Annotated in this window: 55 protein-coding genes; 25 read left to right on the forward strand and 30 right to left on the reverse strand. The window is 67.6% G+C overall.

Going from position 1 to position 56444, the window contains the following annotated elements:
- Together E3T25_RS13340 and E3T25_RS13345 are read right to left on the reverse strand one after the other, a co-directional pair.
- Positions 1-517: DUF222 domain-containing protein (locus E3T25_RS13340; protein WP_134374770.1), on the reverse strand; the 517-nt coding region annotated here is incomplete at its 3' end.
- A 188-nt stretch (positions 518-705) separates the two neighbouring features.
- A complete protein-coding gene (locus tag E3T25_RS13345; RefSeq protein WP_134374772.1) occupies positions 706-1335 on the reverse strand; it encodes a TrmH family RNA methyltransferase in 630 nt (209 codons plus the stop codon).
- Positions 1336-1477: 142 nt separating this feature from the next.
- On the opposite strand from E3T25_RS13345, the gene E3T25_RS13350 reads away from it, so the two are divergent.
- The 4 genes from E3T25_RS13350 (at position 1478) to E3T25_RS13365 (ending at position 5370) form a co-directional block, all read left to right on the forward strand.
- The gene (locus E3T25_RS13350) at positions 1478-2170 is read left to right on the forward strand and encodes a DedA family protein (protein ID WP_134374774.1); all 693 of its coding nucleotides are present in this window, start codon (positions 1478-1480) and stop codon (positions 2168-2170) included.
- Positions 2171-2648: 478 nt separating this feature from the next.
- A complete protein-coding gene (locus tag E3T25_RS13355) occupies positions 2649-3872 on the forward strand; it encodes an Nramp family divalent metal transporter (RefSeq protein WP_104100114.1) in 1224 nt (407 codons plus the stop codon).
- Positions 3872-4516 carry a metal-dependent transcriptional regulator gene (locus tag E3T25_RS13360; RefSeq protein WP_134374776.1) on the forward strand — a complete coding sequence of 215 codons (645 nt, stop codon included), beginning with the start codon at positions 3872-3874 and terminating at the stop codon, positions 4514-4516. Before E3T25_RS13355 ends, E3T25_RS13360 begins: the two co-directional genes overlap by 1 nt.
- A 53-nt stretch (positions 4517-4569) precedes the next feature.
- Positions 4570-5370 (forward strand): HAD-IIA family hydrolase, encoded by an 801-nt coding sequence (locus tag E3T25_RS13365; RefSeq protein WP_104100098.1) that lies wholly within the window; start codon positions 4570-4572, stop codon positions 5368-5370.
- A gap of 315 nt (positions 5371-5685) precedes the next feature.
- On the opposite strand, the gene E3T25_RS16890 is transcribed toward E3T25_RS13365, so the two are convergent.
- The 3 genes from E3T25_RS16890 to E3T25_RS17715 all read right to left on the reverse strand — a co-directional run bounded on the left by E3T25_RS16890 (position 5686) and on the right by E3T25_RS17715 (position 8592).
- Entirely contained in the window at positions 5686-7119 is a 1434-nt protein-coding gene (locus tag E3T25_RS16890) for a hypothetical protein (protein ID WP_166786017.1), read from the reverse strand.
- Positions 7120-7868: 749 nt separating this feature from the next.
- Entirely contained in the window at positions 7869-8417 is a 549-nt protein-coding gene (pyrE, locus tag E3T25_RS13380) for an orotate phosphoribosyltransferase (protein ID WP_104100095.1), read from the reverse strand.
- 52 nt (positions 8418-8469) lie between these two features.
- Positions 8470-8592: a hypothetical protein gene (locus E3T25_RS17715; RefSeq protein WP_255408580.1), complete on the reverse strand. Its 123-nt coding sequence runs from the start codon at positions 8590-8592 to the stop codon at positions 8470-8472.
- Positions 8593-8729: 137 nt separating this feature from the next.
- Between E3T25_RS17715 and E3T25_RS13385 the strand changes: the two genes are divergently transcribed.
- On the forward strand, positions 8730-9653 hold the full coding sequence (locus E3T25_RS13385; protein WP_104100094.1) for a LysR family transcriptional regulator: 924 nt from the start codon (positions 8730-8732) through the stop codon (positions 9651-9653).
- Here the strand turns inward: E3T25_RS13385 and E3T25_RS13390 are convergent.
- The 5 genes from E3T25_RS13390 to E3T25_RS13410 form a co-directional block, all read right to left on the reverse strand.
- Positions 9650-11149 (reverse strand): CoA-acylating methylmalonate-semialdehyde dehydrogenase, encoded by a 1500-nt coding sequence (locus E3T25_RS13390; protein ID WP_134343165.1) that lies wholly within the window; start codon positions 11147-11149, stop codon positions 9650-9652. The genes E3T25_RS13385 and E3T25_RS13390 overlap by 4 nt on opposite strands.
- A gap of 56 nt (positions 11150-11205) precedes the next feature.
- Positions 11206-12540 carry an aspartate aminotransferase family protein gene (locus E3T25_RS13395; protein WP_241980882.1) on the reverse strand — a complete coding sequence of 445 codons (1335 nt, stop codon included), beginning with the start codon at positions 12538-12540 and terminating at the stop codon, positions 11206-11208.
- A 106-nt stretch (positions 12541-12646) separates the two neighbouring features.
- Positions 12647-13663 (reverse strand): TIGR03842 family LLM class F420-dependent oxidoreductase, encoded by a 1017-nt coding sequence (locus E3T25_RS13400; protein WP_104170668.1) that lies wholly within the window; start codon positions 13661-13663, stop codon positions 12647-12649.
- A 12-nt stretch (positions 13664-13675) separates the two neighbouring features.
- Positions 13676-15112, reverse strand: a complete 1437-nt coding sequence (gene hydA, locus E3T25_RS13405; RefSeq protein ID WP_104100111.1) for a dihydropyrimidinase — start codon at positions 15110-15112, stop codon at positions 13676-13678.
- Between the two features lie 10 nt (positions 15113-15122).
- Positions 15123-15971, reverse strand: coding sequence for a nitrilase-related carbon-nitrogen hydrolase (locus tag E3T25_RS13410; RefSeq protein WP_134343166.1), 849 nt, complete (start codon positions 15969-15971; stop codon positions 15123-15125).
- A 473-nt stretch (positions 15972-16444) separates the two neighbouring features.
- Between E3T25_RS13410 and E3T25_RS13415 the strand changes: the two genes are divergently transcribed.
- The 5 genes from E3T25_RS13415 (at position 16445) to cofD (ending at position 21595) form a co-directional block, all read left to right on the forward strand.
- Entirely contained in the window at positions 16445-17230 is a 786-nt protein-coding gene (locus E3T25_RS13415) for a (S)-acetoin forming diacetyl reductase (RefSeq protein WP_104100090.1), read from the forward strand.
- Positions 17231-17551: 321 nt separating this feature from the next.
- Positions 17552-18577 (forward strand): putative F420-0 ABC transporter substrate-binding protein, encoded by a 1026-nt coding sequence (locus tag E3T25_RS13420; RefSeq protein WP_134374780.1) that lies wholly within the window; start codon positions 17552-17554, stop codon positions 18575-18577.
- Positions 18578-18717: 140 nt separating this feature from the next.
- Entirely contained in the window at positions 18718-19740 is a 1023-nt protein-coding gene (locus tag E3T25_RS13425) for a putative F420-0 ABC transporter permease subunit (protein ID WP_241977409.1), read from the forward strand.
- Positions 19731-20597 carry an ABC transporter ATP-binding protein gene (locus E3T25_RS13430; protein WP_134374782.1) on the forward strand — a complete coding sequence of 289 codons (867 nt, stop codon included), beginning with the start codon at positions 19731-19733 and terminating at the stop codon, positions 20595-20597. Before E3T25_RS13425 ends, E3T25_RS13430 begins: the two co-directional genes overlap by 10 nt.
- Positions 20594-21595, forward strand: coding sequence for a 2-phospho-L-lactate transferase (gene cofD, locus E3T25_RS13435; protein WP_104100087.1), 1002 nt, complete (start codon positions 20594-20596; stop codon positions 21593-21595). Before E3T25_RS13430 ends, cofD begins: the two co-directional genes overlap by 4 nt.
- A gap of 105 nt (positions 21596-21700) precedes the next feature.
- Here the strand turns inward: cofD and cofC are convergent, their stop codons facing one another.
- From cofC to E3T25_RS13450, 3 genes are read right to left on the reverse strand one after another with little or no spacing between them, the layout of a single operon-like run.
- Positions 21701-22354, reverse strand: a complete 654-nt coding sequence (gene cofC, locus E3T25_RS13440) for a 2-phospho-L-lactate guanylyltransferase (RefSeq protein WP_134374784.1) — start codon at positions 22352-22354, stop codon at positions 21701-21703.
- The gene (gene cofE / locus E3T25_RS13445; RefSeq protein ID WP_198411439.1) at positions 22351-23175 is read right to left on the reverse strand and encodes a coenzyme F420-0:L-glutamate ligase; all 825 of its coding nucleotides are present in this window, start codon (positions 23173-23175) and stop codon (positions 22351-22353) included. The genes cofC and cofE overlap by 4 nt, the downstream gene beginning before the upstream one ends.
- A 2-nt stretch (positions 23176-23177) precedes the next feature.
- Positions 23178-24179 (reverse strand): TIGR03557 family F420-dependent LLM class oxidoreductase, encoded by a 1002-nt coding sequence (locus E3T25_RS13450; RefSeq protein WP_104194343.1) that lies wholly within the window; start codon positions 24177-24179, stop codon positions 23178-23180.
- A 109-nt stretch (positions 24180-24288) separates the two neighbouring features.
- Here E3T25_RS13450 and E3T25_RS13455 point away from each other — a divergent pair, with 109 nt between their 5' ends.
- Positions 24289-25125, forward strand: coding sequence for an exodeoxyribonuclease III (locus E3T25_RS13455; RefSeq protein WP_134374786.1), 837 nt, complete (start codon positions 24289-24291; stop codon positions 25123-25125).
- 452 nt (positions 25126-25577) lie between these two features.
- Here the strand turns inward: E3T25_RS13455 and E3T25_RS13460 are convergent, their stop codons facing one another.
- Positions 25578-26078, reverse strand: coding sequence for a hypothetical protein (locus tag E3T25_RS13460; RefSeq protein ID WP_134374788.1), 501 nt, complete (start codon positions 26076-26078; stop codon positions 25578-25580).
- 149 nt (positions 26079-26227) lie between these two features.
- Here E3T25_RS13460 and E3T25_RS13465 point away from each other — a divergent pair, with 149 nt between their 5' ends.
- Positions 26228-27595 (forward strand): hemolysin family protein, encoded by a 1368-nt coding sequence (locus E3T25_RS13465; protein WP_134374862.1) that lies wholly within the window; start codon positions 26228-26230, stop codon positions 27593-27595.
- Positions 27588-28628, forward strand: coding sequence for a hemolysin family protein (locus E3T25_RS13470; RefSeq protein WP_134374790.1), 1041 nt, complete (start codon positions 27588-27590; stop codon positions 28626-28628). The genes E3T25_RS13465 and E3T25_RS13470 overlap by 8 nt, the downstream gene beginning before the upstream one ends.
- Before the next feature lie 73 nt (positions 28629-28701).
- On the opposite strand, the gene E3T25_RS13475 is transcribed toward E3T25_RS13470, so the two are convergent.
- Positions 28702-29331, reverse strand: coding sequence for a TetR/AcrR family transcriptional regulator (locus tag E3T25_RS13475; protein ID WP_241980884.1), 630 nt, complete (start codon positions 29329-29331; stop codon positions 28702-28704).
- Positions 29332-29501: 170 nt separating this feature from the next.
- Here E3T25_RS13475 and E3T25_RS13480 point away from each other — a divergent pair, with 170 nt between their 5' ends.
- Entirely contained in the window at positions 29502-30203 is a 702-nt protein-coding gene (locus E3T25_RS13480) for a DUF4386 domain-containing protein (protein WP_166784962.1), read from the forward strand.
- A 48-nt stretch (positions 30204-30251) separates the two neighbouring features.
- Here E3T25_RS13480 and E3T25_RS13485 read toward each other — a convergent pair whose 3' ends face one another.
- The gene (locus E3T25_RS13485) at positions 30252-32786 is read right to left on the reverse strand and encodes an AMP-binding protein (RefSeq protein ID WP_134374794.1); all 2535 of its coding nucleotides are present in this window, start codon (positions 32784-32786) and stop codon (positions 30252-30254) included.
- Between the two features lie 425 nt (positions 32787-33211).
- On the opposite strand from E3T25_RS13485, the gene E3T25_RS13490 reads away from it, so the two are divergent.
- Complete coding sequence (locus tag E3T25_RS13490) at positions 33212-33910, forward strand: CHRD domain-containing protein (RefSeq protein ID WP_134374796.1); 699 nt, start codon at positions 33212-33214, stop codon at positions 33908-33910.
- 226 nt (positions 33911-34136) lie between these two features.
- Here the strand turns inward: E3T25_RS13490 and E3T25_RS16895 are convergent, their stop codons facing one another.
- The gene (locus tag E3T25_RS16895) at positions 34137-34286 is read right to left on the reverse strand and encodes a hypothetical protein (protein ID WP_166784961.1); all 150 of its coding nucleotides are present in this window, start codon (positions 34284-34286) and stop codon (positions 34137-34139) included.
- 395 nt (positions 34287-34681) lie between these two features.
- On the opposite strand from E3T25_RS16895, the gene E3T25_RS13495 reads away from it, so the two are divergent.
- The 3 genes from E3T25_RS13495 to E3T25_RS13505 all read left to right on the forward strand — a co-directional run bounded on the left by E3T25_RS13495 (position 34682) and on the right by E3T25_RS13505 (position 38260).
- Positions 34682-35497 carry an alpha/beta fold hydrolase gene (locus E3T25_RS13495; RefSeq protein ID WP_134374798.1) on the forward strand — a complete coding sequence of 272 codons (816 nt, stop codon included), beginning with the start codon at positions 34682-34684 and terminating at the stop codon, positions 35495-35497.
- A 192-nt stretch (positions 35498-35689) separates the two neighbouring features.
- The gene (locus E3T25_RS13500) at positions 35690-36751 is read left to right on the forward strand and encodes a hypothetical protein (protein ID WP_134374800.1); all 1062 of its coding nucleotides are present in this window, start codon (positions 35690-35692) and stop codon (positions 36749-36751) included.
- Positions 36752-38260: an SCO7613 C-terminal domain-containing membrane protein gene (locus E3T25_RS13505; RefSeq protein ID WP_134374802.1), complete on the forward strand. Its 1509-nt coding sequence runs from the start codon at positions 36752-36754 to the stop codon at positions 38258-38260.
- Between the two features lie 9 nt (positions 38261-38269).
- On the opposite strand, the gene E3T25_RS13510 is transcribed toward E3T25_RS13505, so the two are convergent.
- The gene (locus E3T25_RS13510) at positions 38270-39088 is read right to left on the reverse strand and encodes a GntR family transcriptional regulator (protein ID WP_134374804.1); all 819 of its coding nucleotides are present in this window, start codon (positions 39086-39088) and stop codon (positions 38270-38272) included.
- 114 nt (positions 39089-39202) lie between these two features.
- On the opposite strand from E3T25_RS13510, the gene E3T25_RS13515 reads away from it, so the two are divergent.
- The 3 genes from E3T25_RS13515 (at position 39203) to E3T25_RS13525 (ending at position 43560) form a co-directional block, all read left to right on the forward strand.
- Entirely contained in the window at positions 39203-40597 is a 1395-nt protein-coding gene (locus E3T25_RS13515) for an MFS transporter (protein WP_134374806.1), read from the forward strand.
- A gap of 56 nt (positions 40598-40653) precedes the next feature.
- Complete coding sequence (locus E3T25_RS13520) at positions 40654-41784, forward strand: nucleoside hydrolase (protein ID WP_134374808.1); 1131 nt, start codon at positions 40654-40656, stop codon at positions 41782-41784.
- Between the two features lie 105 nt (positions 41785-41889).
- Positions 41890-43560, forward strand: coding sequence for an ABC-F family ATP-binding cassette domain-containing protein (locus E3T25_RS13525; RefSeq protein ID WP_134374810.1), 1671 nt, complete (start codon positions 41890-41892; stop codon positions 43558-43560).
- Between the two features lie 428 nt (positions 43561-43988).
- On the opposite strand, the gene E3T25_RS16900 is transcribed toward E3T25_RS13525, so the two are convergent.
- From E3T25_RS16900 to E3T25_RS13545, 5 genes are all read right to left on the reverse strand, one after another.
- Positions 43989-44135, reverse strand: a complete 147-nt coding sequence (locus tag E3T25_RS16900) for a hypothetical protein (RefSeq protein WP_158250227.1) — start codon at positions 44133-44135, stop codon at positions 43989-43991.
- 116 nt (positions 44136-44251) lie between these two features.
- Positions 44252-44896 carry a hypothetical protein gene (locus E3T25_RS13530; protein ID WP_134374812.1) on the reverse strand — a complete coding sequence of 215 codons (645 nt, stop codon included), beginning with the start codon at positions 44894-44896 and terminating at the stop codon, positions 44252-44254.
- Between the two features lie 277 nt (positions 44897-45173).
- Positions 45174-45887 carry a GAF and ANTAR domain-containing protein gene (locus E3T25_RS13535; RefSeq protein ID WP_104100070.1) on the reverse strand — a complete coding sequence of 238 codons (714 nt, stop codon included), beginning with the start codon at positions 45885-45887 and terminating at the stop codon, positions 45174-45176.
- Positions 45880-46599, reverse strand: coding sequence for a GAF and ANTAR domain-containing protein (locus E3T25_RS13540; RefSeq protein ID WP_134374814.1), 720 nt, complete (start codon positions 46597-46599; stop codon positions 45880-45882). Before E3T25_RS13540 ends, E3T25_RS13535 begins: the two co-directional genes overlap by 8 nt.
- A gap of 92 nt (positions 46600-46691) precedes the next feature.
- Entirely contained in the window at positions 46692-47186 is a 495-nt protein-coding gene (locus E3T25_RS13545; protein WP_134343179.1) for a MarR family winged helix-turn-helix transcriptional regulator, read from the reverse strand.
- 221 nt (positions 47187-47407) lie between these two features.
- Between E3T25_RS13545 and E3T25_RS16905 the strand changes: the two genes are divergently transcribed.
- The 3 genes from E3T25_RS16905 (at position 47408) to E3T25_RS13555 (ending at position 48806) form a co-directional block, all read left to right on the forward strand.
- Positions 47408-47668 (forward strand): hypothetical protein, encoded by a 261-nt coding sequence (locus E3T25_RS16905; RefSeq protein WP_158250226.1) that lies wholly within the window; start codon positions 47408-47410, stop codon positions 47666-47668.
- A gap of 227 nt (positions 47669-47895) precedes the next feature.
- Entirely contained in the window at positions 47896-48627 is a 732-nt protein-coding gene (locus E3T25_RS16910) for a glycosyltransferase family 2 protein (RefSeq protein ID WP_166784959.1), read from the forward strand.
- Entirely contained in the window at positions 48624-48806 is a 183-nt protein-coding gene (locus tag E3T25_RS13555) for a hypothetical protein (RefSeq protein ID WP_134374818.1), read from the forward strand. The genes E3T25_RS16910 and E3T25_RS13555 overlap by 4 nt, the downstream gene beginning before the upstream one ends.
- A 21-nt stretch (positions 48807-48827) precedes the next feature.
- Here E3T25_RS13555 and E3T25_RS13560 read toward each other — a convergent pair whose 3' ends face one another.
- Entirely contained in the window at positions 48828-49358 is a 531-nt protein-coding gene (locus E3T25_RS13560) for a pyridoxine/pyridoxamine 5'-phosphate oxidase (RefSeq protein ID WP_104100065.1), read from the reverse strand.
- Positions 49359-49432: 74 nt separating this feature from the next.
- On the opposite strand from E3T25_RS13560, the gene E3T25_RS13565 reads away from it, so the two are divergent.
- A complete protein-coding gene (locus E3T25_RS13565) occupies positions 49433-50326 on the forward strand; it encodes an NAD-dependent epimerase/dehydratase family protein (protein ID WP_134374820.1) in 894 nt (297 codons plus the stop codon).
- Between the two features lie 59 nt (positions 50327-50385).
- On the opposite strand, the gene rbsD is transcribed toward E3T25_RS13565, so the two are convergent.
- The 6 genes from rbsD to E3T25_RS13595 all read right to left on the reverse strand — a co-directional run bounded on the left by rbsD (position 50386) and on the right by E3T25_RS13595 (position 56267).
- Complete coding sequence (rbsD, locus tag E3T25_RS13570; protein ID WP_104100063.1) at positions 50386-50769, reverse strand: D-ribose pyranase; 384 nt, start codon at positions 50767-50769, stop codon at positions 50386-50388.
- Positions 50766-51689: a ribokinase gene (locus E3T25_RS13575; protein WP_104100062.1), complete on the reverse strand. Its 924-nt coding sequence runs from the start codon at positions 51687-51689 to the stop codon at positions 50766-50768. The genes rbsD and E3T25_RS13575 overlap by 4 nt, the downstream gene beginning before the upstream one ends.
- Entirely contained in the window at positions 51686-52630 is a 945-nt protein-coding gene (locus E3T25_RS13580; protein WP_104100061.1) for a substrate-binding domain-containing protein, read from the reverse strand. Before E3T25_RS13580 ends, E3T25_RS13575 begins: the two co-directional genes overlap by 4 nt.
- A gap of 74 nt (positions 52631-52704) precedes the next feature.
- Positions 52705-53676 (reverse strand): ABC transporter permease, encoded by a 972-nt coding sequence (locus E3T25_RS13585; RefSeq protein WP_134374822.1) that lies wholly within the window; start codon positions 53674-53676, stop codon positions 52705-52707.
- A gap of 16 nt (positions 53677-53692) precedes the next feature.
- On the reverse strand, positions 53693-55201 hold the full coding sequence (locus tag E3T25_RS13590) for a sugar ABC transporter ATP-binding protein (protein WP_104100059.1): 1509 nt from the start codon (positions 55199-55201) through the stop codon (positions 53693-53695).
- Between the two features lies 1 nt (position 55202).
- Positions 55203-56267, reverse strand: coding sequence for a LacI family DNA-binding transcriptional regulator (locus E3T25_RS13595; RefSeq protein ID WP_104100058.1), 1065 nt, complete (start codon positions 56265-56267; stop codon positions 55203-55205).
- Positions 56268-56444 lie beyond the last annotated feature (177 nt).

A 56444-nucleotide genomic window follows, 5' to 3' on the forward strand; every position in this document is an offset into this window, starting at 1 on the left:
CACTGTCGTACAGGGTCAGCGACGCCATACCATCGGGCTCGGGCTCGAAGAACACGGCCCGGTCGCGCACGGACTTCTGGTGCCGGGCCCGGATCGTCTCCGGATGCAGGCGCTCCCGGAGCAGCCGGGCCCGATACTTCAGCTTCGACGCCGTCACCGTGCCCGCCGACCGCAGAACCTCCACCTCGAACGCCGCCTTGGCCTCGTCGGGAACCGACCAGGCCTGATTGATCACCACCTTCGCGTGCTGGTAACTGACCTCGCCGGCCTCGAGGGCGGCCCGGGTGGCCGGGAGCTCGCCGGCCAAGGCGCGGCTCTCCGCGATCAGGTTCTCGGCCGTGCGGCGCGGCACCCGGATCGTGCAGGCCAGTTCGCTGACGAACTCCCGCTCGGCGACCTCGGCCGCGTCCCACCGGGACCCCGGCAGCCGCGCCGCCGCGTTCGCCCGGGCCTGCCCGAAGCGGCGGCCCGCCTCGACCAACTCCGCCCGCCGGGCGAACGCCACGGCGATGGCCAATTCGGCCTCCGCGATCGCCTCGAAATGCTCCCCGAGAGCCTCTTAGTCTTCGATAAATGAGGGCTTCATGACACACACGCTACGGGCACCCACCGACATTACCCGCGGAATCCGCCCACCTACACGCACCCTGTGGATAACCCGATCAGGCCCTGATTGTGGAGGGATCGGGGTGGTGAAACGCCCGCTCAGAACCGGTGCTGCAACACCCAGTTGTGCATGGTGACAGCCGCGGCGGCCGACGCGTTGAGCGAGCGGGTGGAGCCGAACTGGCTGATCTCGACGACGGCATCCGCTGCCTCGATCGCTTCGGGAGAGAGGCCGGGACCCTCCTGCCCGAACAGGAGCACGCAGCGCTCGGGGAAGCGGAAGGTTTCGATGATCACGCTGCCGGGCACGTTGTCGATGGCGATGATCGGCAAGGTCTCGGCGGCGGCCCACTCGACGAAGGACGCGACATCCGGGTGGTGCCGCACGTGCTGGTACCGGTCGGTGACCATGGCCCCGCGCTTGTTCCACCGCTTGCGCCCGATGATGTGCACCGTGTCGGCGGCGAACGCGTTGGCGCTGCGCACGATCGAGCCGATGTTCATGTCGTGCTGCCAGTTCTCGATGGCGACGTGAAACGGATGCCGCTTCTCGTCGAGGTCGGCGACGATCGCCGCCATACTCCAGTAGCGGTAGCGGTCGATCACGTTGCGCGTGTCGCCGCGCTCGAGCAGCTCGCGGTCGTAGAACGACTCCTCGGGCCACTCTCCGGCCCAGGGTCCGACGCCGTGGGTGGACAGTTCGGGCGTGGGGTTCTGCGATTCTTGCACCGATCCAACGTATCCCGCCGGGCACCGCCGGGCGTGCCGGGCATGCCGGGCATGCCGGGCATGCCGGGCATGCCGTCGGGTATTCTGACTTGCAGGGTTCGCGTTTCGCCGGCTCGCACCCCGCCCGGAAGGAACCATCACCATGCATCCCACGCTCTTCGGTATCGACTTTCTCGACTCGGAGTGGCTGATCGGCTGGTTCGGTTCGTTCGTGCTCCTCGGCGTGGCCACCATCGTGTTCGTCGAGACGGCTTTCATCGTCTTGTCGTTCCTGCCCGGCGACTCGCTGCTCTTCACCGTGGGCCTGCTCACCGCCACCGGGGATGTGCCCTTTCCGATCTGGGTGACCTGCCTCGTCATCTTCATCGCCGCGTTCGCCGGTGACCAGGTCGCCTATTTAATCGGCCGCAAGTCCGGCCCCGCCGTCTTCACCCGCGAGCAGAACCGCCTGTTCAACCCGAAGAACGTGGAACGCACCAACGCGTTCTTCGCCAAGCACGGCGGCAAGGCCATCATCATCGCCCGCTTCCTGCCCGTGTTCCGCGCCTTCGTGCCTCTCGCCGCCGGTGTGGGACGGATGCACTACCGCACCTTCGTGTTCTTCAACCTGATCGGCGCCTTCGCCTGGGGTGTCGGAAGCACCCTGATGGGCTACCTGCTCGGCCAGATCGAGTTCGTGGCGACGTACTCCGAATTCTTCATCATCGGCATCGTGCTGCTCTCGGGCGTACCGATCCTGTCCGAGCTCTACAAGGCCGGCCGCGAGAAGAAGCGCACCCGCGGCAAGGCCCCGGTCCCCGTCGCCACGATTCCCGAGGACCTGCGCGAGGAGTAACCGCCCAGTTCAGAGGCGGCCGCGTCTCGGCACAGGGTCAGCGCAGCGTCAGACCGGCCGGCGCCGGCATCCGTGAACGGGTCGATCGCCGCCGAGATCTGGTACTCCCCCGGCGGGAGCGCGGGCCGGTCGGGGCGGGATCGGGTGGGTGGCTTGGTCGGTGGTTCCGGCGGCGAGCGGCCCGGCGAGCGCTGCGGACAGCGCGGCCCGGTGGGCGATCCGGCTCCACAGGGGTGCGTTTCCGGCCCTCGTCGAGGTAGCCGCTGAAGATGGCCCGCCGCACGTAGGCCTCGGCCCCACCGACCGTGAACCCGTTTCCTCCCTCTGCTTAGCTACTAAAACTTATGACCGCGCCGAAACGTTGGTGTGCCGGGCCGCCCACGCAGGCACTGATCTTTCGGCATGCCTAAATCTGCCCTATCCTTTCGGTGTGGCTAAAAACAACGTGCGCACGGATGCGAGGGGACCGGTCCCTGAGATCGCCACCGTGGCATCCTCTCACCTGCTCTGGTTGCTCGGCCCTGCCCTCGTCGCGGGCGTGGCCTACCTCGACCCCGGCAACGTCGCCAGCAATATGACGGCCGGTGCTCGCTACGGCTACCTGCTGGTCTGGGTGGTCGTGGCCGGCAACGTGATGGCCTGGCTGATCCAGTACCTCTCGGCCAAGCTCGGCATCGTAACCGGCACGAGCCTGCCGGAAATTCTCGGGGTACGTATTCGGCGCCCGCTCACCCGCCGCCTCTACTGGGTGCAGGCGGAACTGGTGGCCATGGCCACCGACCTGGCCGAGATCATCGGCGGCGCGGTCGCCCTGAACCTGCTCTTCGGCCTCCCCCTGCTTGCCGGCGGCGTGATCACCGGGGTCATCTCGATGATCGTGCTCACGGTGCAGACCCGGCGCGGCCCGCGCACCTTCGAACGCGTCATCGTGGCGCTGCTGCTCATCATCACCGTGGGCTTCGCGGCCGGGGTGTTCTTCGCTCCGCCGGATGCCGGCAGCGTCGTCGCCGGCCTCGTGCCGCGGTTCGAGGGCGCGAATTCGGTGCTCCTGGCCGCGTCCATCCTCGGCGCGACGATCATGCCGCACGCCATCTACGCCCACTCCGCGCTCACCCGGGACCGATTCCCCGTCGTGGCGGACGGCGCAGCAACGCGACGCCTGCTCTGGGCCACCAAATGGGACGTCACCATCGCGATGGCCATCGCCGGCACGGTGAACCTGTCGATCCTGCTGCTCGCGGCATCCGCTCTGCAGGGCGTCGCCGGGACCGACACGCTCGAGGGCGCCCACGCCGCCCTCGAGGCAACCCTCGGGCCCGTGATCGCGACGGTGTTCGCGGTCGGGCTGCTCGCCTCCGGGCTGGCCTCCACCTCGGTCGGAGCGTACGCGGGAGCGGAGATCATGCACGGCCTGTTGCACGTGCGCGTGCCGCTGCTGGCGCGTCGCGTGGTCACCCTCATTCCCGCGCTGCTGATCCTGGGGGTGGGTTTCGACCCGACCGAGGCCCTGGTGCTCAGCCAGGTCGTCCTGTCGTTCGGCATCCCGTTCGCGCTGATCCCCCTGGTCTGGCTCACCATGCAGCGCGGGGTGCTCGGCGAGCATGTCAACCGCTGGTACACGACAGTCGCCGGCGCCGTCTGCGCCCTGCTCCTGGTGGCCCTGAACGTGGTGCTGCTCGTGCTCGTGTTCACAGGGGCGTGATGAAACACCCCACACCCGCGGCCGAGGACTACCTCAAGACCATCTACGCGCACACCGAATGGCAGCCGAACCCGATCACGCCTTCGGTGCTGGCCGCGCGGCTGGGGGTGGCGCCGTCATCGGTCACCGAGATGGTGAAGAAGCTCGCCGCCGGCGGCCTGATCGAGCACGTCCCCTACGGGCCGCTCACCCTGAGCCGGACCGGTTTCCTGCGGGCGACCGCGGTGGTGCGCCGGCACCGGTTGATCGAGACCTGGCTCGTGCGGGAAATGGGCTACGACTGGCACGAGGTGCACGACGAGGCGGAGGTGCTCGAGCACTCGATCTCGGACCGGCTGCTGGCGGCGATCGACGATCGGCTCGGGCATCCGTCGGCCGACCCGCACGGGGACCCGATCCCGGCCGAGGACGGCAGCCTGACCCGGCCGGACGCCATCCTGCTGGCGGAGGCCGCACCCGGCCACGTCGGGGCGGTCGTGCGCATCAGTGACCGCGACCCGGACATCCTGCGCGACCTTGCCGTGCACCGGGTCGGCCCGGGAATCCGGCTCACCGTTCTCGAACCCGGCGTGGTGCGGCTGCCGGGCGGCGGCATCTGTCGGCTGTCGTCTGCGGCGGCCCGATCGATCTGGCTCACCTCGTAACCGTCCGGAAACCTCGCGCCGCTAGGCTTATCCCCGAACCAAGGGAGCACCCAATGACACGCCGCGAAGACATCGAATGCTGGCTCACCGATATGGATGGCGTGCTCGTGCATGAAAACAGCCCGTTGCCGGGCGCGGCGCAGCTGCTGCAGCAGTGGAGCGACGCCGGCACGCCGTTCTTGGTGCTCACGAACAACTCGATCTTCACCCCCCGGGACCTCAGTGCCCGCCTGCGCGCCTCGGGCCTGAACGTGCCCGAAGACCGCATCTGGACCTCCGCGCTGGCGACGGCAGACTTCCTCCGCTCCCAGGCGCCCGGCGGCACCGCCTTCGTGATCGGCGAGGTCGGACTCACGACCGCCCTGCACGAGGCGGGTTTCATCATGACCGAGACGAACCCGGACTACGTGGTGGTCGGCGAAACCCGCAACTACTCGTTCGAGGCCATCACCAAGGCCATCCGTCTGCTCTTGAACGGTGCCCGCTTCATTTCGACGAACCCGGATGCGACCGGCCCCAGTGCGGACGGCCCCCTGCCCGCCACGGGTGCAATCTCGGCCCTGATCACCAAGGCCACCGGCATGGAGCCCTATGTGGTGGGCAAGCCGAACCCGATGATGTTCCGCTCAGCGATGAACAAGATCGGCGCGCACTCGGAGAACACGGCCATGATCGGTGATCGGATGGACACCGACATCATCGCCGGGATCGAGGCCGGGCTGCACACCATTCTCGTGATGAGCGGCATCAGTGACGACGCTGAGGTGCACCGCTACCCGTTCCGCCCGGACGAGATCCTCTCCGGCGTGCACGAGCTGGTCTCCAAGGAGCCCGTGGAGTCCGACGCGATCTAGGTTCCGCCGCTCCCATCGCAGCCGCGCTCTGCCGCACCCATCGCCTCAGCACTTCTACCGCCGCGCCCGCCGCTCCTGCTCCCGCTCTCCCTCCCGCCAGGCCCTGACGAATTCGACGGAGATTTTGCGCCACCACCCCGGTTGCGACCCAGAACTGACCATTTTCGGCAAAATCTCCGTCGAATTCGTTCGATCATCGGGCATGGGCGGCGACGGCGGATCCCGGTTGCACGGCTGGGGTTCCGCTGCGCTACAAGGCAGCCAGGCAGCCAGACAGCCAGGCGGCAGACGTCGGTGACGGATGCTCCGGAACGCTTATGCGGCGGGTACCGGTCCGGGGCCCGCGATGCTCGCGTTCATCGGCTCGCCGGAGGCCCGGCTCACGAAGCAGTAGTAGGAGCGGCCGCCATCGGACCACTGTTCCTCGGTGATCGGGTAACTACCCTGCACCTGCACGTCGCCGTAGGCCGAGGCCGCGGCCAGGTCGATGACGCCGGTCGCGCTGCAGAGCAGGTTGATCTGCCCGGCCAGCTCGGCCTCGCCAGGGAAGGCTGTGGCGGCATCCCCGGCGAACACTCCGCGGTACACGAGCTGAGCCGCATGCGGGGTGGCACAGTCGGCGACCGTGAATTCCTCTTCCCAGGGTGTCACGTACGGCTGCAGGCATTCGCCGCCGAACAGGGTGTCCCACTGGTGCACGCCGACCGGCTGCGGGCCGGTGGCCTCGGGCGGCGCCGACGGCGCCACACTCGGGGTGGCGCTCGGGGCAGGTGTAGCGCTGGACGTGGCCACCGCAACGGGGGCAGCGTCGCCGCCGACCAGGCTCTGCCCGAGGAAGAACAGTGCCGCCAGCGCGAGCACGACCACCAGGCCGCCGACGCTCCAGATCAGAAGCCGGGGCCTGCCGGGGCGGCTGCCTCCGGGCGGGCGACCGGCCGAGGCCAGCCGCGCGGCATCGGCAACGGCGCCGGACGGCGCCGCGTCCACTGCGGAACGCCGGCCGTTCGCTGCGACCGGAGTGGCCACGCCCGACGAGGAGTTCGTACCCGACGCGGGGCGCGGGGATGCCGCACCGAACATATTGGTCGTACCCGACGCGGGCCGCGGAGTTGTGGCAGCAGCAGCACTCGCACCGGCGTGGATACCGGCCCCAGCCCCGGCTGGTGCAGGTTCGGGGGAAGCAGTGACGGCGGACGCGGGCGCGGCGGACGCGGACGTGGTGGACAGGTGGGCCGGCGTTGCGGCCAGTGAAGGTGGAGTCGGGGCGGCGGTGGGCGCGGAGCGGGTCGCGGCCGAGGCCTGCGCCGCCGTCTCGGCCAGCCGTGTACCTGCACGGGCATCCGGTGCGGTGAAGGCTGCCTCCGGCGCCGGGATGGCTGCCGCGGCTAACGGGGCACCTGGGGCGGCAACAACGGCCGCGGCTCCCGCCACAACTCGGGCCCCGGCTCCAGCGATCCCGGCGGCGTCGCGGGCCTGGCCCGCGAGAGGGACCGGAGTCGACAGTGACGCGGCCAGTCGTGCGCGCAGACGGCCGCGGGCGGAGACCGGAGCCGGCAGCGCGGCCGGCTCGGGGTCGGGAGCAGGCGGCGTGCGCCCGGCCAGCAGATCGGCGGCCGCGACCTCCTCAGCGGTCAGCTCGAGCGGCGACTGCGTGAAGGTGGTCCACCACGGCGCCGGTGCGAGATCGGCTTTCTCCGAACGGATGCTGCCGCTCCGGTCAGACTCGTCCGGCCCGTTCCCGCCGAGCATCGGCAGAGGCGCGGGAGCCTCGACAGGTGGAAGAGGGGCCGGTGCCGACGCGTCGGGCGCCCACGGGGCGGGCCCCGAAGCTGAGGCCGAGCGTGTTTCGGCCGGCGTCAGTTCCGAAGCCGAGTCATCCGTGAGCGCGGCGGACGAAGCCGCCGACCTGACAGCGGCCGAGGGCGCGAACGCGGCCGGCTGGAGCTCGGAAAACGCGGCCGCAGACGAGGACGCGGCCGCAGCCGCCGCGACGGCAGCCGACTCAGCAGAGGAAGCAGCCCCGGAAGCAGCCCCATCGACTGCAGAAGCAGCACGCGCCGGGTTTGCGGGCGTCAGGACGAACAGGGCCGCGGTCGTGATCGGCACGGATCCGGTCACATTCGCTGGCCCCGCAGCCGAAGGCGTCGCTCCAGCCGAAGGCGTCGCTCCAGCCGAAGGCGTCGCTCCCGACGAAGGCACAGGAGCGGCAGGAGGCGCCGGAGCGGGACCAGCAGCGCCAGCCGCAGCAGCGGCGGCCCGAGCCGCGGCACCCTTGGCGAGTCGAGGGTCAGGCTGGGAGGTCGGCTTGAGCCCCCAGAGGAAGACGCCGGTATGGGTCGTCGGCTCGGCGGGTGCCGGTGGAACAATGCGGGAGGTTCTCGGCCACCGCGGCGACTGGCGGGGCGAATATTCGTCCGGCAGGGCCGGGCGCGCGCCGTCACCGAGCTGAGATGCCAGCCACTTCATTCCGTCCTCGCCGGGCACCTCATTTGTGGGCACTAGTTCAGCCCCAGGTCCTCAAGGCCGATCGCGGCGTAATAGGGGTAGCCCGCGGCTTCGATCACTTCGCGCGCGCCCGTGTTCCGGTCGACCACGACGGCGACGGCGGCGATGATCGCACCGACCTTGAGGAGCGCGTCGATCGCCGCCAGGGGCGAACCGCCCGTGGTGGACGTGTCTTCGAGCACGACGACGCGCTTGCCGGCGAGATCGGGTCCTTCGACCTGCTTGCCCCGGCCGTGGTCCTTGGGCTCCTTGCGCACGACGAAGGCGTCGTACGCGGCTCCGCGTGCCACGCCCTGGTGCAGGATGGCCGCCGCCACCGGGTCGGCACCCATGGTCATGCCGCCGACCGCGGTGACATCCGGAATGTGCGCGATCAGGTCGAGCATGACCTGGCCGATCAGTGGGGCGACGCGATGGTCGAGGCTGACCTTGCGCAGGTCGACGTAATACGTCGCCTTCTTGCCGCTGGTCAAGGTGAAATCCCCGCGGAAAACGGCCTCGGCCGAGATGTGGGCGATGAGCTGCTGGCGTGTGTCCGTCACAGGACCAACTTTAGGCCATCGCCCGGTCGGTGAACCTGAAGCAGGCGTTGCTCTAGAAGATACGAACGAGCTTGCGCTCGGGAACGCGGCGGAATCCGTCCTTGTGCACGTCGACGACGACGGCAACGACGGAGGAGATGACGATGAGAACGAGAACGGCGAGAAGAACAAACACGGTCGTACCTTTCGGGAAATGGGGTTGAGTATCGGGGAGACGGAGGCACCATTGCTCGAGTTCGACGTATTTATTTCATCATCTTTGACTTTGCAGCACAATCACATAGTTCTGCACGGAGTGTGTAGCGTTACTACATGGATGTCCAACGACTCGAACTTCTCCGCGAACTGGCCGAGCGCCACAGCATCACTGAGGTTGCCCGCGCCACGCACCGCACGCCATCCGCTGTCTCGCAGCAGCTGAAAGTGCTCGAACGCGAGGCCGGCCTTCCGCTCACCGAGCGCAGCGGTCGCGGCCTCATTCTGACGGATGCCGGCCGCGCTCTGGCCCGCAGCGCGACGGATGTCGCGGTCGCCCTCGCCCGCGCCCGGGCGGTCTGGGACGAGTTCCGCAACGACGCCACGGGCGAGGTGAGCCTGGTCACCTTTCCGACCGCGGGCGAGATGCTGCTGCCGGGAGCGGTGAGAAGCATCGCCGCCGTGCCCGGACTCATCGTCAACTGCACCGACAAGGACCCGGAACTGAGCGACTTCCCCGCGCTCACGGCGGAGTACGACATCGTGCTCGCCTACAGCCTGCGCGGCCAGCTTCCATGGGGCGGGCGCGGACTGACGGTGGTACCGCTGATGACAGAGCCACTCGACGTCGGGCTGCCGGCCGACCACCGGCTGGCCTCCCGGTCGTGGATCACCCCGGCGGACGTGATCGGCGAGACCTGGATCGGCGCGCCGACCGGCTACCCGTTCGAGCGCATCCTGCACCAGATCGAGCAGAAGGCAGGCAGTCAGATCACCGTCGCCCAGCAGTTCGCCGACCTGCGGGTGATCGAAGCGTTCGTCGTGGCAGGCCTCGGCATCGCTCTGGTCCCCCGGTACACCTGGGGCGGCGACCAGCCGGGCCGCCTCGTGCTCAAGCCGCTCCGCGGGGTGGACGCCGAACGGCAAATCGTGGCGCTGATGCGCCCCGATCGGGCCGAGCGCCTCGCCGTGCGCACCGTTCTGGAGGTGCTCCGCACCGAGGCCGCCCGCGTGCAGGCCAAGCACGCCCTCATCCCCTAGGCGTTCTGTGGGAAGCCCAGGTTGATACCGCCGTGGCTCGGGTCCAGCCACCGGCTCGTGATGGCCTTCTCTCGGGTGTAGAAGGCGATCCCGGCCGGGCCGTAGGCCTTGGCGTCGCCGAACAGGGAGTCCTTCCAACCGCCGAACGAGTGGTAGGCCACGGGCACCGGGATCGGCACGTTGATGCCAACCATACCGACCTGCACCTCGTTCTGGAACCGCCTGGCCGCACCGCCGTCGTTGGTGAAGATGGCCGTGCCGTTGCCGTAGCGGCTGCGGTTGATCAGGTCGAGTCCCTCGGCGTAGCTGGCGACCCGCACGATGGAGAGCACCGGGCCGAAGATCTCGTCGAGGTAGACGTCCGAGTCCGTGCTGACCTTGTCGAAGAGGGTCGGGCCGAGCCAGAATCCGCTCGCGTCACCGTCCACCTCGATACCGCGGCCGTCCACGACGACCTCGGCTCCGTCGGTCTGGGCGAGGTCGATGTAGGACGCCACCTTGTCGCGGTGTACCTTCGTGATCAGAGGTCCCATGTCGCATCCGCGCATGCCGTCGCCCACCTTGAGGCTCTTCAGCCGCGCGGTGATCTTCGCGACCAGGTCGTCAGCGACCGGTTCCACGGCCACCACCACGCTGATCGCCATGCAGCGCTCACCGGCCGAGCCGAAGCCGGCGTTGACCGCGGCATCCGCGGCCAGGTCCAGGTCTGCGTCCGGCAGCACGAGCATGTGGTTCTTCGCGCCGCCGAGGGCCTGCACGCGCTTGCCGTGGTGGGCGGCCGTCTCGTAGATGTACTGCGCGATCGGCGTGGAGCCGACGAACGAGATCGCCTGCACGTCGGGGTGCACGAGCAGGGCGTCGACGGCTTCCTTGTCGCCGTGCAGGACGTTGAGCACACCGGCGGGCAGGCCGGCCTCGGTCATCAGGGCAGCCATCCAGTTCGACGCGGACGGGTCTTTCTCGCTCGGTTTGAGCACGACCGTGTTGCCGGCCGCGATGGCGATCGGGAAGAACCAGAGGGGCACCATAGCTGGGAAGTTGAACGGGCTGATGATGCCCACCACGCCGAGCGGCTGGCGCAGCGTGTAGACGTCGACGCCCGTGGACACGTTCTCGGAGTACTCGCCCTTGCTCAGGTGCGGCATGCCGAGCGCGAACTCGACGACCTCGAGGCCGCGCGCGATCTCGCCGAGCGCATCCGAGGTCACCTTGCCGTGTTCGGCGGTGAGGATGTCGGCCAGCTCGCCTTTGCGCGCGTTCAGCAGTTCGCGGAAGTTGAACATCACGCCCTGGCGCTTGGCTTGGGATGTGTCGCGCCAGAGCGGATAGGCAGCGTGGGCGGAGGCGACGGCGGTGTCGACGTCGGTGGCACTGGCCAGGATTACGTTCTTCGCGACGGCGCCGAGGGCGGGGTTGAAGACGGGCGCGGTGCGGGTCGAGGCTCCCCGGAGGGGAGCCCCGTCGACCCAGTGGGTGATGAGGGGCAGTTCGGTCATGGGCGTTCGTCTCTCTTCATTCTCTTCATCGAGTCGGGGTGAGGGTGCGCGGGGCGTCAGACAAGCCGGTCGAGGCTGAGGACCTCGTCGTAGATAGTGAGCGCCTCGGCGACCTCGGCGTCCGTGACGACGCAGGGCGGCACCACGTGGATGCGGTTCTCGGCCAGGAACGGCAGCAGGTTGCGGGCCAGCAGCTCCGATTTGATCCGGCCCATCACGGCGCCGCTGAGCGGCTGGCGGGTCTCCCGGTCGGAGACGAGTTCCATCGCCCAGAACACGCCGACCCCGCGCACCTCTCCGATGATCGGGTGCTTAGCCTGCAGCTCGGCGAGCCCGGGGGCGAGCACGTCGCGCCCGATCCGGGCGGCGTTCTCCACGATGCCCTCGTTCTTCATGGCGTCCAGGGCCGCCACGATCGACGCCATCGCCAGCGGATGTCCGCTGTAGGTGAGGCCACCGGGATAGACCGTGGTGTCGAAGTCGTGGGCGATGGGGTCGGAGATGATCACACCGCCGGTGGGCACATAACCGGAGTTGACGCCCTTCGCGAAAGTGATCAGGTCCGGCACCACGTCGAAGCCGTCGAACGCGAACCAGTTGCCGGTGCGGCCGAAGCCGGCCATCACCTCGTCGAGGATCAGCATGATGCCGTACCGGTCGCAGAGGGCCCGCACGCCGGCGAGGTAGCCGGGCGGCGGCACGAGCACGCCGGCGGTGCCGGGGATGGATTCCAGCAGCACGGCCGCGATGCCCGCGGGTCCCTCACTCTGGATCACGTGCTCGAGGTGGCGCAGGGCCCGCTCCGACTCCTGCTCGGGGCTGGTCGCCCAGAACTCGCTGCGGTAGAGGTAGGGGCCGAAGAAGTGCGCGTGCCCGCGGGCGAACTCATTCGGGATGCGGCGCCAGTCGCCGGTCGCGACGATGGCCGCGCCCGTGTTGCCGTGGTACGAGCGGTAGGTAGAGAGCACCTTGTCGCGGCCCGTGTGCAGGCGCGCCATGCGGATCGCGTTCTCTATCGCATCCGCCCCGCCGTTGGTGAAGAAGACCTTGTTGAAGCCCTCAGGCGCCCGTTCGACGATGCGCTGGGCGGCCTCGCCGCGGGTCAGGGTCGCCGTGGAGGGCGCCACCGTGGCGAGCCGACCGGCCTGCTCGATGATGGCCGCGGTGACGGCCGGATGCTGGTGGCCGATGTTCACGTTGACGAGCTGGCTGGAGAAGTCCAGATAGCTGCGCCCGTCATAATCCCAGACCCGGGAGCCCTGCCCGCCGGCGATCACCAGCGGCTTGAGGGCACCCTGGGCCGACCAGGAGTGGAAGACGTGCGCCCGGTCAAGGTCGTAGGCGAGCTCGTTGCGGCTGGCCGTGGCGCTTGGGTAAGTGATGTCATTCACAGATATCGGGTTCTTTCTCTCTGCGTTGAGATGGTGAGGCCGTGGATCGCCCTCCCTCAGTGTGACCTCGATCGGCTTGAAGTCTGCACCATTCACCTGAATCGGGTCATTTCTTTGCCACGATGGGCTCGGTCATCGCCGGGATCACGGTCTCCCCGTAGACGCGCATCGTCTCTTCCTTGTTGTCGTGCTGCAGGTAGCCGGCGAACTGGTCGACGCCGATGGCGCGCAGGGCCTCGAGCTTTTCGATGTGGTCCTTCGCGGTGCCGAGCAGACAGAACCGGTCGACGATCTCGTCGGGCACGAACTCGGCGTGCGCGTTTCCGGCACGGCCGTGCTCGTTGTAGTCGTAATCCTGCCGGCCAATGATGTAGTCGGTGAGGGCCTTCGGCACATGAGATTCGGTGCCGTACTTGGCGACGATGTCGGCCACGTGATTGCCGACCATGCCGCCGAACCAGCGGCACTGGTTGCGCATGTGGCCCCAATTGTCGCCGATGTACATGGGCGCGGCCACGCAGAACTTGACCGCCATCGGGTCGCGGCCGGATTTCGCCGCGGCCTCCCGCACGGTCTTGATCATCCACTCGGCCACGTCGAGGTCGGCCATCTGCAGGATGAAACCGTCGCCGACCTCGCCCGCGAGCTTGAGCGCGAGGGGCCCGTAGGCCGCCACCCACACGTCAAGGGTGGAGCCGCGGCTCCACGGAAACTGCAGGGTCGCGCCGTTGTATTCGACCGACCGGGAGTTCGCGAGTTCCCGGATCACGTGCACCGACTCGCGCAGCGTCTTCAGGGTGGTGGGAGTTCCGTTGATGACCCGCACCGCCGAATCCCCGCGGCCGATGCCGCAGATGGTGCGGTTGCCGTACATCTCGTTCAGCGTCGCGTAGGTGGAGGCCGTGACCGTCCAGTCGCGGGTGCCCGGGTTGGTGACCATGGGTCCGACGATGATCCTGTCCGTCTCCGCGAGGATGCGGCTGTAGATGACGTAGGGCTCCTGCCAGAGCAGATGCGAGTCGAACGTCCAGACGTGGCTGAAGCCGTGCGCCTCGGCCAGTTTGGCCAATTGCACGGTACGGGCGGATGGGGGGTTGGTCTGCAGCACTGCTCCGAAGTCCATCTGGGGTCCCGTCTAGATCAGGTACTGGCTCAGGCCGCGCTTGACGAACCGGCCGTCACCCTTGGAGCCGAGATAGGAGCTGTCGTCGATGATGACCTTGCCGCGGGACAGAACGGTGTCGACGTGACCGTCGATCTCGTAGCCTTCCCAGGCGGAGTGGTCCATGTTCATGTGGTGGGTCTTGCCATTCCCGTTGACGGGCAGGCCGATCGAGGTGTGGCCGTTCGGGTCGTAGATCACGATGTCGCCGTCGGCGCCCGGCTGGATGACCCCCTTTTTGCCGTACAGCCCGAACATCCGTGCCGGGGTTGTTGCGGTGATCTCCACCCAGCGTTCGAGCGAGATGCGGCCGTTGACGACGCCCTGGTAGAGCAGGTCCAGGCGGTGCTCGACCGAGCCGATGCCGTTCGGGATCTTCGAGAAGTCGCCGAGGCCCAGCTCTTTCTGCCCCTTCATGCAGAACGGGCAGTGGTCGGTGGAGACCATCTGGATGTCGTTGGTGCGTAGGCTCTGCCACAGGTGGTCCTGGTGGCCCTCGGCCTTCGAGCGCAGCGGCGTAGAACAGACCCACTTCGCGCCCTCGAACCCCGGTGCCCCGAGATTCTCCTCGAGCGACAGGTAGAGGTATTGCGGGCAGGTCTCACCGAACACGTTCTGGCCGTGGTCCCGGGCGGCGGCGATCTGCTCCACGGCCTGCTTGGCGCTCACGTGCACCACGTAGAGCGGCGCCCCGGTGAGGTTCGCGAGCATGATCGCTCGGTGCGTGGCCTCCTCCTCCAGCTGCCAGGCGCGCGCGACACCGTGGTAGTAGGGGTCGGTCTTGCCCTCTGCGAGCAGCTGCGTGACGAGCACGTCGATGGCCGGGCCGTTCTCGGCGTGCATCATGGTCATCAGCCCGGTCTCGGCGGACTTCTGCATGGCGCGCAGCACCTGCGCGTCATCCGAGTAGAAGACGCCGGGATAGGCCATGAACAGTTTGAAGCTGGAGATGCCCTCGTCCAGCAGCCCGTCCATCGCCTGCAGCGAGTCCTCGTTGAGGTCGCCGATGATCTGGTGGAACCCGTAGTCGATGGCGCAGTTTCCGGCCGCCTTCTCGTGCCAGGCCGCCAAACCGTCGAAGACCCGCTGGCCGTAGCTCTGCACTGCGAAGTCGACGATGGTGGTGGTGCCGCCCCAGGCCGCGGCCCGGGTGCCGGTCTCGAAGGTGTCGCTGGCCGCGGTGCCGCCGAACGGCAACTGCATATGCGTGTGCGCGTCGACGCCGCCGGGGATCACGTACTTGCCGGTGGCGTCGATCACACGGTCGACGGATGCGGCGAGGTCATTCCCGAGGAGAGCCGAGCCAGGTGCCAGCACGGCGACGATGATCTCGCCGTCGATGAGGACATCCGCCTGCACCCGGCCGGTCGCGCTGACCACGGTGCCGTTCTGGATCAGGGTCGTCACGATGCGCCCCTGGCTACGGCCGGGCGATCGGGCCGTAGGAGTCGGGACGGCGGTCCCGGTAGAACTGCCACGAGTTGCGCACCTCTCGGATGACGCCCAGGTCGAGGTCGCGGATGACGACCTCCTCGGTGTCGGTGGAGGCCACCTCGCCGACGTAGTTGCCGCGCGGGTCGACGAAGTAGGAGCTGCCGTAGAAGGTGACGGCGTCGGCGCCGAACTCCTCGGTCTCGGTGCCGATGCGGTTGTTGGCGCCGATGTAGTACTGGTTGGCGACGGCGGCGGCCGGCTGCTCGAGCTCCCAGAGCCGGTTCGAGAGGCCGGGCTTGGTGGCTGAGGGGTTGAAGACAATCTCGGCGCCGTTCAGGCCGAGCACGCGCCAGCCCTCCGGGAAGTGCCGGTCGTAGCAGATGTAGACCCCGATCTTGCCGACCATGGTGTCGAAGACGGGGTAGTCGGCGTTTCCGGGGCGGAAGTAGAACTTCTCCCAGAACTGGGGCAGGTGGGGGATGTGGTGCTTGCGGTACTTGCCGAGGTAGGTGCCGTCGGCGTCGATCACGGCGGCCGTGTTGTAGAGCACGCCGGGCTGCTCCTCCTCGTAGACGGGGAGCACGATCACCATCGTGTGCTCGGCGGCGAGCTTCTGGAACCGCTCCACGAGTGGTCCCGGCACGCTCTGCGCGTAGTCGTAGTACGTGGAGTCCTGCACAATGCCGAAGTAGGGGCCGTGGAACAGCTCCTGGAAGCAGATCACCTGCACTCCCGCTTCGGCGGCGGTGCGCACGAATCCCTCGTGCTTCTGGATCATCGACTCCTGGTCGCCCGTCCACTCGGTCTGGGTGATTGCGGCCCGAACTACAGTCATCTTGTCTCCACATTCGCCAGTGACGGAACACCGTTGAGCCGAACGACAGCGTCCGGGCTTATTAGTCTTCGACGCAAACATTTGGTGCTGCTTTTCTGTGTGACTAACGCGTATATCATCCTGTCGAGCGAATCTGCCGGTGGCAAGGGTTCATGCAAACCGTTATCGTCGCGGTCGGGCACGGGGTCACTGGCCGACCGAATATCACTCGATCGCGCCTACAATGGGGGTAATGCCTCGTCTGCTGCTGGAGTTCTTAGACAACATCGACACAAAAAACGGGGATGTCTCAGATTCACCCCGAGAGGTTCACCCTCGGGGCCGCTCATCCGCCGCGACGACGCCGGAAATCCTCGGTGCGCGCCGCGCTGCTGGCGCCGTGCGTATCGGATCAGTAAAACTCCTGTCCTGCCTTGACATGACGTCATCGACTCGCCGGCAGGTTGCGAATAATCGAGATTGGAATCAATACCATGGCACGCACAGAAAACGGAAAAGTCGCACTCGTTACCGGTGGTGGACAGGGGATTGGTCAGGCCATTGCTGAGCGACTCCACGCTGACGGCTTCAAGGTCGCCATCGCCGACCTGAACCGTGCGACCGCAGGCGCAGTTGCCGAATCCCTGGGAGGCAAGGAGGGCGGAGCACTCGCACTGCACGTCGATGTCTCCGACCGAGACAGCGTGTTCGCCGCGGTCGAGCAGGCTGTCACGGAGCTCGGGGGCTTCGACGTCATCGTCAACAACGCCGGCATCGCCCCCACGTCTCCAATCGATGACATCACCCAGGAAAGCATCGCAAAAATATTCTCCATCAACTTCAACGGCGTGGTGTGGGGCATTCAGGCAGCCACCAAGGCGTTCAAAGAGCTCGGCCACGGTGGAAAGATCATCAGTGCTGCGTCCCAGGCCGGTCACGTCGGGAACCCCGGCATCGCGTTGTACTCGGCCACCAAGTTCGCCATTCGTGGCTTGTCCCAGACAGCCGCCAAGGACCTGGCCCAATTCGGCATCACGGTCAACACCTTCGCCCCCGGCATCGTGAAGACGCCCCTCATGGAGGAGCTCGCGAAAAAGGTGGCAGCCGACGCGGGCCAGTCGGAAGAGTGGGGCTGGGATCAGTTTACGAACGGCATCGCCCTCGCCCGCCTGTCCGAAGCGTCCGAGGTCGCGGGGGTCGTTTCGTTCCTGGCTGGCCCCGACTCCGGCTACATCACCGGACAGTCGATTCTGGTCGACGGCGGAATGGTCTTCAACTGAGCAGAGGACGAAACTGACTCTCACCGGCCCGGCGACTGGCCGCACTGAGTATCCCGGGCGCGCCGGACATCCGTCCCCCATCGCCCCGCTCGCCCGTGATGGGCCGCGCCGAAGTTCTGGCCTAGGCTGAACGAAGACCGCCGGTTGGCTCTGACCGGTTGAGCCGGCCCCGACTTGGGCGGCAGGTCGCCGACACGTGCTCGGTCGCACCCTTCCTGCCCCGCAGTTCTCCCTGTGCTCGCCAGAGCGGGTGAATCGTCGCCATGGCGCGCTCATACCGACGATCCACCAGCTCTCGCGGCCCTGAACCGGATCGGTAACATGTCCCAATTACGTTCGTTGCGTGGTCCCCTGCTGGTGGTCGTAGCGGCGGCTGCCCTGCTATCGAGCGGATGCGCTGCGGCGAGTCCCGTCGCCGCGCCCAGTGCCGCGCCGGGCGCGAGCGCCGGCACGGGTGGAGGCTACCCGATGACGATCGACAACTGCGGCACCGACGTGATCGTGGAGGCTGCGCCCGAACGGATCGTGACGATCAAGTCGTCGACGACCGAGCTGCTGCTCGCACTGGACCTCTCCGATCGCATCGTGGGCTCGGCGTTCCTCGACGGCCCGCTGCCGGCATCCCTCGAGAAGGCCGGCGCAGGCCTGTTCGTGGTCAGCGACTTCGTGCCCGGCCAGGAGGCCGTGCTCGGACTCACGCCCGACTTCGTCTACGGCGGCTGGGAGTCCAACTTCTCGGCCGAGGGCGTGGGCGAACGCCAGAGCCTCACCGACCTCGGCATCGGCAGCTACGTTTCCCCCGCCGCCTGCAAGGGCGAGGGCTACATGCCTGACCCGCTCACTTTCGACTCCGTGTTCGCCGAGATCACCGAGGCCGGCGCGATCTTCGGCGCCGAAGAGGCCGCGGCCGACCTGGTCGCCGATCAGCAGAAGACCCTCGCGGCCCTTGACCCCGCCGCCGCGGACACCACCGCGCTCTGGTATTCCAGCGGCACCGACACTCCCTACGTGGGCGCCGGCATCGGCTCGCCCAACATGATCATGGCGGCCGCGGGCCTGACCAACGTGTTCGCCGACGTGCAGGACACCTGGACCTCGGTGGGCTGGGAGTCGGTCATCGAGGCGAACCCGAGCGTGATCGTGCTCGTCGACGCCACGTGGAACACCGCGGAGTCGAAGATCGCGAACCTCGAGACGAACCCGGCCACGCAGCAACTCGACGCCGTGAAGAACCAGCGCTACATCGTGCTGCCGTTCGCGGCCACCGAGGCCGGCATCCGCAACGTCGAAGCCGCCGCGTCAACCATCGAACAGCTCGACGCGCTCGGGTCCACGACGGCCGGCTAGCGACCGGCGCCAGAGCACGACGCAGGACACGCCAGGACAGCACCAACGGGACAGACACGACGGAACAGGCGAGGCAGGTGGATCGGGTGGATCGGGTGGAGCTGCAGCAGCCGGAACGCACGGCGGCCCAGAGCCGTCGCGTGGCCGGGCGCGCGGGCTACCTGGGCTGGCTCGCCCTGTCGGTCCTGGCCCTCGTGCTCACGGCGGGGCTGGCCGTGACCATCGGTCCGGCCGACGTGAGCCTGACGGATGTCGCCGCGAGCCTCGCCGGGCACCTCGGCCTGCCGGGCGCCGCCGGGGTGGCCCCGCTGACCGACTCGATCGTGTGGCAGCTGCGCCTGCCGCGCGTTCTGACCGCGGCCGCTGTCGGCGCGGGGCTCGCGCTCTGCGGCGCGGTGATGCAGTCGGTGACCCGCAACCCGCTGGCGGACCCCTACCTGCTCGGGCTGTCGAGCGGGGCCTCTCTCGGCGCGGTCTGTGTGATCGTTCTCGGCGTCGCGGTGGCGCTGCCGGCCGCGGCGTTCCTCGGCGCGCTGGCAGCCCTCGTCGCCACGCTGAGCATCGCGCGGGTCGCCAACACGATCACGCCCGGGCGCGCGGTGCTCTCGGGCCTGGCCATCGCTCAACTGGGTGCGGCCGGCACGTCCTTCATCATCTTCTGGGCAGCCAAGGGCGACTCCTACCGGGAGATCCTCAACTGGCTGCTGGGCTCGCTGGCCGGCAGCTCGTGGTCGAGCGTCGTCATCTCGGGCACTGCCCTCGTGGTGGTCGGCGCCGGGATCGTGCTCTCGGCCACCCGTCTGGACGCGTTCACCTTCGGGGACACCGCCGCGGCATCCCTCGGCATCAACGTCAACGGCACCCGGTGGATACTGCTCGGCGCGGTGGCGCTACTGACCGGCGCCATGGTGGCCGTGAGCGGGGCCATCGGCTTCGTCGGCCTGATCCTGCCGCACCTGGTGCGCGGCCTGAGCGGGCCCGGCCACCGCCGCCTGCTGCCGCTGACCGTGGTGCTCGGCGCCCTGTTCCTGATCGTGGCCGACACGGTCGCACGCACGGTGTTCGACCCCCGCGAGCTGCCCGTGGGCATCATCACCGCGCTGATCGGCGTGCCCGTCTTCATCGTGCTGATCAAGAGCAGAAAGGCCGCCGCATGGTCGTGATCCTCGACCGGGTGTCGTTCCAGGTCGACGGCACCCCGATTCTGACCGATGTGTCGGCGGTCGTGCCCACGGGCGCAGTGACCGGCCTGCTCGGACCCAACGGGGCCGGCAAGTCCACCCTGTTGCGCCTGATCGCGGGGCTGGAGGCACCGGATGCCGGCGGCGTCGAACTCGACGGAGCGCGATCCGGCAGAGGGTCCGGTCTGTCGCGGCGCGAGACCGCCCGGCGGGTGGCGCTGCTCGAACAGAACGCCGCGCCCAGCGTCGACCTCACGGTGCGCGAGGTCGTGCTCCTCGGCCGGATCCCGCACCGCAGCCGGGTGCTCGGCAGCTTCGGCGGCGACGACGACCACCGGGTGGCCGAGGAATCGCTGGCCGTGGTCGGCGGCAGCGACCTCGCCGACCGGGCGTGGCATACGCTCAGCGGCGGCGAGCAGCAGCGCGCGCAGATCGCCCGAGCGTTGGCGCAGCGGCCGAGTCTGCTGCTGCTGGACGAGCCGAACAACCACCTCGATGTGAGCGCCCAGATCGGGCTGCTCGGGCAGGTGCGCGGGCTCTGCGCGGGCGCGGCCGCCACGGGCCTGACCGCGATCATGGCCCTGCACGATCTGAATCTGGCCGCCGCGTTCTGCGACCAGATCCTGCTGCTGCACCACGGGCGACTGGTCGCGGCCGGCACCCCCGAGGCGGTGCTGCGGCCGGCGACCATTGCGGAGGTCTACGGCGTGGACTGCGACGTGATCCCACATCCGCGCGGCGGGCATCCGGTGATCGTGTTCGCTCCATCCACGACGATTCCGGCCTTCCCGCCTCCCCGTGAACCCGAGGTCACCCAGCACGGAAGAGCGCACAGATGACGACCATCACCGTTCTGGCCGGCGGCATCGGCGGCGCCCGGTTCACCCGCGGGCTGCTGAAGCACCTGGCGGAAACCGAGCCGGAGGCGACGGTGACGGTGATCGTGAACACGGGCGATGACATGTGGCTGGACGGGCTGCGCATCTGCCCGGACCTCGACACCGTGATGTACACCCTCGGCGGAGGCATCAACGAGGAGCAGGGTTGGGGGCGGCCCGAGGAGTCCCGCCGCGCCTCCGCTGAGATCGCCGCCTACGGGCGCGGCTGGTCCTGGTTCACGCTCGGCGACCTGGATCTGGCCACCCACATCGTGCGCAGCGACCTGCTCCGGAACGGCTCCACGTTGAGCGAGGCCACCGAGTTCCTCTGCCGCCGCTGGCAGCCCGGGGCGCGCCTGCTGCCGATGAGCGACATCCCCGTCGAGACACATGCCCGACTGGCTATGGATGCCGATGAGCACCGGGCCGGCGAGCTGATCCACTTCGAGGAGTGGTGGGTGCGCTACCGCGCCGGCGTTCCGGCGACCGAGTTCGTGCAGGTCGGACTTGAGTCCGCAGTCCCCGCGCCGGGCGTCGTCGACGCCATCATGACGGCCGACCTGGTGATCCTGCCGCCGTCGAACCCGGTCGTTTCGGTCGGCACGATCCTCGCCGTACCGGGCATCCGGGACGCCCTGCGTTCCAGCACCGCCGCGGTGGTCGGCGTCTCGCCGATCATCGCGGGCGCGGCCGTGCGCGGCATGGCCGACGCCTGCCTGCACACCATCGGCGTCGAGACTACGGCCGAGGCCGTGGGCCTGCACTACGGCTCCCGCGCCGCGGGCGGCGTGCTCGACGGGTGGCTGGTGGACGAGACGGATGCCGGCGCGCTGCCGGCGCTGGCGGCCGCCGGCATCCATTCGGTCGCCGTGCCGCTCTGGATGCGGGATGCCGCGACAACCATGCGGCTCGCGGCGGATGCGCTCGCCTTCGCTCGCGGCACCCACTCCGTCGTCTGAGCGGCAGTAGCACAGCCGCGGCAGCTCCATCCATGGCGGCAACAGTTTCGACTCCCTGCCGCATTGGGCGTGCACGTAACCTCGGAGATTTTTGCGACGCGCCGATCAGCGCGCGGCGGCCGACCCCGGGGCCTCGACGACCAGGAGGGTGTGCGGCCCGACGCCGAGACGCTGCGCCACCGCAAGGTCGGCGGCGGTATCGACGTCGTGACGGATCGAAACGGATGCCGCCAGCACGAGCGGCACATGGCCGGCGGCCTCATGGGCGGCCCGAGACCCAACCCCGAACCGAGGCTCGATCGCGACTCCGGCGAGCGCGAGCAGAGCCGTGGTGCCGGTTCCGGCCGCGTCGGGCACCAAACTGCGATCGTGCGCGGCGGCGAGGTGCAGAGTGCGCTCGACATCCGCGGGCGTCAGCGCCGGCAGATCGCCGGTCAGCACGGCCAGGTTCGCCTCCGGAAATGCCCCGCGGGCAACCACCAGTCCCTGCCGGATTGCCGCGTTCAACGGGTCTGCGGGCAGGATCGATTCGCGCACCGGGGCCTCGCGCACGATGTCGACCCCGAGCTCGGCCAGCCGACCCGAAAGTTCACCGTCGCCCGTGACGACCAGCACCCGGTCGACACCATGCGCCGCCAGCAGGGCCGCGACCGTGTCGAGAGCGAAGGCATCCGCCAGCCCGGCCCGATCGGGCCGCTCGCCCAGCCGGCTCTTCGCCCCGGGGTTGCCCTTGACGGGCACGATCGCCACCCAGCTCATTCGGTGACGGAAACGACGGATGCCGCGTCGACGGCGGCAGCGGCCAGCCCCGCCGTGTACCCCTCCGAGAAACCCTCGGCGTGCGCCTCGGCGCTCCCCAGCCGGAACATGTCGTTCTCGCTCGGCCGCAGCAGCCGGGTCGCTCCGCGCGCATCCGCGTCGTCGGGCTCGCCCACGAGGCGACCGAGCCCGCGCACGACCGCGACCGGGTTGCCGCTGGTCTTGCCCTTCACCAAATCGGCCGCGCCGGCGATCTCATCGGCGACCGCGGCGACGGTCACGTCGAGGCGCCGGCCGGACGCATCGGTCGTGCCGCGCAGGTCGTCGAGAACCGTGACTCCGGCGGCTCCGATCACGATGTCGGTCTGGCCCTCACGCCACGGGCGCCCGACGGTGTCGGTGATCAGCACGCCGAGCCGCAGGCTGGTGCGTTCGTGAAGGGCTGCGCAGAGGGCGCGCGCGGAGGCATCCGGATCGACGGGAAGGAGCAGCACGAACCCGTCGGGGGTGTTGCTCGCGTCGACGCCGGCCGCCGCCATCACCAGGCCCTGGCGGTTCTCGACGATCCGCGTCATCCCGCCGGGAAAGGCGCGGGTCGCGACGACCCGCACCGTCTCGTCGGTGATCGCCTGTTCCCGATCGGCCGCCCGCACCTGGCGGCCCTCGGCCTTGGACACGATCTTGCTTGTCACCGCGAGAATGTCGCCGTCGCGCAGGCGGCTGCCTGCCGCGTCGGCGATGAGCGCAGCGAGGTCTGCGCCGGCCTCGACCTCACCGATGCCCCCCAGCACGAAAACGTGCAGGCCGGTTGGTTCTGGCACCACTAGCGCACGAGCTTCGGCAGCACGGATGCGCCGAAAACGTCGATCCACTGGCGCTGGTTGCGGCCCACGTTGTGCAGGTAGATGCGGTCGAAGCCGAGGTCGACGAACTTCTGGATGTAGGCCCGGTGGTCGTCGGGGTCGGCTGAGATGATCATGCGGCCCTCGAAGTCCTCGGGGCGGACGAGTTTGGCGATCTGCTCGAATTCGAACGGTGAACGGATATCCCCCTTCGGGAACTTCATCCCGCCGTTCGGCCACTCGACCAGGGCGTTCCGCATGGCCTCCTCGTCGGTTTCGGCCCAGCTCATGTGCAGCTGCAGCACCTTGGGCATAGCGGCCGGGTCCTTGCCGCCATCCCGGGCGCCGTCGTCGAACTTGCCGAACAGCATCGAGATCTTTTCCAGCGGGGCTCCGACCGTGATCAGGCCGTCGGCGTGACGCCCGGCGCGCTTGGCCGTGACCGGGCCGGCGGTGGCGACGAGAATCTCCGGGGCCACCTCGGGCATGGTCCAGAGCCGGGTCGACTCGAGCTTGTAGAACTGGCCGGAGTGCTTGACGTCCTTGCCTGCGATGGAGGCGGTGAACAGCTTGGAGATGATCTCAATGGCCTCGAACATGCGGTTGATGCGCTCGGGGGCTTCCGGCCAATACTGGCCGACGATGTGCTCGTTCAGAGCTTCGCCGGAGCCGAGGCCGAGCCAGTGCCGGCCGGGGTACATCGAGGCGAGCGTCGCGGAGGCCTGCGCCACCATCGCCGGGTGCCACCGGAAGGTGGGCGCGGTGACGCCGGGCCCGAGGTCCCCCTTCGTGCGCTCACCGATCGCCGCGAGCACGCTCCAGACGAACGAGGACTCACCCTGGGCGGGCACCCACGGTTGGAAGTGGTCGGCCGCCATCACCCCGGTGAACCCGTGTTCCTCGGCGTAGGCCGACAGGGCCACCGCCTCGGCGGGCGCGAACTGCTCCAGCATCGCCGCGTAGCCGATCTGCAAATCCGTCATGGGTACCGCCCTGCCTTTCGTTGTGGTTCGATCCTGTCACTCCCGGCTCCGAGAACTCCCCTCCCCACTTAGAAACGCCCGAGCGGCATCCGTCAAATAGGCTGGAAGCATGCGCATCGCCACCTGGAACGTCAACTCCATCCGTGCCCGAGTCGGCCGGGTCGTCGACTGGATGGTGCGCGAGGACATCGACGTGCTCGCGATGCAGGAGATCAAATGTAAGCCTCCGCAGTTCCCGGCGCAGGCGTTCGAGGACGCCGGCTACGAGCTCGCCGTCCACGGCCTCAGCCAGTGGAACGGCGTCGCGTTCGCCAGTCGCCTCGAGATGACGGATGTCGCCACCGGCTTCCCCGGCATGCCCGGCTTTCTGAAGGGCCAGGAGGGTCCCGGCCTCCCGCTCGAGGCCCGGGCGCTCGGCGTCACGGTGGAGGACCTGCGGTTGTGGAGCCTGTACGTTCCGAACGGACGCAGCCTCGACGACCCGCACTTCGCCTACAAGCTGGACTGGCTGGAGCGCCTGCGCGCGCACGCCCGAAACGAACTGGCTCGCGACCCGCACCTGGCCCTCGCACTGATGGGCGACTGGAACGTGGCCCCATTCGAGCGTGACATGGGTGACCCGAGCTTCGTTCCCGGCAAAGCCACTCACATCTCCGAGCCCGAGCGGGCCGCGTTCCGCGCGTTCGAGGCGGAGGGCATCTTCGATGTGGTGCGCCCGCTGGCTCCGGAGGGTTACACCTTCTGGGACTACAAACAGCTGAGGTTCCCCCGCAACGAGGGCATGCGGATCGACTTCATCCTCGGCTCCCCCGCGTTCGCGGATCTGGTGACCGCGGCGAGCATCCACCGCAATGAGCGCAAGGGTGATGCGCCGAGCGACCACGTTCCCGTGGTCGTGGAGCTGGCCCTCGAGGGCGAAGACGACGACCGCCCGATGATCTTCTAACCGGCGCACCGAGCCGGAAACGTGCCGGCAACGGCGCGTGCGAGCGCGGCGGCGCTACTCGCACAATGACTTCCATACCCTGGGGGCGCCACAGTATCGCCACAATATCGCCACAAGATCGCCACAAGCGCGCCCAGCGACCTCCGTCACCGTCTCCGTCACCCGCCGCGTCGAGCCGACCCACATCTCTGAGGCCACGCGCTGGGCTCAGCGGGGCCAGGACCTTCCTGGTCATGCCCCAGATCACCCGGATGCTGCGCCCCTGGCTGCGACGGCGGCCCCCGGTGTTAGATGAGTGAGTCCGAATCGTTTGGTTGTGTCGCTTTCGCAAGGTCAGAGCTGACCGCACCGAGTGGCCTCGGTTCATCGAAGGCGGAACGCTGTGCTCGGCGTCGAACCAATTCGACGGAGATTTTTGGTCAAGCACCCGTTTTTGAACCGAAACACGCTTTCTAAAGCAAAATCTCCGTCGAATTCGTTCGATACGAGGCGTAGGGCGTCGGACTCAGCTCGGCCGGCATTCCCTCGCTTTGTGGTCCGGAGCCGTGTTCGGCTTCGAGCGATCGATGTCGTGCTCGGCCATCGGCCGGCCGGCCGCTAGATCGGGGCAGGCAGCGCCGCGACGGCCACCACCGCGAACAGCTTCGCAGCGTCCAGCCGGAGACGAACCGGCCGAAGATGTAGGCACCACCGGCATCACGACCCCCTTGATGACGGATGCCGCCGCCACGCGTTTGCGCGCCGATCCCGCCTTGAGCAGGCGCTCCCCGGGCAACGACATGCCGAACGCCAGGAGCAGCCGCACCCAGCATGGTCTCAGCCATCGGAGTGTGAAAGAACACCCGGTTGATGGCCAGCCCGGCGCCGACGCCGATGATGCCGAGGAGCGCGACGAGACAGCCCACCAGGATCACGAATCCGATGATGGAGAAGCCGACCAGAGCACCGCCCACGCGACGAGCTTAGGGAGGCCGGAACCGAGAGTTTCCCAGCCACAGCCGGGCACCGCCCGATAGTCTTACCCTCCTCATGGACCCTGATAAACCCTCGCCCATCCAGCCACGCCTCGACATCCTGCGCCCGAGTCTGAGAGGGCCACATGCTGTTTGAGTGGGCGATGGTGGGGGTCGGGCTTCTCCTCACCGTCGGAACGGGCATCTTCGTCGCCGCCGAATTCTCCCTGGTCACCCTGAACCGCAACGAGCTCGAGGCCCGGCAGGAACGCGGCGAGAAACGCCTCGGCCCGACCATCAAGGCCCTGAAGATCACCTCCACGCACCTGTCCAGTGCGCAGCTCGGCATCACGCTGACCACCCTGCTGACCGGGTTCACCTTCGAGCCCGCCATCAGCTCGCTGCTGACCGGGCCGCTCACGGGCGCCGGCGTGCCCGAAGGACTCGTGCCGCTGCTCGGCACCATCATCGCCATTTCGCTGGCCACCCTGTTCTCCATGGTGATCGGCGAGCTCGTGCCGAAGAACTTCGCCCTGGCCGTGCCGCTGGCCACGGCAAAGATCGTGCTGCCCCCGCAGGCCCTGTTCACCGCCGTATTCAAGCCCGTCATCCTGCTGTTCAACAACACCGCCAACGCCCTGATCCGCCTGGTCGGCATCGAGCCGAAAGAGGAACTCTCGGGTGCCCGCAGCGCCGAAGAGCTCAGCTTCCTCGTGCGGCGGTCGGCGACGGAAGGCGTGCTCGACAACGACCACGCGGCCATGCTGCACCGCACGCTGCGCTTTGCCGACCACACGGTCGACGACGTCATGACCCCCCGGGTACGGATGTCCTCGGTCAAGGTCACCGACTCTGCCGAGAGCATCCTGGCCCTGTCCACGGCCACCGGCTACTCCCGCTTCCCCGTGATCGACAGGGATTCCGACGACATCGTCGGGGTGCTGCACGTCAAGGCGGCCTTCGCCGTCGAGCTGGCGCAACGCGACCAGGTCACCGCCGACGAGCTGAAGGTGGAGGCACTGCGTGTGCCCGAGTCGATGGCCGTCGACACGCTCCTGGGCCTGCTGCGCAGACAGGGCTTCCAGATCGCGGTCGTCGCGGACGAATACGGCGGAACGGCCGGCATCGTCACGCTCGAGGACCTCGTCGAAGAACTCGTGGGCGAGCTGGAAGACGAGCATGACCGGGCGAAAGCCGGCGTCATCCGTTCGGGTCGTTCTGTGGTGTTCGACGCCGGCTGGCGGCCGGACGAGCTGTTCGATCGGACGGGCGTCACGGTGCCCGAGGACGGCGACTACGAGACCGTCGCGGGCTTCATCGCCGATCAGCTCGACCGCATTCCCGAACTCGGCGACGAGGTCCCCGTCGACGGTGGCATCCTGCGGATCGACCGAGTCGATGGCGTGCAGGTTCAGCGCGTGCGCTACACCCCCGAAGACCCCGAGCACGATCCGAGCCTGGCCACCAGACACGACCGAATCGTCACCCGAATCCAGAAAGACCTGACCCATGAGTGAGTACTGGCCGGGCCTGATCTGGCTCGTCGTGTTGTTGACCGTCAACGCGTTCTTCGTGGGCGCCGAGTTCGCCGTGATCTCGGCCCGCCGGTCGCAGATCGAGCCGCTCGCCGCCCGCGGCAACAAGGCGGCGAAGACCACCCTCTGGGCGATGGAACACGCGACCCTGATGCTGGCGACCAGCCAGTTGGGCATCACCGTGTGTTCGCTGCTCATCCTGAACGTGTCCGAGCCGGCCATCCACGGCCTGCTGGAGTACCCGCTGGCCCTGACCGGACTCTCTGAGCGCGCGATCAGCGTGATCGCCTTCGCGAGCGCGCTCGCGCTCGTGACGTTCCTGCACGTGGTGTTCGGCGAGATGGTGCCCAAGAACATCTCCTTCTCCGTGCCCGACCGCGCCGCGCTCATCCTGGCGCCGCCGCTCGTCCTCGTCGCCCGCATCTTCGACCCGGTGATCGTCAGCCTGAACTGGCTGGCGAACGGGGTGCTGCGCCTGTTCAAGGTGCAGCCGAAGAATGAGGCGACCAGCGCATTCACCCTCGACGAGGTGGCCGGCATCGTGGAGCAGTCCACCCGCGAGGGTCTCCTGACGGATGCTTCGGGCACCCTCTCCGCCGCGTTCGAGTTCACCTCGAAGCGAGTCTCCGACGTGGAGGTGCCGATCGGCTCAATGGTCTGCCTGCCGGCATCCGCGTCACCCGCCGACATCCAGCGGGCCGTCGCCCAGCACGGCTACTCCCGGTACATCCTCACTGACGTCGACGGGCAGCCCACGGGCTACCTGCACCTGAAAGACGTGATGGACCTCACCTCCGGGAGCACGTTCACGGAGCCGGTGCCGGCCAAACGCATCCGTCGCCTGGCCTCCGTGTTCCGGGGCAGCGAGCTCGAGGATGCCCTGGCGTCAATGCGGCGCCTCGGTGCGCATGTCGCCACATCGTTCGACGCTGACGGAGTCGCCACGGGCGTTCTGTTCCTCGAGGACATCATCGAGGAGCTCGTCGGCCAGGTCGATGACGCCACCACCGTGTAGGTGACAACCGGGGCGCGGATGCCGCGTGGAATGTCAATGGGTGCCCGTCACGTGTGTCTCATGACGCCCTCATTCATTCAAAGGCCTGATCGGTGTCTCGCATGGTCTCGAGTCCGTCGAGCATGAGGTCGAGCCCGACCAGGAATTCATCCCCATAGGAGTATCCGGGCTTCAAGACGTGGTCGGCCGTGAGTTCAGCCAGGTACGGGTACTCGCTTGTGGGCAGCTGCGCCAGCATGACCGCGGCCATCGCTGCCGTCTCTTCCTGCGTGGTGAAGGGCAGGCTCTTCTCCTGCATCGCGAACCCGTAGATATAGCTGTCGACAGCGGAGAACGCGTGGGCCGTCTTCTCGATCGAGAAACCGCCGTTGCGGAAGGTTCCGATCACCCGGTCGTGGTGCCGGAGGGTGCCCGGTCCCGGGTTCGTTCCGGAGTCACGAACGGTAGTAGCCCAAGCATGACGGGCGAGGACATCCCGGAATGAGATCGAGCGCTTTCGGATTGCCGGCTTCCACTCATCGCTGTGTGACGGCAATTCGATCTCGCTGAAGATCGCATCGGCCATGGCGTTGATGAGGTCATCCTTGTTGGCCACGTGGTTATAGATCGACATGGCCTTCACGTTCAGGTCCTCACCCAGACGCCGCATCGTGAGGGCTTCAAGCCCCTCAGTGTCGGCAAGGCGAACGGCGGTAGCGATCACCCGCTCGCGGTTCAAACGAGCTCGGGGTGCGGGTGCTGCTTCACGTGCTGCTGCCAAGTCTCTCTCCCGCACTCATATCCGTTGACAAACCTTACCACGTACATATATCTTACTTACAACATAAGCATACATCGTAAGTTTTAGCCACAGATACAGTAATGACACGAGCCATGACCACTCACCTCCACCCCGCGCCCAGCGCCACAGCGCCGGCTGCCACACTCAACCCCTTCCGCTGGTCGCAGCGAACCGGAGCGCTCGTAACGGGCACCGCCCTCACGGCCATGGTGTTCCTCTCGATCTTTGGTTATTTCATCGCCATCAACGGCCTCGTGACCGCCGGTGATGCGGAAAAGACGACCGATGCAATTTCCGCCTCGCCGGCGCTGTGGCTCGCCGGGATCGGCGCTCTGTGTGTCGTCGTCGTGCTGGACGTCGTCGCCGCCGCCGGCACCTACGCGCTCTTCAAGCCCGTCAGCCGTGTCGTCTCCGCTGTTGCCGGGTTGATCAGAATCGCTTTCGCCGGGTGGTTCATGGTCGCACTCAGCCGGCTCGTGGTCGCCTTCAACAACCTCGACACCCCGGAAGTCGCGCTGGCCGACATCGACTCGTTCTCGTCGATCTGGAACACCGCCCTGGGCCTGTTCGGGGTACATCTCCTCCTGATCGCCTATCTGTCGATCCGCTCCGGCTTCATGCCGAAGGTCTTTGGAATCCTGATCGGTCTCGCCGCCATAGGTTACATTGCCGACCTCATCGGCCTGGTGGTGGCACCCGCTTTCACCCCGACCTTCGGCCTGTTCGGCTTCGCGGGCGAGACCGCCATGATCTTCTGGCTGCTCATCGGGGGACGACGTCTCCCGCATTCCTAACCGCACCCGACCTCGCCCCGAACTATGCCCCGCTCATCCAGCCCAACGTCACCGCCGGCGACCGGCCGACGTTCTTGTCGCGAATACATTGGTCATAAGCGTGCGAGTTGCGACCGCGGGATGACGAGTCCACCAAGCGCTCAGTGCGGAATACCCTCGCCAGGCGAGGATACCCACCGCGAAGGAGGCAAGGGTGGCGAGCAGCGGACCGTCGTTCCCGAAAAGCGGGAAGACCTGCCAATGGACGAGATATACGAACAACGAGGCCGAGGCCGTGACGCTCAGCACCGGCACCAGAATCCGCGGGAGGGGCACGGCCGGAAGCCAGAGGAGAAGAAGCAGTCCCGCTATCGTGGTCGCCTCGCGGGCCGGGTCGCCGAAGAAGCCCGGAACGGAGAGCACGACGACCGCCGAGCTCAGCACCCGCCGCGTGACGTCCGTGGAACGTGCGATGAGCCAGCCGAGAGCGATGAGCCAGAGCACGATCGGCAGCGAATACCGTTCGGTCGGCCCGGCCTCGACCCCTCCGGTCAGCAGCAGGCGAAGCAGAAGCGCCCCCGCAAAGAAGGACGCCGCGAAGACGAAGGGGTATCGGCGCTCGATCCGGTCGAGCTGGGGCACGCAGAAGAGAAGCGCCAGGCCGAGGATCGTCCACACGACGGATTCCAGGAACCAGTACTGCCATTGCACCGTCCAGCGTTCGTCGCCGCCGAGCAGGTTGTGCAGCATGAAGACCGTCGCGGGTTCGTACATCCCTCCAATCAGGCCAACTCCACCGATCCACAGCACGGCCGGGACGAAGATCTGGACGGCGCTGCGCAGAAGCTTCCCGAGCCGCATCGGCCGAGGTACATCGGCGAACTGGAATCGGGCCAGGTTGTAGCCCAGGATTCCGAGCAGCAGGTGAGCACCGCCCTGTATGTGGAAGAGGTTGGCGTGCGTCCCCGTGATGAGCGCGATGGCGATAGCCCGCAGCAAGACGGATGTCTCCATGCGCGCCAGCGACCGTCGGGGTCGCGCCCCGGACGGTGCGGTTCGGCGGTTGGCCAACTCCCGGGCCGATTTCGCGGGCCAGTCCCTGGGGAGCGTGCCGAGCATCTGCTCGAGCCGCACCGAGACCTCGACGTAACTGAGCGAGTCGCCGTGCAGCGCGACGAAGCTGTCGTCCAGGACCGCATCCGGGCGGTCGAGGAGGGTTGCGTAGAGCGCCCGAATATTCTCCGCCGTCACGGTCCCTCTGCGATCCACCAGCGGGGCTTTACGCTCGAGGAGCGCCGCCTCCCGGAGCAGGCTCGCGGTGTCTGGCTTGCCGCTGGACGTCAGGGGGAAATCCTGGACAAGGTGCACCCGGACGCTGTGATCGGGCAAGCCAAGCGCCTCCGCGGCGATCGGCGCGACGAGCCCGAGGGCCCACCGCTCTCGCACGAAGACCACAAGGCGTTCCTCATGGTTCACCGCCCTCGCTTCGACACCGTCGTCGTCAAGGAGCCGTTCGACCCGGTCGAGATCGATCCGCAGGCCGTATATCTTGACGAAGCGACTGCTCCGCCCGACGATTTCGAAGAGTCCGTCGTCGTGCTGGCGGGCTAGATCGCCGGTGCGCAGATCCCCCACTGTCGGTCCAGCGGCGAGTCCCTCCGGGCTCTCCGCGTATCCCATCATGACGTTCGGCCCGGTGTACACGAGGTCACCGACCGAGTGCTCGTCGGCGTCGTCGATGCGGAACTGCCCGCCCGGTATCGGGATTCCGATGGATTCAGGCCGGGTCGCCGCCAACTCCGGCGGCAGGTAGGCCATCCGTGCGGTCGCCTCTGTCTGTCCGTACATGACGACGAAATCGAATCCACGTTCCTGCCCCAGCCGGGCGTAATCGCGCACCCGGTCGGGGCCGAGCCGGCCGCCGGCCTGAGTGATGTAGCGCAGGCTCGGATGTTGGCGCCCAGCGAATCCGGTCGAATCGAGAAGGTCGAAGGTGTAGGGAACGCCGGCGAAGGAGGTGGCCCCTGCCGCGTCGAACTCGTTCCAGAATTCAGACTCGACCACCGAACGCTCGGTGAGGAGCAGGCTCGCCCCGGAGATCAGGTGGCTGTTCACGACTGAGAGGCCGTAGCAGTAATGCATCGGCAGGGTTGTGGCCGCCCGGTCCTGCTCGGTCAGGGCGAGGTAGTCGGCGATGCTTCTCGCGTTGCTGCGCACATTCTCGCGTGACAGCCGAACGAGTTTCGGCGATCCTGTCGAGCCCGAGGTGCTGAGCAGCAGTGCCAGCTCAGGGTGCAACGTGTGCCGGCTTCCCTCGCGTCGCTCATCCAGACGCCATTCGCCGCCGACGGGCGCCAAAACCACGTCGGGGTCGTAACGCTCAAGGAGCCCGTTCCTGTTCCGCTCCTGGCTCGGCTCGTCCCCGTCGCCTGCGATGAGGAGAACTGGATGCCCCGCCGCGAGCGCGGCGAGATAAGTCACCAGGGGCTCCAGGGCGTTCGCGCACGACACCATGACAAGTCGGCGGCCGTCTCCCAATAATTCCCGCCGGTCACGGACCAGTTCGTCCAGTTCGGCGTAGTTTATGGTTCCATTCGCGGTCACAAGGGCAGTCGCGGACGGATCGCCGGAGAGGAGTCGGAGGGCCTCAAGACCGCCCACCGGGTCGCGTTGGGTGCTCCTCAGTGGTTCTACCGCGCATAGTTTTGCGGGCGGGAATGCATCGTATGTTTTGTCGGTGCGCACGGCTGTCTCTGGTCGAAGTTTTCCCCCGCAGTCAAACTGAGGCAAGGCTAACCTTAGTTCAAGAACCCTGTGGATGGACCGGCAAACCTGCGACCTGCCGTTCCCTCCGATTCGTGGGAGCCACACTGATCAGTTCCACGACGAGGAAGTCGTCTCTCTGAGACCGATTCGGATGACCGACACGCACCCGGCCTTGTTTACATGACCAAACCTCATTACTGTCCGCTCCGAACCACCTATGATCAACGGGATCTCCTCGTTGACCGCTGACCAAGGAGTAAATCGTGAAACGACATTCCATCGGGATTCTCGGGGTTTCGACTGTTGCGTTGTTCGCCGCAGCCGTGCTCGGGTCCGGAGCAGCTCAAGCGCAGACCACGCAATCCGAACGCACCCCCAAAACGGTGACGTTGACCGCGAACCTCACGGAACTCAACGGCTCCGGGGCATCCGGAACTGCAACCGCGACAGTTCGCAACCAGAAGATCAAGCACATTGAAGTGCACGCCTCCGGGCTGACGCCAGATGCCCCGCACGCTCAGCACATTCACTACGGCAACCAGGCGATGAAGGAGTGCCCCACCATCGCACTGGACAGCAACGGTGATGGCCGCCTGAACACCAAGGAAGGGATTCCCGCCTACGGACCGGTCGTCGTCTCACTGACGACGACAGGGGACACCTCACCGGCCAGCTTCCTGGACGTCACCCGTTTCCCGGTGTCTGAGAGCGGCAGCTACCACTACAGCCGCGACAATCTCCACATCACCAAGGTGGCGGGAACCGGATACCCCGGCCCCAGCGAAACAGGAACGGCGAAAGAGATCGCTGATTCCATCCGCGAGGGCGAAGGCGTCGTCGTGATCCATGGCATCGACTACAACGGCAACGGCGAGTATGACTTCAGCCAGGGTCCAAGCGAGCTCGACCCGAACCTGCCTGCAGAAGCAACGGATCCGGCCGCCTGCGGCATCCTGGGATAGACAACACCCTCAGAACAACTCTGGGTTGAAAGAGCCTATGGCCCATCCTGCCGGATGGGCCATAGGCTTGCCGAAATCACCCTCGCAAGGAGAATGGTAATGAGATACCGGGAACGGCGGGGTCTGTCGGGCGCGCGTTCGTGAGCGAACCGGCCAGGGTCATCCGGCTGGTCTCGGGGACAGCAGAAAGGCACCCGGTAAGGGCCCGGCGACCGTACAGATCGTCTCAGCTGTGGGACACGTATCGACCCTCGGTCAGGTCTGACCGAACGCTGCTCACGTACTCATTCGGTGCGAGGATGCGGCCGCTTGATTCGGTCACGTAGGTACCGACAGGAAGGACCCGGTTGGTGGTGGTCGTGATGTACGCGTTCATGGTGTTCCTCGTATATTTCGGCCACGCGAAGCGAGCAGGAGTTCGCGGGGCAACCGGGACACAAGAGTCCTCGGACTTGCCCGCTCAGTCCCGGCGCAGATGACGGGGCATTGATGGGGGCGTCGCGCAACTCTGGGGCGAGCGCCATGAGGTTGATCCGCTGGTCCCAGGTCGTGGGTCCAATTCATGGGGCCACGTCGTGGCCCAGGGCGGCAGACAACCAACTAATCGATCGGTGTCGATATATCGAGTGTGACTCTTGCCCCGATGGATGTCAATTTGTCCACCTGCACACCCGTCACTCGGGTTGGGGTCGCCGGCATTCAACGGTCACAGATTCGTGCGCTGACGGTAATTCCCTTGCCGCGGCGCCCGCCGCACGCCTACGCTGAATCATGCCTCACCTCACCGTTCCGGGCGCGTCGCTCCACTACGAAACGGCCGGCCACGTTTCGTCACCGGCACTCCTCTTAATGCATGCCGGCATCGCCAATCTGCGCATGTGGGACCCGCAGATCGACGCGCTGGCTGCCGGCCACTTCGTCATCCGTTTCGACAGCCGCGGATGCGGCCAGACGACCACCGAGAACGTGGAGTTCTCGCCGCGCGCGGACGCCCTCGCGGTTCTCGACCACCTCGGGGTGGCGTCGGCCACGCTGATCGGGTGCTCTCGCGGAGGCGGGATCGCCATCGACCTGGCCACGGAGAGCCCCGACCGCGTGGACGGCCTGGTGACCGTGGGAGCCGGGCCCAGCGGGTTCCCCGAAGTTGAACTGACCGATCTCGAGGACGCCCGGTTCGACGAACTGGATGCCGCATTCGACGCCCAGGACTGGCACCGTCTGGCGCGCCTCGAGGTGGCGCTCTGGGCGTTCGGCCCACTGCGCACCGAGGCCGACCTCGACCCCGAATTCGTGGCCACGGCCTACGCGCTGGGCCGTGTCAACGCCGCGCATGCGGAAGAGTCCCCGACGCCGATTCCGCTCGAGCCGCCCGCTTTCAACCAGGTCAGCGACATCGAGGTACCCGCGTTCGTCTCGGTCGGTGAGTTCGACATCACTCCGCATCTCGCCGAATATGAGTATGTCCTGTCGACGCTCCCTGACGTCACCGGCTTCACCTTCCGCGATACCGCTCACCTGCCGAGCGTCGAACGGCCGGCGGATTTCAATCGGGTGCTCGTGGATTGGCTGGCGGAGCACCGGCTCTAGTCCGGCGCGGCCGGGGCGCACGAAGGCCGAGCCGGCCGGGGCATCCTCCTGGCCGGGGCCGCCCTGCTCACGCTCGTCGCCGCCGTCGTCACGCCGTGGGCCCTGACGCTGGCGGCCTCACCCTCTGAAACGGCCCTCATCGTCGACGGCCTGCGCGCCCTCGCACTCGCGACCGCCCTGCTGCAGCTCGCGGTGTCATTCCCCGCGGGCCGCATCCTCACCGACACCGAGCGCCGCTGGGCGTTCTGGGCACTGCTGGCCCCGACCGTGGCGGCCGTCGCCCTGCCGGTCACCGGTCTCGCGGAGACCCTGCCGGCCGGCGTTCGCGCCGCGCTGCTGCTGGGCTCCCCCACCTTGGCGGTCGTGCCCACGGTGATCCTGCTCGGCGCCATCGGAATCTGGCTGCGGCTGCACGTCTACTCCGGCACCGCACGGATCGAGCGTGTCGTGGCCCTCGGCGCAGCCGCGCCAACGCTGCTCGCGCTGATCTGGTCCGTGCGGCAGACGACGGATGCCCCCGCGCCCGTCGACGGCATCGCCGTCGCTACCGCGGCATTACTCGTCTGCGCCCTCGGCCTCGTACTCGACACGGTGGGGGCACGTGACACGGCCTCGAACACCCAAGGGCGGACGGACCGGCTCGCCCTCGAGGCCGGCGCGGGCCTGATTCTGGTTCCCGGCACTCTCCTGACTCTCGCCGCCGGGAGCCCCCTCGCCTGGCTCGTGCTGCTGCTGGTCGGCGCGACCGCCCTCGTCACGGCGATCGCCCCGGACGGGCTCTTCGGCTCCCGGTCACCGCGACGCCATCTTGGCTGGCTCGCCCTGCTGCTCGGCACGGCCGGCCTCTGGGTCGGGCTGAACCGCGTCGGCACCGAGGCCCCTGAGCCGTACGTGCTCCCGGTCGCCGGCATGCTGCTGGTCCTGGCCGTGCTGATCCGCCGGTTCGGCCGCATTCCTCGGGCTGCAGCGGCAAGCCCGGCCGCGGCGCTGCTCACCCTGGCCGGCCTGCTCGTGGCGATCGTGCCGCTGGCGCTCGCCTCGGCCTCCGGCTCGCCCGCGCGTCCGATCGTCATGGCCGCGGCGTGCGGCGTGCTGCTGCTGGGCTCTGCCGCCGCGCGCTGGGGGCCATCACGATCGGCGTACCTTGCCGCCGCCTGGACGAGCGGAGCAATCGGGCTCCTGGTGACCAGCATCGTGCAGCTGATGCGCGTGCTCGGCGCACCCGGCGCACCCGATGCGCGGCTCGAATGCTGATTGTTCCCGCTCGCTGCCGCGGCGGCGGGGGCGTTCCTGATCGGCGCCCGCACCGACCCAGCGACCCTCCGTCCGCGCACCATCGCGAGCATCACGCTGCTCGTGCTGGCGCTGGCGACCGTGACGACGGCCGAGATTGCCGCATTCACCGGGGCCGATATGACCGATGACGCCGCCGTGACCGCGGTGCGTGCATCCGTTCTCGTGCTCGCCCTCGGGGTCGTGCACGTGCTGGCCGCGTGGCGGCTGCGCGTGCCCTTGACCATGGCCGTCGGCTGGGTTGCGGCGGGGCTGGCCGGGTTCGCCCTGATGAGCGCCGTGGGGACGCAAGCCACCGAACCGTTCGAGTTCGTGACCGTGCCGCTCGGCCTCGCTATCGTCGTCGGCCAGGTGCTCGCCGGGCGCGCGCGATCGGCCGACACCGAGGCGCCGGTCGCCGTGCGGGCCCGCTGGATCACGGCCGGACTGGCCCTGGCCCTGCTGCCCGGCGCGGTGGTCGGCGGCACGGGCGATCTCCTCCGCCCCGTGCTGGCCCTGACCTTCGGCGGTGCGTTCGCCGTCAGCGGGGCGCTCCTCCTGGTCCGGCCGCGCTGGGCATCCCTCGCCTGGCCGGCCCTCGGCGTCGGCGCGCTCACGGTTGTGCTCACGGCCGCATCCCGCATCCAGCCGCTGCTCGAGCTCGCGCCGAACGGCCCAGACACCCGGCTCGAGGCATGGCTGCTGCCCTCGGCGCTGATCCTGGCGGCCGTCGGCACAGGTCTCGTCACCGTCACCCGGCGCACCGATGAGGGTACCGGCCCGGGCCGCGGCGAAGCAACGTATGCCCCCGCGCTGCGCCTCGGTTACGTCCTGTTGGTCCTGGCGATCGTCGGGGTTCTCGCGGCCGAGGTGGCCGCACTCGGCTACGAGCCGCTGGCGACCATCCGGGTGATCCTGCTCGTCTGGACTTTCTCCGCGCTGCACCTGGCGGCGTTCTGGTGCGACGACAGCCGGCTGGGCCGGATGGTCGCCTGGGTGGCAATCGGGGCTGGCGGCGGCGCCGTGGTCGCCGGGTCCGCGTACGCGGCGCCGGCCACGGTGGAGATCGTGAGCGTTCCACTGGCCATCGCCCTGCTGGCCACCGGTTGGTTGCACCTCGACGTCACGCCGGCCGCGCGCAGCCGGCGCTGGCTTGCTCCCGGGCTGCTCGTGCTGCTCGTTCCGTCAGTGCTGCTCGACATCACCGAGAGCCCGCTCTGGCGGGTGGTGGGCCTCGGCCTCGTTGCCACCGTGGTGATCGTGGTCGGTGCCGTGCGCAAGTTGCAGGCTCCGTTCGTGATCGGCGCGATCGTGCTGATGCTGCACGCGGTGGCGCAGCTCTGGCCCTGGATCTCGCTGGCCTACGGCGCGGTGACGTGGTGGCTGTGGCTGGGCGTGGGCGGCGTCATCCTGATCGTGCTCGCGGCCCGCTACGAGCAGCGGATCGCGAACTTCAAGGCGATCTCGATGACTATCTCGGCGCTGCGGTAGCGGCCCGGCTCAGGACTGCACCGCGTGGCTGATCGTCAGCTGCACGAAGTCGGTGTTGATCAGGGCCTTCGAGAGATAGAACGGGCGCCCGTCGTGGTCGAGAGTCTGGGTGAGGATGAGCACCGGGCTGCTGGCCGGCAGCCCGAGCAGCTTGCCGCGTGTGGCACCGGGAACACCGAGCGTGATGTCGGTTTCGCCGGGCCCGAAGATCGGACCGAGCACCGCGATCAGCGCGGCGAGCGCACTGTGTCCCGCAGCTCCCGCGTCACCCTGGGCGTTCGCGTCGACGCCTGCCTCGGACACGGCCGCCACCGCCGCCTCGCCGAGCCGGCTCAGGCGGTCTCCCGGCACGTGCTCCTGGATCAGGGCGATGGGTGCACCCTCCCGGGTGATGACGCTCTCGAGAAACCATGAGGCCTCGTCGGTGCGGATACCGATGGCGTCCGCAGTGAACGCGGGCGACGCGGACTGCAGCGCAGTCTGGGTGCGGCGAACGTGCACGGTCGGTCCGGTCTCGCTGAGAAGCTCCTCGATCGGACGGATCTTCTGCAGCCCGAGGTGAGGCAGCCGGTCGGCGACGAAGCGCCCGATGCCCCGGCGCGAGCGCACGAAGCGGTCCTCCTCGAGAAGCATGAGGGCCTCCCGCACGACCGTGCGGCTGACGCCCATCGCCGTGCCGAGCTCGGACTCCGATGGGAGCAGGGAGGCGATCGGCAGGGATCCGTTGCGGATCGCCTCGGTGATGCGCGAGTACACCGCCACCCGCAGCGGCAGAGCTCCATTGGTCTCGAGCGGACCTGCCAGGGCCGTCTCCGTGCGTCGATCCATTTGTTCTCCCCTGGTCGGTGAGTCGAGCCTATCGTGTGATCTCACGTACTTGTATAACAAGCATGTACACTGAGCGTGTCGACCTTGTGTTTGCTCCAATGAAGGAGTCGTGTCATGCTCGTGCTTTCCTCCGAAGCCGCTCCCGTAATGGGGCGCGCCCGCGCTCCCCGGGCTCCCGGAGTGTTGATCGGCACGCTGGTCCTGGCGATCCTGACGTTCCAGCTGAATGCCACCCTCCTCTCCGCCGCCTTGCCAGCCGTCGGCGCCCAGTTGGGCGAGAGCATGCAGGATGTCGCCCGGGTGCAGTCGGTGTTCTTCCTTTCCGGCGCCGTTTTCGGCATGGTCTTTTCCCGCTGGAGCGATTTCCTCGGCCGCAAGCGCAGCCTCGTGATCGTACTGACGCTGCTGCTGATCGGCACCGTCATCTGCGCCCTCGCACCGAGCCTCCCACTGCTGCTGCTCGGCCGGGTACTGCAGGGCGCGTCCAACGCCACCTTCACGATCTCCTTCCTCCTACTCTCGGAGCGCCTGAACAGCCGCCTGTTCGGCATCTCGGTCGGCATTATCACCTCGGTCAACGGCGGCCTGTTCGGCGTCGACGGCTTCCTCGGCGGCTACGTGACCGACACCATCGGCTGGCGGTTCCTCTTCGTGATCACCCTCGGCCTCGGGCTGGTCGCAATCAGTTGCGTCGCACTCTTCATTCCGCAGGATGAGCCGCGCACCCAGGACGGGTCAATGGACTGGTGGGGTGCCGGCATCCTGTCCCTGTTTCTGGTGCTGCTCACGAGCCTGATCTCGCAGGCGTCGTCGTCAGGCTGGGCCGACCCGCTCACGCTCAGTTACCTCGTCGGGGCGGTCGTCAGCGCGGTCGTCTTCGTGCTCGTTGAGAGGCGCACCCGACGGCCGCTCATTCCCATCCACGCGCTGCGTTCCCGCCGGGTGTGGCCGCTCCTGCTGTCCACGATGCTCACCCTGGCCGGGGTCTTCTCCGCGCTCAACTTCACCGTGGTCTTGCTCAGCCAGAACAATCAGGTGGGTTACGGGCTCTCCGCCTCGATGTCGGCGCTGCTCTACCTCACCCCGACCGCGTTCGTCGGCGTCACCGCGGCGATCTTCTCCGGCTGGATCGCCGTGCGGATCGGTTGGATCACCGCGCTGAGGCTGAGCAGCGGCGTCATCACCCTGATCACGGTCGGCCTGGCCGTGTTCGCGATGGACCGCTGGCTGGTTTTCAGCCTGCTCATCGTGATGGGCGTCTTCTACCTCGGCCTGTTCCAGAGTTCGGTCAACGGCGTCTCCGTGCTCAACTCGCCGCCCGAAGCCCGCGGGGCCCTGCCCGGCCTGAACGGCGCCTGCTTCGGCATCGGCATCGGCATCGGCATCGCCCTCGTCGCCCCGGTCGTGGCCGCGGGCACGGTCGCCGGCTTCCAGACGGCCCTGTGGATCTCCGCGGGTCTCACCCTGGCATCCTTCCTGGCCTCCCTGATTCTGCGCCCCGCCGTATGAACTCCCGCACCACTTCTGAACCCCTGAACCAGCACGATGAGAACGGATGGTCAACGATGACTCCCACGACGGCTCCCCACCCCCGCCCGATCTACCTCGACTGCGACACCGGGATCGACGATGCGATGGCGCTTGCGTTCTTGCTGGCGACACCGGGCATCCGTCTGGTCGGGATCGGCACGGTGAGCGGATGCGTCAACCCGGCCGTCGCTGCGGCGAACACCCTGAGCCTGCTCGCGACCGCCGGGCGTGACGATATCCCGGTCGCGGTCGGCGTCTGGGAGCCCGTCAGCGGGATCTCCCGGCGCGGGACCGCCCACATGCACGGCCGCAACGGGATCGGGGACGTGCTGCTGCCCCGCTCGCGGCGGCACCCAGTCGACGACAGCGCCACGGAGCTGCTGATCCGGCTGGCGCACGAATATCCCGGCGAACTGGAGGTCATCGCGGTCGGCCCGCTGACGAACCTGGCCGAGGCCCTCTGCCTCGACCCGGAACTTCCCCGGCTCGTGCGTCGCGTCACCATCATGGGCGGCGCCGTCTTCGCGCCCGGCAACGTCGGCAAATTCGCCGAGGGCAACATCGCCGCCGACCCCACGGCCGCCGCGGACGTCTTCGCGGCCAGCTGGCCGGTGACCGTGGTCCCGCTCGACGCGACGGCGCCGCACACCTTCGATGAGACCCACCGGCGGGCACTCGCCTCGGCCTCGGGGCTGACCCAGCAGGCACTGGCCGCCATGCTCGGCACCTGCCTGACGCAGTGCGGCACGCAGTTCAGCACGCGGCGTTTCGCCCTGCATACCTCCATCGCCGCGGCCTTCGCAACCGGCGCTCTTGCGGCCGAGCGGGCGCCGACCCTGCGCATCTGCGTGGACATGAGCGCCGGCCCGCGCCACGGCCAGACCCACTTCGCCAAGGTGGAGGCGGCGGCCGGGGGGCCTGTCACCGCGGGGCCTGCCGGGCAGAATCCGCACGAGGCCCGGGTCGTGCTGTCCATCCGGCGAAACGCCGCGACGCTGCTCCTGGAACGAATCCTCACCCTCGCACCCGCTGCGACTTCGGCTCAGGCTTTCGTGCCGGCTGCCGCTGAGGCCGTTGTTGTTCCGGGTCAGGCTCAGGCTCCGTCCGGAGCCCGAGCACAGGCGCCCGCTCGGACCCGTAGGCAGGCGGAACCGGTACCAGCCTGAGCCGCCGTCTGCATCCGTCGGCATCCGTCGAGCCGCTCTTCTTGAAGACTTTCGCAACACGCCGTGACGCGCGCAACCGCAGTGCCAGTCTGAGAAAATAGACGAATGACCGCAACACTCGTGGCCAAGGGCCTGACCGGCGGGTACGCGCACCGCACACTCTTTGATTCCCTCGACCTCACCGTCGCGCCCGGCGACGTCGTGGGTGTCGTCGGTGTGAACGGATCGGGCAAGTCCACGCTGTTGAGCTTGCTTGCGGGCCTGTCCGAACCGCAGTCCGGCACCGTCAGCCTCGCCCCGGCCGACGCCTTCGTCGGTTGCCTGCCGCAGGAGCACGAGCGTGTGCCCGGTGAGACCGTGGCCGGTTACATCGCCCGGCGCACCGGCTGCGCCCAGGCGACCCTCGAGATGGACGACGCGGCATCCACTCTCGGCGATGCATCACCGAGCCCGCGACCCGACGGCCTCGACCCGGCCGACGCGTACTCGGCCGCCCTCGAGCGCTGGCTGGCCAGCGGCGCCGCCGATCTCGATGAACGGATGCCCGTGGTGCTCACCGGCCTCGGTCTCACTTTCGGCACCGAACTCGCCGAGCACACCCTGATGACGTCTCTGTCCGGCGGGCAGGCCGCGCGGGTCGGACTGGCCGCCCTTCTGCTGTCGCGCTTCGACATCGTTCTGCTCGACGAACCCACCAACGACCTCGACCTCGACGGCCTGGAACGCCTGGAGTCCTTCGTCACCGGCCTCCGCGGCGGCGTCGTGCTCGTCAGCCACGACCGTGAGTTCCTGGCGCGCTGCGTGACGCGCGTGCTCGAACTCGACCTCGTCCAGGGGGCGAACCGGGTCTTCGGCGGCGGCTACGACTCCTACCTGGAGGAACGCGAAACGTCCCGCCGGCACAAGCGCGAACACTACGACGAGTTTGCCGAGAAGAAGGCCGACCTCGTGGGCCGGGCCCGCACCCAACGCGAATGGTCAAGCCAGGGCGTGCGGAACGCCATGAAGAAGGCACCCGACAACGACAAGATCCGACGCAAGGCATCCGCCGAGTCCAGCGAGAAGCAGGCGCAGAAGGTGCGGCAGCTGGAGAGCCGCATCGCGCGCCTCGAGGAGGTCGACGAGCCGCGCAAGGAGTGGCAGCTCGACTTTACGATCGGGTCCGCGCCCCGCTCGAGTTCGGTGGTGTCCACGCTGAGCAACGCGGTGCTCCGCCAGGGCGATTTCACCCTCGGCCCGGTGTCGCTGCAGGTCAACGCGGGTGAGCGCATCGGCATCACCGGGCCGAACGGGGCCGGCAAGTCCACGCTGCTGCGCGCGCTGTTGGGGCATCAGGTTCCGGATGCCGGCACGGCCAGCCTCGGTGCCAGCGTCAGCATTGGCGAAATCGACCAGGCTCGGGCTCAACTCGATGGCACCCGGCACCTCGCCACCAGCTTCGAGGAACTCGTGCCCGATCTGTCCACGGCCGAGGTGCGCACCCTGCTCGCAAAATTCGGCCTCAAGGCCGACCACGTCAACCGTCCGGCCGCGGACCTCTCCCCCGGCGAGCGCACCCGTGCCGGCCTGGCGCTGCTGCAGGCGCACGGCATCAATCTACTGGTGCTCGACGAGCCCACCAACCACCTCGACCTGGCCGCCATCGAGCAGCTCGAGCAGGCCCTCGAGTCCTACGAGGGCACGCTGCTGCTGGTCACCCACGACCGACGGATGCTGGCCAACGTGCACACGGACCGGCACTGGCGGGTGGACAACGGCCAGGTGACCGAGGCGTAGGTGAGCGGACCCTATTCGATTGGTGGAGTCGCTCCCGGAAAGTCAGAGCTGACTGCACCGAGTGGACACGGTGCGCCCAGGCGGAGCGTCGTGTCCGGTGTTGAACCAATTCGACGGAGAATCTGCCGGAAAACTGCATTTTCAGGCTCTATGGGGGCGATTTGGGCAGAATCTCCGTCGAATTCGTTCGAGGAGAGTCACTGCCAGACCTCGCGGACAACCGCCGCGAACCCAAATCCACGATCCCTCACGGCTGTCAGGCCCCTCGCATCAAGGACTCAGTAGCCGTCGGCAGGTCCTACCGGGGTGGTGCCGGCGATGCTCCAGTGCCGACCGCTGTCGACTGTCTCAGCTTCTTCCCAGTTTTCGTCACCGTCAGCGGCGTCTGCCAGGTGCAGGGCCGGTGGTCGCGGCGCAGACGGATTTCTTCAGTATCCCGGGCGGGTACTGCCGACGTTCTTCGGCCGGCGGCGCGACGAGCGAACCTTCTGCATCGCGGCCTTCCCCTGCGGGCTGCGCAGGTACTTGGTGACCACGGTCAGGATTACGGGGATGTACTTCAGCAGGCGCGCCATGGCGGTCTCATTTCTGTTCAAAATTTTGGGTACGAGAGTGCGGTAGCGGCTGGGCAGACCTGCGCCCGCCCAGCCGCCCGGTGCAGGTGTTGGATATGAGTGTTAGGTGCTGGACGTCAGTGGCCGAGTGCTTCGCGGTCGACGCGGCGGTGGAACCGCATTCCGGCGAGTCCGCCGACGATTGCGCCGATGAGGCTGATCAGGACAATGACGATCGCGGTGATGATGCTGCCTGCCGTGAGACCGTCCGGATTGAGCGGGATGCTGGGCAAGCTGTTCAGGTTCCCCAGAACGTTGAGTTCACCGCCGGCAATGACCCCGAGGATCCCTGCGACGGCAGCGATCACGATCGCCCAGACCCAGACCGCGATTCCCTGCTTGATTCCGTTGAAGCGGGCCATCCGACCGGCGACGTAGCCGCCGCAGAAATATGACACGAAGACCACAACCGCGAGCACAATCGCTCCGACCAGTGCCATGGTGCCGGCGTTCCCGGCAGCAGTTCCGGCAGCTTGGTCTGTGGAATCGGCCCCGCCCAGGCCGACTGCGGCTCCGACCGCAGCGAACAGGGCGGTGAGGATCACCGCGGTCCCGGTGGCGGTGAGCCAGCCGAAGAAAGCCGATCCCCACTTGATCCCGCCGAAGCGGGCCTCGTCGCGGCCGACGGCCTTATCACGGTCGGCGACCTCGTGGCGGTTGGTCGCCCCATCGCCCGCGGATACCGCAGCATCGGAGCCGTGGTCGTCGATGTTTCGATTCATGTTTAAACCGGATGAGTCGTATGTTGCCATGTTGATATCTCCTCTACTGATATAGATATGAACCTCAGAGAGTCAGGACGACTTCGCTCAGCCGCGTCACAGGAGAATCGATGGAGTGGACGCGATCGGAGCGTGTCCCGCCGAGACAGAATCTGTCTTCAGCGAGAATCTCTTAACATGTAGTCGTATTTCAGAGGGTGTTCGTCACAGAAATCAAGCAGGGAATTTCGCGCTCCGGGAGGATTCAGGCGCTCTGAGAGGCGCGGGGGTCTCCCGCCTAGATGACAAGGGTCTGGTCGACCAGCCCCTGAGCAACCTGGGACAACAACAAGTGGTTACTGCGAGCGTGATTCCTCAGCAACGCGAATGCGTCCTCCATCGAGACTCCGCGGGAATGCGAGATCACGCCTTTGGCTTGCTCGATGAGGACTCGGGAGTTCAACGCAATCGTCAATTGCTCCCGCACCGAGTTGCTTTCTCGGAGCGTGCGTTCCTGCAGAATCCCGATCGTGGCCACATCGGCCAACGCCTGGGCCGCGCGCACATCCTGTTGACGCAGGGCGCCGGGAACAGTGGACAACAAGTTGAGGGCGCCGATGGTAGTCTCACGCAGCCGCAACGGAATCGCATGGACCGCAGCGAAACCCTGCTCCCTGGCACTGTCCCGAAACCGCCGCCACGCGAGCGGGCTGTCCTCCACGTCCGGCAGGGACACGACCGACCCGGTGATGAAACACTCGACACACGGGCCCGCCCGAGCGCTCAGTTGCATCACCTCGACAAGCCTGCTGGCTTCGCTGGTGGAAGCGACAACTTCGAGCTCTCCGTTTTCGTCGGCCAGGAGAATACCTGCCGCCGCAATATCGAAGAGCCCGGCGCAACTCTCCACCAGTGTCTGGAGGAGCTCCACCACGTCATAACCGGCAACCAGGGTGTCAGCTAGGGTCGCGAACGTTTCGATCAGGCGGTCTTCTCTCGTTTCATCAATCATGAGACCCTTCGATCTGGTTTTCATTCACCGCAAAAGTCAATCGCCGGTCGATGATCTCCTCCGCGATCTCCTGCACAGATCGGCCGACGGCGAAGGCATGGCCCTGGATGGTCAGACGGGCGTCCAGGGCAGAAATCCCCAGTTGGGCCAGCACCATGCCTGTGGCCTGATGCACCTCACGTCGGGAGAATTGTTTGCGCGTGTCGGTTTCACCCTTAATGTCGCTCTGGGACAGCCGGATGGCACGGGCGAGAACGAGCCGGCTGACGACGGTCGCGAGGGCTGCAGTGTGCTGGATATTCAGATCACTGAGATGACTGGGCCGACTCGTGTACAGGTCGATCGCCCCGATGCGCAACGGCCCCAACGACAAAGGAAAAGCAAAAAGCGCGCCCAGATCATCGGCGATGATTGCCTCCGAGAACGCCGGCCAAACCCGGTTCGGTCGTTCGCGAATGTTCGGCTCGAAGACCGGCGCCCCGGTTTCTAGAGCATCCCAACTCGGACCCTCGCCCAGATCGAATTGCAGCTCGTCCAGCCGCATCGATTGGGCGTCGCTCGCCGAGATTGTCTCATCAGGGAGAAAGTCACCGAACGTCGAGATTGACACGCCATCCACTGGCAGTACCCCCAGGAACGGCTCGAACAGACGGGACTCGCTGCCTGTCAAAGCGGACAATGCCTTTTCGGCAACCGCGAATTGATCACGCATGGCACTCCCTCCTGCGATTCTCGCTGCTGCTCCTTTTCAAACGTGGCCAAGTCATTTTCCGAACGTACCCCGCCACGTCCGAAACGGGAGGCTCAAGAAGCCTTCACGACCGATATTTGAGTTCCAGCAAGTCTTTCTTCCAGGTCGTAGCCGAGCGCCGCAGCGATATTCAGCAGCTGCGCCTCGAGCAGCTCCTGTTCAGCACACGACATTTTCCTCTGAGCTTCACCGATCCGTGCACGAAAATCACCGTAGATGCTATCCATCAGCGTCTCGCCCGTCGCAGTCAGCTCCAGGAACAGGCTCCGCCGGTCATTCGGGTTGGCAACTCGGCGCACGACATCCCGGGCGACCAACCGGTCAGAGATCGCGGTGACCGCACCCATCGAGAGATCCGTGGAACCGGCCAAAATCTTCGGTGTCACCCGGCCCGCTTCCGAAATTCGAAAAAGAACCCGTATCTCAGAACCCGTGAAGCCATCCTTCGCCGCCATCCCGGCACGCGTCTTGTCCAGCGCTCGAAGCAGAACGACCACCGCAGCAGCAACACCCTCGAGAACCTGGACGGAGCCACTTTCCTTGAACATGGATTCCTCCCGACATCAACGAAAAGTACTCAGCTGGATCTGCGGCACATTTCCGCCTCCACCCTATCGACGACGTGCATCATCTTCCAACATAAAATAATTTGAAATTCAAACTGATCGCTATATATTACTTCCCGACGCCAATTCTTAGGGCATCGTCCGATCTCTGCTGAACCACCACGTGGCGCTTCAGGGTCCGCTGAGAGACAGGGTCTATTTCCATGAACGAGTACCGTCTGACCGTGAATGGCGACCGTTACGTTGTCGACACCGACGATGACCTGGCAGCATGGAAAACCTCCGTGGCCGACGCGGTGCAGCGCGGTGGAGGATTCATCAATGTGATCAATTCCGCCGGGTTCTTGACTACGCTTCTGATCACCCCGAACTCGACCGTCACGCTGCAACAAGTCCGCTCCCAACGACCGGAGCCCTGGACCCAGCTTCTCGCCGAGGAGGCCTTCACCTACGAGGACTTCTAGCTCTCCGAACTGGTGTATTCGGCAACTCCTCAGCGGGCCCGTCGCGGCGTACGTTTCTAGTAACAACCCGGGGGACAGATGCCGCAGCCGTGAGTCACACAGCCCGCACCTGGGGCTCACATGCCCGCGCTCCAACCGCGCCGGCACCGCCGGCATCGCCGACAGCGTGCGCTGAGCCCGCTGCCCTCCACCGGACGCCCGGGCGCCGGCTCTGCCTCTCCGTCGCCGTGAAGTTCTGGCTGTCCGTTCTGTTCGCGCTCAGCTGGACCGACGCATCCGTTTGGATCTCGCTGCCGTGGATCCAGGACCTGACCCGCCTGACCGGCGAACCGGCGGCGTGGATCATCGTCTTCCTGGTGGCATTCCTGCCTGGCTTCGTGGTGGCGTTTCTAAGCCTGTCGCTCCTGCTGGATCGCCAGCCGCCGTTCCGGGTCCCCGATCCGGTCACCCCCCTGACCATCATCGTGGCCGCCCGAAACGAGCAGGACGGTCTCCGGGAGGCGATCCGCTGCATCGGCGGGAGCGATTACGCCGGCGAGGTGACGGTGATCCTCGCCGACAACGGCTCCGATGACGCTACGGCGCGGTTCGCCAACGTCGCCGCCATCGAATCCGACGTGGACCTGCTGGTCGTGCGGCAACCTGTCCCCGGCAAGTCGAACGCGCTGAACTCCGCACTGACCCACGTGACCACGCCCTATCTGATCACGGTCGACGCGGACACGCTGCTGCACCGGAAGGCCCCGCGCCACCTGATCTCCCGGCTTGAATCCGCCCCGGCAGACACTGTTGCCGTGGCCGGCGCGGTTCTCGTGCGCAACTCCCGCATCAACCTGCCCACCCGCATGCAGGAGTGGACGGGCTGTTCTGGGTGCCCGGCCTCGTGCTGTTCGCCGTCTTCGGCAACACGGCCGTGGTCTCGATCTGGGCGCTGGCCGTGCTTCCGATCACCCTGGTGATCTACGGAAGTCTGCGCATGTTCCAGAGCCGCCGGGTCTTCGGTCCGCTCGGTCTGGAAATGCGACGCAACCGGTTCGGCTACCTGGCCTATCTGCTCGGCGACCAGGTGCTGTGTTCCTACGCGTCACTGGTCGGCTATGTGCAGTTCCTCACCGGGTCCGCCCGCCGCTGGAAGTAGTCCCCCTCAGCCCGAGCGCGCTCAGCCCTCGGCGGGAATCAGGTAGCGGTGGCGCACGTGCCGGCGGCCGGGGTCGGCCTGCCAGAATTCGACCTCGACCGGGCGCAGGGCGTACAGCTGCCAGGTGGGGTTCTCTGATCCGTCGGCGCCGGGCCGTTCGGACCAGTCGGCCGCCGAGGCATCCGTCGACAACTCGGCGACCGGGCCGACCACGCGCACCTGGCGGCCCAGCGCCGACCAGAAGAAATTCATCGCGGCCAACGGATGCTCCGTCAGCTCCCGGCCCTTGCGCGACGCCCGCGAGGTGGCGAAGTGCCAGCCCTCGGCGTCGAGATTCTTGAGGATGAGCATGCGCGACGACGGCATGCCCTCGGCGCCGACGGTCGCCAGGCTAAAGGCGTGCGGCTGGGAAACCCCGGCCGCGAGGGCCTCATCAAGCCACGACCGGAACAGTACAGCCGGGTCGAGTGGCGCCGACGCCGGGTCGAAAATCGGCAGATCGACGGGAAAATCCGGCAGGGAACGCAGCATGCTGCGGAATGATTCGCTCACCCACCGAGCCTACTGCGTCGACTGTCAGCGTTCAGAGAGTGCCGCTAGCGTTGGAAGCAGACAAGAGGAGCGAGATGAAGGTACTCATTGCAGGATGCGGGGACCTCGGCACGGAGGTGGGCCTGCGTTTCGCGGCGCTCGGGCACCGGGTGGTGGGGTTGCGCCGCAACGCGGCCGTTCTCCCCGCCGGCATCGAGGGCCAGTCCGTCGACCTCAGCGCGCACAAGCCGGTCGTGCCGGCCGGCACCGAGATCGTGATCGTGGCGATCGCCGCGGGCAACCCCAGCCCCGCGGTCTACCGGGCGGCCTACGTGGACGGTCTGCAGAACCTCCTCGACGCGCTCGACGAGGCCGGCGTCACGCCCCGCCGCGTGCTGCTGGTGTCGTCGACCGCCGTCTACGACGTGTCCGACGAGAGCTGGGTCGACGAGCAGACGCCGGCCAACCCGCGGCCGGGCACCGACGCCATTCTGCTCGAGGCCGAACGGATGCTGCACGCCCGCATCCCCGCGGCTGTCGTCTTCCGCCTGTCGGGCATCTACGGCCCCGGCCGGGAGCGCCTGATCACCCAGGTGCGGAGCGGCCGCACCACCGCGTCGGCCTCGGCCCGCCACACGAACCGCATCCACCGGGATGATGCCGCGGCCGCGATCGTGCACCTGATGCTGCGGGAGGAAGCACCGGCGACCCTCTATCTCGGCGTCGACAGCGCGCCGGTGCGCGGCGGTGAGGTGCTGGCGTTCCTTGCCGAGGAGCTTGGACTGCCGGCCCCTAAGCCTGAGGCACCCGGCGCTCCCGGCACAACGACTGCCGCGCCCACTCGGCCCGTCCCGCGGGACAGCCAGCGCGGAGGCGACAAACGCCTCCGCAACCAGCTGCTGCTGGGCACGGGTTTCACGTTCAGCTATCCGACCTACCGCGAGGGCTACCGGGCCGTGCTGGCCGGCCGGGGCATCCGTCACCCGTAGCTCAACCGGGTTCGGTGTGAACCAATTCGTTCGGGAACGAGACGCCTAGAACGAGACGTCTAGAACGAGACGCCGCAGACCAGCGCCGCGTTCGCGAACGGCGTCGCCTCCCCCGAACGGATGAATAGCTTCGCCGAGGCCGACAGGTCCTTCAACTCGGCGTGGCTGATGTACTCGATCGCGTCGAACCGGTCGGCCAGCCAGACCCCGGCGGGGGCGGTTTTCGACTCCTCCGCGGCCACGCAGCGCTGGAACACCATCTCCTCGAGCAGGGCGTCGAGCACCTGCTCGAAGCGCGGCACACCATGCACAAGCGCCAGGTCGATCACGGGAACGCCGGCCGGGATCGGCATGCCGCAGTCCGCGAGGAGAACGACATCCGTGTGTCCGAGGCGGGCCAGGGCGCCGGAGAGGTCGGCGTTCAGGATGCCGCGGCGCTTCATGCGCGTACCAGCGGCAGCTCGTCGGCCAGGGAGGGATACGACGTCTGCGTGCCGCGCGACTGCACTGCGAAGGCACCCACGCGCACGGCCCGGCGCACGGACTCGGACAGGCTCGACCCGGCCGCGAGCTGCGCGCTGAGGGCGCCGACGAATGCGTCGCCGGCGCCCGAGCTGTCCACGGCAACGACCCGTGGCGACGCCAGACTGTGGGTACCGTCCCGGTCGGCGCAGATCGCGCCCTTCGCACCGCGGGTGAGCACGACCGAGGGAACGCCCCAGTCGAGGAGCCGGGCGACGAGCTCGGCGTCCTCGGTGGGGATGACCATTTTCGGGGCGAGCTGCGCGAGCACGAGGGCAGCCTCGTGCTCGTTGACGACCAGCGGGTCGGCCCGACGGATGCTCGCGGCATCCAGTTCGATCACGGGCGCCAGGTTCAGCACCACCCGGCCGGTGGCCAGCCGCATTGCCGCCACGATGCCCTCCGCGGGAATCTCACCCTGAAGCACCACCACGGCGGCCTCCGCGATGACGGTCGCGCTGGCCTCAACGGCCTCCGCGCCCAGCAGTGCGTTGGCGCCGGGGATGATCACGATGGTGTTTTCGCCGTCGGCGGCGACCGTGACGAGTGCCAGGCCGGTCGGGCCGTCCACCGCGCGCACATTCGACAAGTTCACTCCGGAGCGGGTCAGGATCGCAGTCGCGACCTCGGCCTGCGGATCCCGGCCGACCAGGCCGACCATACTCACCGCGGCGCCCAGCTGGGCGGCCGCGACGGCCTGGTTGGCTCCTTTTCCTCCGGGGAGGAGCTCCATCGACGTTCCGATGAGGGTCTCACCGGGCAGCGGGTGGCGTTCGATGGTGATCAGCTGGTCGACGTTGATCGACCCGACGACGACGACCGTGCTGGCGGAGTAACTCACTTGGCGAAGTCGCCGACATTCGTCTTCGTGACGGAGACGACCTCGACCGGAACGGTCTTCTCGATCGTGTCGCCGGCGATGGCCTTGATGGCCAGTTCAACGGCGAGCTTGCCGAGTTCGGCCGGCTGCTGAGCGATGGTGGCAACCAGGGTGCCTGCCTCGATGGCGGCGAGTCCGTCGGCCGTGCCGTCGAAGCCGACGACCGCGACCTCGGTGCCGGCCCGCGACCCGAGCGCCTGGATGGCGCCGAGCGCCATTTCATCGTTCTCAGCGAAGAGGCCGGTCGCGCCGGGGTTGGCCTGCAGCAGGTTCGTGGTCACGTCGAGCGCGGCGGCGCGGTCGAAGTTGGCGGTCTGCTTGGCGACCACGGTGATGTTCGGGTAGGCCTTCATGCCCTCTTCGAAGCCCTGGCCGCGGTCACGGCTGGCCGAGGTGCCGGAGACACCCTGCAGGTGGATGACGCTGCCCGTTTCGCCCATGGCCTCGGCGAGGGCGTCGGCAGCCTGACGGCCACCGGCCACGTTGTCGCTGGCGACGAGTGAGTTCAGGTCGGCGCCGTTGACCGTGCGGTCGACCCCGATGACCGGAATACCCGCGCTGAGGAGGTCGTTCACGGCGGAGGAGGCTGCGTCGGAGTCCACCGGGTTCACGATGACGGCCTTGGTGCTGCCGGAGGCGGCGGTGGCGAGCTGATTGGCCTGCGTGGCCGAGTCGTTCTGGGCGTCGACGATGTTCAGCTGCACGCCGGCCTCGTCGGCGGCAGCCTGCGCGCCGTCGCGCAGTTCCACGAAGAACGGGTTGTTCAGGGTGGAGACGGCCAGCACGATCTTAGTGCCCGACGCCTCAGACCCGCCACCACGGCCGCAGGCCGTAGTGCCCACCAGAATCAGGGCGGCGGTGGCGGTCAGCGCCGCGATTTTGCGAAACGAGGAGGACTTCATTGTGTATTCCTTTGTGGTTATTGATGGGTGAGGAGAAAGGTAGAGGGGGTGACGGATGTCGGCCGCCGGCCTGGTCAGCTGCTGCGGGTCTTGCGGCGGAGCACGTCGACGCCCACGGCGAGGGCGATCACGAGTCCGATCACAACCTGCTGCCAGAACGATGTCACGTTGAGCAGGTTCAGGCCATTGCGGATGACGACGAGCACGAGGGCACCCACGAAAGTGCCTGAGATCTTGCCGAGGCCACCGGCGAGGGAGGCACCGCCGATCACGACGGCCGCGATGGCGTCGAGTTCGTAGCCCGCCGCGGCCTGCGGCTGCGCGGAGTCGAGGCGCCCGGCGAGCAGGAGCCCGGCAAGTGCGGCGAATAGTCCGGCCAGGGCGAAGACGGTGACCAGGATGCGCTTGACCGGCAGTCCCGACAGCCGGGCGGCTTCGGCGTTGCCGCCGACCGCGTACATCGAGCGGCCGATGACAGTCCGGTTGAGCAGGAAGGAAGCGGCCAGGGCGGCGAGCACAAGGATGATGATCGGCATCGGCACCGGGCCCAGGTTGCCGCCGAGGAAGGAGACCTCGGCCGGCGTCGAGATCGGACGGCCGTCGGAGATGACCAGGGTCAGTCCGCGGGCCACGCTGAGCATGGCGAGCGTGGCGATGAACGAGGGCAGCTTGCCGGAGGCGTTGGCCAAACCGTTGATGGTGCCGGCCAGGGCTCCGACGAACAGACCACCCAGGAGGGCGATCCAGCCGGGGAGGCCGGCGCTGGCGAACATCCAGCCCGACGACATGGCCGACAGGGCCGCCACGGCACCCACCGAGAGGTCGATCCCGCCGGCCACGATGACGAAGGTCATCCCGAAGGCCAGCACGGCCACCGTGGACACCTGGATGCCGATGTTGAGCAGGTTCTGCGCGGTCAGGAAGTCGGGAGTCGCGATGAACAGGGCGATGCAGAGAACGACGAGGCCGACGAGGGCGCCGTTGTTGGCGAGGAACTTCTTGTAGTCGAGACCGCGGCGCTTCAACGGCAGGGTTGTGGTGGACATGGTGGCTTCCCTATCTCTATTCGTACTTCTCGTCGACATCGCGGGCGGCGAGTGTCATGACTGCGTCTTGGGTGGCCTCGGCGGCGGTGAGCTCGCCGGCGATCCGGCCGTCGCGCATCACGAGGATGCGGTCGCTCATGCCGAGAATCTCGGGCAGTTCACTGGAGACCATCAGAATCGCTCCCCCGGCCGCCGTGATCGCGTTCATCAGTTCATAGATCTCGACCTTGGCGCCCACATCGACGCCGCGGGTGGGCTCGTCGAGGAGCAGCACCGTGGAGGCGGCGATGATCCAGCGGCCGAACACGGCTTTTTGCTGGTTGCCCCCGGAGAGTGCGCCGATCGACTGGTCGATGGTGTGCATCCGGATGCGCAGTTTCATGGCCACCTCGGCGGCCCGGCTGCGTTGGCCGGCGAAGTCGACCAGACCCAGCTTCGCGGTGGCGGCGAGCGTGGCGTAGCCGAGGTTGTCGTTGACGGATGCGTCGAGCACCAGCCCCTGTCCCTTGCGGTCTTCGGGCACGTGCCCGATGCCCGCTGCGATTGCCGCCTGGATGCTGCCGTTCGGCAGCTGCCGGCCGCGCACGGCGACCGTGCCGGAGGTGTACCGGTCGGCGCCTGCGATCGCGCGGATCAGTTCGGTGCGCCCCGCGCCGACCAGCCCGGCGATGCCAAGCACCTCGCCCGCCTTGACGCTGAAGCTGATGTCGCTGAACGAGCCGGCCGAGGTGAGCTTGTCGACCGTGAGGATCTCGGTCGCCTGGCTCACGTCGCCGGCCGACCGCGGGAAATGGTCTTCGATGTTGCGGCCGACCATCAGCTTCACGAGGTCGTCTTCGGGGGTGGAGGCCGGCACCTCGGCGATGAACTCGCCGTCGCGCAGCACGGTCACGGTGTCGCCGACCTCGGCGATCTCGTCAAGGTGGTGGCTGATGAACAGCATGCCCACCCCACGGCGGCGCAGGTCGGTCATCACGGCGAACAGGCTCTCGGTCTCGTGGCGGGTCAGGGCCGCGGTGGGCTCATCCAGGATCAGGATGCGGGCGTTGATGCTGAGCGCCTTGGCGATCTCGACCAGCTGCTGCCGGGCGATGCCGAGGTCGCCGACCAGGGTGTCCACGTCGACGTCGAGGCCGATCAGGGCGAGGGCGGCACGCGCCCGATTGCGCAGGGCGCTGCGGTCGACCAGGCCGTGCTTGGTGGGCATCCGCCCCAGCATCACGTTCTCGGCGATGCTCATGGTGGGAACGAGGTTCAGTTCCTGGTGGATCGTGGCGATGCCGAGTTCCTCGGCCGCGCGGGTGGTGGGCAGGGTGACTGTCTGCCCGTCCACCACGATGTGGCCGGCGTCCGGCTGGTACACCCCCGCCATCATCTTGATCAGGGTGGACTTGCCGGCGCCGTTCTCGCCCAGCAGCACCTGCACCTTGCCGGCGTAGACGCTGACGGTGACGTCTTTGATGACCGTCACCGGTCCGAAGGTCTTGCCCACGTTCTGCAGGGTGACCAGTGGTTGTTGACTCATGTCAGTTCTTCCTCGGGCTCGGCCCGGATGCGGGTGAAACGGCTGCGGGTGAATCGGGCACTCCTGAGATGGGCGCCGAGGACGACGCCCGGATGATCAGTTCGCTGGGCAGCACCACCGACTCGGGGGTGCCTCCGCCAATGACCTCGAGCAGCATCTTCACGGCGATCCGGCCCATGTCCTCGACACTGTGCGAGATGACGCTGAGCGCCGGGTCGAGCAGGGCGAACCACTCGATGTCGTCGAACGCGATCAGAGCCACGTCCCGGCCGATACGCAGCCCGCGCTTGTGAAGAATGGCGATCGCGCCCACGGCCATCGGGCTGTCGGCGGCGAGCAGGGCGGTGGGCGGCTGGCGCAGTTCGAGCAGCGCGTGCACGCCGGCCGAGCCACTGGCGGCCTGGAAGTCGCCGAAGTAGACCAGGTCGGGGTCCTGGCTGAGGCCGAACTCGGCCACCGCGCGAGTGAAGGCGGCGAACCGGTCCCGGCCGGTCGAAATGGCCTGCGGGCCCGAGATGTAGCCGATGCGGGTGTGGCCGGCCGCGGCCAGGTGTGCAACAGCCTGGCGGATGCCGGTTTCGCTGTCCGTGGTCACGCTCGGCACATCGAGGCCGTCCACGGTGCGGTCCACGAAGACGGTCGGGATCTTGCGTTCGATCAGCGAACGGATGCTGCCGCTGCCGTCCCCGAGCGGTGCCACGACGATGCCGTCCACTCGCCTGGAGATCAGGGTGTCCAGGTACCGGTCCTGCTGTTCCTTGCGCTCATTCGCGTTGCCGAGCAGCGTGACATAGCCGGCAGCCAGGGCGGCCTGTTCGACCGTGTGGGCGAGGTCGGCGAAGAAGGGGTTGCGCACATCCGACACCAGCAGGCCGATGGACTCGGTGTGGGTGCTGCGCAGGGCGCGGGCCTGGGCGTTGGGCCGATAGTCGAGCTGGGCGGCCGCGGCGGCGACGCCGGCCCGAGCCGCGGGCGAGGTGGCCGGGCTGCCGGACAGGACCCGGGAGGCCGTGGCCACGGAGACGCCGGCCAGGGCGGCGACATCCTTGATCGTGATGGCAACCATCTCTCACCTCTTCGTGTTCGTGCGGGTATCAATGTAGTCGTGGAATCGTTTCCATGGAAACGATTTCATACTAGGTCCCCGCGAAGGCCGCTGTCAACGAGCCCGGAGGAACAGTGCAGCGAAGTAGCATGCCCGGTACGGCGCGAAGGAGACCATGGAGATTCAGCGAGATACCTA

Origin of the sequence: Cryobacterium sandaracinum, assembly GCF_004403415.1 — a bacterium.
Taxonomy (GTDB): Bacteria; Actinomycetota; Actinomycetes; order Actinomycetales; family Microbacteriaceae; genus Cryobacterium; species Cryobacterium sandaracinum.

What these genes read in the sequence shown, in the direction of transcription:
- E3T25_RS16900 (WP_158250227.1), bottom strand. Translation starts at nt 44,135, where the DNA reads ATGGCGCGCCTGCTGAAGTACATCCCCGTAATCCTGACCGTGGTCACC.
- E3T25_RS13515 (WP_134374806.1), top strand. Translation starts at nt 39,203, where the DNA reads ATGCTCGTGCTTTCCTCCGAAGCCGCTCCCGTAATGGGGCGCGCCCGC.
- rbsD (WP_104100063.1), bottom strand. Translation starts at nt 50,769, where the DNA reads ATGAAGCGCCGCGGCATCCTGAACGCCGACCTCTCCGGCGCCCTGGCC.
- E3T25_RS13590 (WP_104100059.1), bottom strand. Translation starts at nt 55,201, where the DNA reads ATGAGTCAACAACCACTGGTCACCCTGCAGAACGTGGGCAAGACCTTC.
- cofD (WP_104100087.1), top strand. Translation starts at nt 20,594, where the DNA reads ATGACGACCATCACCGTTCTGGCCGGCGGCATCGGCGGCGCCCGGTTC.
- E3T25_RS13525 (WP_134374810.1), top strand. Translation starts at nt 41,890, where the DNA reads ATGACCGCAACACTCGTGGCCAAGGGCCTGACCGGCGGGTACGCGCAC.
- E3T25_RS13415 (WP_104100090.1), top strand. Translation starts at nt 16,445, where the DNA reads ATGGCACGCACAGAAAACGGAAAAGTCGCACTCGTTACCGGTGGTGGA.
- E3T25_RS13470 (WP_134374790.1), top strand. Translation starts at nt 27,588, where the DNA reads ATGAGTGAGTACTGGCCGGGCCTGATCTGGCTCGTCGTGTTGTTGACC.
- E3T25_RS13510 (WP_134374804.1), bottom strand. Translation starts at nt 39,088, where the DNA reads ATGGATCGACGCACGGAGACGGCCCTGGCAGGTCCGCTCGAGACCAAT.
- E3T25_RS13390 (WP_134343165.1), bottom strand. Translation starts at nt 11,149, where the DNA reads ATGACCGAACTGCCCCTCATCACCCACTGGGTCGACGGGGCTCCCCTC.
- E3T25_RS13530 (WP_134374812.1), bottom strand. Translation starts at nt 44,896, where the DNA reads ATGAATCGAAACATCGACGACCACGGCTCCGATGCTGCGGTATCCGCG.
- E3T25_RS16890 (WP_166786017.1), bottom strand. Translation starts at nt 7,119, where the DNA reads ATGCTCGGCGGGAACGGGCCGGACGAGTCTGACCGGAGCGGCAGCATC.
- E3T25_RS13595 (WP_104100058.1), bottom strand. Translation starts at nt 56,267, where the DNA reads ATGGTTGCCATCACGATCAAGGATGTCGCCGCCCTGGCCGGCGTCTCC.
- E3T25_RS13540 (WP_134374814.1), bottom strand. Translation starts at nt 46,599, where the DNA reads ATGCGTGATCAATTCGCGGTTGCCGAAAAGGCATTGTCCGCTTTGACA.
- E3T25_RS13585 (WP_134374822.1), bottom strand. Translation starts at nt 53,676, where the DNA reads ATGTCCACCACAACCCTGCCGTTGAAGCGCCGCGGTCTCGACTACAAG.
- E3T25_RS13410 (WP_134343166.1), bottom strand. Translation starts at nt 15,971, where the DNA reads ATGACTGTAGTTCGGGCCGCAATCACCCAGACCGAGTGGACGGGCGAC.
- E3T25_RS13365 (WP_104100098.1), top strand. Translation starts at nt 4,570, where the DNA reads ATGACACGCCGCGAAGACATCGAATGCTGGCTCACCGATATGGATGGC.
- E3T25_RS13450 (WP_104194343.1), bottom strand. Translation starts at nt 24,179, where the DNA reads ATGACGGATTTGCAGATCGGCTACGCGGCGATGCTGGAGCAGTTCGCG.
- E3T25_RS13360 (WP_134374776.1), top strand. Translation starts at nt 3,872, where the DNA reads ATGAAACACCCCACACCCGCGGCCGAGGACTACCTCAAGACCATCTAC.
- E3T25_RS13430 (WP_134374782.1), top strand. Translation starts at nt 19,731, where the DNA reads ATGGTCGTGATCCTCGACCGGGTGTCGTTCCAGGTCGACGGCACCCCG.
- E3T25_RS13495 (WP_134374798.1), top strand. Translation starts at nt 34,682, where the DNA reads ATGCCTCACCTCACCGTTCCGGGCGCGTCGCTCCACTACGAAACGGCC.
- E3T25_RS13535 (WP_104100070.1), bottom strand. Translation starts at nt 45,887, where the DNA reads ATGATTGATGAAACGAGAGAAGACCGCCTGATCGAAACGTTCGCGACC.
- E3T25_RS13350 (WP_134374774.1), top strand. Translation starts at nt 1,478, where the DNA reads ATGCATCCCACGCTCTTCGGTATCGACTTTCTCGACTCGGAGTGGCTG.
- E3T25_RS13480 (WP_166784962.1), top strand. Translation starts at nt 29,502, where the DNA reads ATGACCACTCACCTCCACCCCGCGCCCAGCGCCACAGCGCCGGCTGCC.
- E3T25_RS16905 (WP_158250226.1), top strand. Translation starts at nt 47,408, where the DNA reads ATGAACGAGTACCGTCTGACCGTGAATGGCGACCGTTACGTTGTCGAC.
- E3T25_RS13565 (WP_134374820.1), top strand. Translation starts at nt 49,433, where the DNA reads ATGAAGGTACTCATTGCAGGATGCGGGGACCTCGGCACGGAGGTGGGC.
- E3T25_RS13455 (WP_134374786.1), top strand. Translation starts at nt 24,289, where the DNA reads ATGCGCATCGCCACCTGGAACGTCAACTCCATCCGTGCCCGAGTCGGC.
- cofC (WP_134374784.1), bottom strand. Translation starts at nt 22,354, where the DNA reads ATGAGCTGGGTGGCGATCGTGCCCGTCAAGGGCAACCCCGGGGCGAAG.
- E3T25_RS13420 (WP_134374780.1), top strand. Translation starts at nt 17,552, where the DNA reads ATGTCCCAATTACGTTCGTTGCGTGGTCCCCTGCTGGTGGTCGTAGCG.
- E3T25_RS13545 (WP_134343179.1), bottom strand. Translation starts at nt 47,186, where the DNA reads ATGTTCAAGGAAAGTGGCTCCGTCCAGGTTCTCGAGGGTGTTGCTGCT.
- E3T25_RS13385 (WP_104100094.1), top strand. Translation starts at nt 8,730, where the DNA reads ATGGATGTCCAACGACTCGAACTTCTCCGCGAACTGGCCGAGCGCCAC.
- E3T25_RS13400 (WP_104170668.1), bottom strand. Translation starts at nt 13,663, where the DNA reads ATGGACTTCGGAGCAGTGCTGCAGACCAACCCCCCATCCGCCCGTACC.
- E3T25_RS13520 (WP_134374808.1), top strand. Translation starts at nt 40,654, where the DNA reads ATGACTCCCACGACGGCTCCCCACCCCCGCCCGATCTACCTCGACTGC.
- E3T25_RS16895 (WP_166784961.1), bottom strand. Translation starts at nt 34,286, where the DNA reads ATGAACGCGTACATCACGACCACCACCAACCGGGTCCTTCCTGTCGGT.
- E3T25_RS13580 (WP_104100061.1), bottom strand. Translation starts at nt 52,630, where the DNA reads ATGAAGTCCTCCTCGTTTCGCAAAATCGCGGCGCTGACCGCCACCGCC.